At 59.8% G+C, this 57460-nt stretch carries 53 protein-coding genes and 1 tRNA gene (2 of these 54 cut by a window edge); 37 read left to right on the top strand and 17 right to left on the bottom strand.

The genetic code is table 11. The annotated features are described in order from the left end of the window. Positions 1–544: the 3' portion of an ABC transporter permease gene (locus HCK86_RS18015; RefSeq protein ID WP_176085874.1), read on the top strand. The gene continues 308 nt to the left of window position 1, outside the view; the window shows 544 of its 852 coding nt (coding positions 309–852); its start codon lies beyond the left edge, outside the window; its stop codon occupies positions 542–544. A 93-nt stretch (positions 545–637) separates the two neighbouring features. On the opposite strand, the gene HCK86_RS18010 is transcribed toward HCK86_RS18015, so the two are convergent. Further along, on the bottom strand, positions 638–931 hold the full coding sequence (locus HCK86_RS18010; protein ID WP_176085873.1) for a hypothetical protein: 294 nt from the start codon (positions 929–931) through the stop codon (positions 638–640). Between the two features lie 208 nt (positions 932–1139). Here HCK86_RS18010 and HCK86_RS18005 point away from each other — a divergent pair, with 208 nt between their 5' ends. Continuing rightward, positions 1140–1976: a DUF1295 domain-containing protein gene (locus tag HCK86_RS18005; RefSeq protein ID WP_176085872.1), complete on the top strand. Its 837-nt coding sequence runs from the start codon at positions 1140–1142 to the stop codon at positions 1974–1976. A gap of 80 nt (positions 1977–2056) precedes the next feature. After that, positions 2057–2539, top strand: coding sequence for a hypothetical protein (locus tag HCK86_RS18000; RefSeq protein ID WP_176085871.1), 483 nt, complete (start codon positions 2057–2059; stop codon positions 2537–2539). On the opposite strand, the gene HCK86_RS17995 is transcribed toward HCK86_RS18000, so the two are convergent. Genes HCK86_RS17995 through HCK86_RS17985 form a run of 3 tightly spaced genes read right to left on the bottom strand, consistent with a single transcriptional unit; the run spans position 2529 to position 5891 of the window. Then, a complete protein-coding gene (locus tag HCK86_RS17995) occupies positions 2529–3746 on the bottom strand; it encodes a cyclopropane-fatty-acyl-phospholipid synthase family protein (protein ID WP_176085870.1) in 1218 nt (405 codons plus the stop codon). The two genes, HCK86_RS18000 and HCK86_RS17995, sit on opposite strands and share 11 nt — an antisense overlap. Continuing rightward, complete coding sequence (locus HCK86_RS17990; protein ID WP_176085869.1) at positions 3724–4539, bottom strand: DUF1365 domain-containing protein; 816 nt, start codon at positions 4537–4539, stop codon at positions 3724–3726. The genes HCK86_RS17995 and HCK86_RS17990 overlap by 23 nt, the downstream gene beginning before the upstream one ends. Further along, entirely contained in the window at positions 4536–5891 is a 1356-nt protein-coding gene (locus tag HCK86_RS17985; protein ID WP_176085868.1) for an FAD-dependent oxidoreductase, read from the bottom strand. Before HCK86_RS17985 ends, HCK86_RS17990 begins: the two co-directional genes overlap by 4 nt. 238 nt (positions 5892–6129) lie before the next feature. Between HCK86_RS17985 and HCK86_RS17980 the strand changes: the two genes are divergently transcribed. From HCK86_RS17980 to HCK86_RS17965, 4 genes are read left to right on the top strand one after another with little or no spacing between them, the layout of a single operon-like run. Then, complete coding sequence (locus HCK86_RS17980; protein ID WP_348641097.1) at positions 6130–6687, top strand: sigma-70 family RNA polymerase sigma factor; 558 nt, start codon at positions 6130–6132, stop codon at positions 6685–6687. Beyond that, entirely contained in the window at positions 6684–7358 is a 675-nt protein-coding gene (locus HCK86_RS17975) for a ChrR family anti-sigma-E factor (protein WP_176085866.1), read from the top strand. The genes HCK86_RS17980 and HCK86_RS17975 overlap by 4 nt, the downstream gene beginning before the upstream one ends. A gap of 9 nt (positions 7359–7367) precedes the next feature. Next, positions 7368–7781 carry a DUF2177 family protein gene (locus HCK86_RS17970; RefSeq protein ID WP_176085865.1) on the top strand — a complete coding sequence of 138 codons (414 nt, stop codon included), beginning with the start codon at positions 7368–7370 and terminating at the stop codon, positions 7779–7781. Positions 7782–7831: 50 nt separating this feature from the next. Next, the gene (locus HCK86_RS17965; protein WP_176085944.1) at positions 7832–8425 is read left to right on the top strand and encodes a YigZ family protein; all 594 of its coding nucleotides are present in this window, start codon (positions 7832–7834) and stop codon (positions 8423–8425) included. A gap of 24 nt (positions 8426–8449) precedes the next feature. On the opposite strand, the gene HCK86_RS17960 is transcribed toward HCK86_RS17965, so the two are convergent. Further along, positions 8450–9013, bottom strand: a complete 564-nt coding sequence (locus tag HCK86_RS17960; RefSeq protein WP_176085864.1) for a glycoside hydrolase family 108 protein — start codon at positions 9011–9013, stop codon at positions 8450–8452. A gap of 150 nt (positions 9014–9163) precedes the next feature. Here HCK86_RS17960 and HCK86_RS17955 point away from each other — a divergent pair, with 150 nt between their 5' ends. The 4 genes from HCK86_RS17955 (at position 9164) to arsH (ending at position 11889) form a co-directional block, all read left to right on the top strand. After that, positions 9164–9547 (top strand): metalloregulator ArsR/SmtB family transcription factor, encoded by a 384-nt coding sequence (locus HCK86_RS17955; protein ID WP_176085863.1) that lies wholly within the window; start codon positions 9164–9166, stop codon positions 9545–9547. 143 nt (positions 9548–9690) lie between these two features. Then, positions 9691–10761 carry an ACR3 family arsenite efflux transporter gene (gene arsB / locus HCK86_RS17950; protein WP_176085862.1) on the top strand — a complete coding sequence of 357 codons (1071 nt, stop codon included), beginning with the start codon at positions 9691–9693 and terminating at the stop codon, positions 10759–10761. A gap of 2 nt (positions 10762–10763) precedes the next feature. Further along, on the top strand, positions 10764–11189 hold the full coding sequence (gene arsC, locus HCK86_RS17945) for an arsenate reductase (glutaredoxin) (RefSeq protein WP_176085861.1): 426 nt from the start codon (positions 10764–10766) through the stop codon (positions 11187–11189). Next, on the top strand, positions 11116–11889 hold the full coding sequence (gene arsH / locus HCK86_RS17940) for an arsenical resistance protein ArsH (protein ID WP_176085860.1): 774 nt from the start codon (positions 11116–11118) through the stop codon (positions 11887–11889). The genes arsC and arsH overlap by 74 nt, the downstream gene beginning before the upstream one ends. A 103-nt stretch (positions 11890–11992) precedes the next feature. Here the strand turns inward: arsH and HCK86_RS17935 are convergent. Next, positions 11993–12068, bottom strand: a tRNA-Lys gene (locus tag HCK86_RS17935). A 290-nt stretch (positions 12069–12358) separates the two neighbouring features. Between HCK86_RS17935 and HCK86_RS17930 the strand changes: the two genes are divergently transcribed. Both HCK86_RS17930 and HCK86_RS17925 read left to right on the top strand, forming a co-directional pair. Next, positions 12359–13102, top strand: coding sequence for a cytochrome c biogenesis protein CcdA (locus HCK86_RS17930; protein WP_176085859.1), 744 nt, complete (start codon positions 12359–12361; stop codon positions 13100–13102). Positions 13103–13141: 39 nt separating this feature from the next. Further along, positions 13142–14092: an AEC family transporter gene (locus HCK86_RS17925; RefSeq protein WP_176085858.1), complete on the top strand. Its 951-nt coding sequence runs from the start codon at positions 13142–13144 to the stop codon at positions 14090–14092. A gap of 374 nt (positions 14093–14466) precedes the next feature. On the opposite strand, the gene HCK86_RS17915 is transcribed toward HCK86_RS17925, so the two are convergent. Next, a complete protein-coding gene (locus tag HCK86_RS17915) occupies positions 14467–15648 on the bottom strand; it encodes a UbiH/UbiF family hydroxylase (RefSeq protein ID WP_176085856.1) in 1182 nt (393 codons plus the stop codon). Positions 15649–15831: 183 nt separating this feature from the next. On the opposite strand from HCK86_RS17915, the gene pcsA reads away from it, so the two are divergent. The 8 genes from pcsA (at position 15832) to HCK86_RS17875 (ending at position 25444) form a co-directional block, all read left to right on the top strand. Further along, positions 15832–16581 carry a phosphatidylcholine synthase gene (gene pcsA / locus HCK86_RS17910; protein ID WP_176085943.1) on the top strand — a complete coding sequence of 250 codons (750 nt, stop codon included), beginning with the start codon at positions 15832–15834 and terminating at the stop codon, positions 16579–16581. 210 nt (positions 16582–16791) lie between these two features. After that, a complete protein-coding gene (locus HCK86_RS17905; protein ID WP_176085855.1) occupies positions 16792–18327 on the top strand; it encodes an ABC transporter ATP-binding protein in 1536 nt (511 codons plus the stop codon). Beyond that, the gene (locus HCK86_RS17900) at positions 18317–19405 is read left to right on the top strand and encodes an ABC transporter permease (RefSeq protein WP_176085854.1); all 1089 of its coding nucleotides are present in this window, start codon (positions 18317–18319) and stop codon (positions 19403–19405) included. The genes HCK86_RS17905 and HCK86_RS17900 overlap by 11 nt, the downstream gene beginning before the upstream one ends. Continuing rightward, positions 19402–20319, top strand: coding sequence for an ABC transporter permease (locus tag HCK86_RS17895; RefSeq protein ID WP_176085853.1), 918 nt, complete (start codon positions 19402–19404; stop codon positions 20317–20319). Before HCK86_RS17900 ends, HCK86_RS17895 begins: the two co-directional genes overlap by 4 nt. A gap of 44 nt (positions 20320–20363) precedes the next feature. Then, complete coding sequence (locus HCK86_RS17890) at positions 20364–21443, top strand: BMP family ABC transporter substrate-binding protein (RefSeq protein ID WP_176085852.1); 1080 nt, start codon at positions 20364–20366, stop codon at positions 21441–21443. A gap of 221 nt (positions 21444–21664) precedes the next feature. Beyond that, entirely contained in the window at positions 21665–23029 is a 1365-nt protein-coding gene (gene glmU, locus HCK86_RS17885; protein WP_176085851.1) for a bifunctional UDP-N-acetylglucosamine diphosphorylase/glucosamine-1-phosphate N-acetyltransferase GlmU, read from the top strand. Positions 23030–23041: 12 nt separating this feature from the next. Beyond that, positions 23042–24868, top strand: coding sequence for a glutamine--fructose-6-phosphate transaminase (isomerizing) (glmS, locus tag HCK86_RS17880; RefSeq protein ID WP_176085850.1), 1827 nt, complete (start codon positions 23042–23044; stop codon positions 24866–24868). 75 nt (positions 24869–24943) lie between these two features. Next, on the top strand, positions 24944–25444 hold the full coding sequence (locus HCK86_RS17875; RefSeq protein WP_176085849.1) for an N-acetyltransferase: 501 nt from the start codon (positions 24944–24946) through the stop codon (positions 25442–25444). Positions 25445–25496: 52 nt separating this feature from the next. Here HCK86_RS17875 and HCK86_RS17870 read toward each other — a convergent pair whose 3' ends face one another. Together HCK86_RS17870 and recG are read right to left on the bottom strand one after the other, a co-directional pair. Continuing rightward, positions 25497–27224 carry a hypothetical protein gene (locus tag HCK86_RS17870; RefSeq protein WP_176085848.1) on the bottom strand — a complete coding sequence of 576 codons (1728 nt, stop codon included), beginning with the start codon at positions 27222–27224 and terminating at the stop codon, positions 25497–25499. Positions 27225–27694: 470 nt separating this feature from the next. Then, complete coding sequence (gene recG, locus HCK86_RS17865; RefSeq protein WP_176085847.1) at positions 27695–29800, bottom strand: ATP-dependent DNA helicase RecG; 2106 nt, start codon at positions 29798–29800, stop codon at positions 27695–27697. Between the two features lie 93 nt (positions 29801–29893). On the opposite strand from recG, the gene HCK86_RS17860 reads away from it, so the two are divergent. Together HCK86_RS17860 and mfd are read left to right on the top strand one after the other, a co-directional pair. Continuing rightward, entirely contained in the window at positions 29894–30193 is a 300-nt protein-coding gene (locus HCK86_RS17860) for a succinate dehydrogenase assembly factor 2 (RefSeq protein WP_141147135.1), read from the top strand. Positions 30194–30204: 11 nt separating this feature from the next. Further along, positions 30205–33708 carry a transcription-repair coupling factor gene (mfd, locus tag HCK86_RS17855; RefSeq protein ID WP_176085846.1) on the top strand — a complete coding sequence of 1168 codons (3504 nt, stop codon included), beginning with the start codon at positions 30205–30207 and terminating at the stop codon, positions 33706–33708. A gap of 16 nt (positions 33709–33724) precedes the next feature. Here mfd and HCK86_RS17850 read toward each other — a convergent pair whose 3' ends face one another. Both HCK86_RS17850 and HCK86_RS17845 read right to left on the bottom strand, forming a co-directional pair. Continuing rightward, a complete protein-coding gene (locus HCK86_RS17850; protein ID WP_176085845.1) occupies positions 33725–34369 on the bottom strand; it encodes a DsbA family oxidoreductase in 645 nt (214 codons plus the stop codon). A 62-nt stretch (positions 34370–34431) separates the two neighbouring features. Beyond that, the gene (locus HCK86_RS17845) at positions 34432–36249 is read right to left on the bottom strand and encodes an extracellular solute-binding protein (protein ID WP_176085844.1); all 1818 of its coding nucleotides are present in this window, start codon (positions 36247–36249) and stop codon (positions 34432–34434) included. A 238-nt stretch (positions 36250–36487) separates the two neighbouring features. Here HCK86_RS17845 and HCK86_RS17840 point away from each other — a divergent pair, with 238 nt between their 5' ends. Next, positions 36488–37162: an invasion associated locus B family protein gene (locus HCK86_RS17840; protein WP_176085843.1), complete on the top strand. Its 675-nt coding sequence runs from the start codon at positions 36488–36490 to the stop codon at positions 37160–37162. A gap of 161 nt (positions 37163–37323) precedes the next feature. Here the strand turns inward: HCK86_RS17840 and gltA are convergent, their stop codons facing one another. After that, positions 37324–38610 carry a citrate synthase gene (gltA, locus tag HCK86_RS17835; protein ID WP_176085842.1) on the bottom strand — a complete coding sequence of 429 codons (1287 nt, stop codon included), beginning with the start codon at positions 38608–38610 and terminating at the stop codon, positions 37324–37326. Positions 38611–38867: 257 nt separating this feature from the next. Here gltA and HCK86_RS17830 point away from each other — a divergent pair, with 257 nt between their 5' ends. Beyond that, positions 38868–41528 (top strand): ComEC/Rec2 family competence protein, encoded by a 2661-nt coding sequence (locus tag HCK86_RS17830; protein ID WP_176085841.1) that lies wholly within the window; start codon positions 38868–38870, stop codon positions 41526–41528. Here HCK86_RS17830 and lexA read toward each other — a convergent pair. The 3 genes from lexA to HCK86_RS17815 form a co-directional block, all read right to left on the bottom strand. Then, the gene (gene lexA / locus HCK86_RS17825; protein ID WP_176085840.1) at positions 41509–42219 is read right to left on the bottom strand and encodes a transcriptional repressor LexA; all 711 of its coding nucleotides are present in this window, start codon (positions 42217–42219) and stop codon (positions 41509–41511) included. The genes HCK86_RS17830 and lexA overlap by 20 nt on opposite strands. A gap of 86 nt (positions 42220–42305) precedes the next feature. Beyond that, positions 42306–43286 (bottom strand): NAD-dependent epimerase/dehydratase family protein, encoded by a 981-nt coding sequence (locus tag HCK86_RS17820; protein ID WP_176085839.1) that lies wholly within the window; start codon positions 43284–43286, stop codon positions 42306–42308. 57 nt (positions 43287–43343) lie between these two features. Next, positions 43344–44849, bottom strand: coding sequence for an amidohydrolase (locus HCK86_RS17815; RefSeq protein WP_176085838.1), 1506 nt, complete (start codon positions 44847–44849; stop codon positions 43344–43346). A 149-nt stretch (positions 44850–44998) separates the two neighbouring features. Here HCK86_RS17815 and HCK86_RS17810 point away from each other — a divergent pair, with 149 nt between their 5' ends. The 11 genes from HCK86_RS17810 to murI all read left to right on the top strand — a co-directional run bounded on the left by HCK86_RS17810 (position 44999) and on the right by murI (position 55381). Then, on the top strand, positions 44999–45982 hold the full coding sequence (locus HCK86_RS17810; protein ID WP_246739663.1) for a LysR family transcriptional regulator: 984 nt from the start codon (positions 44999–45001) through the stop codon (positions 45980–45982). Positions 45983–46153: 171 nt separating this feature from the next. After that, a complete protein-coding gene (locus HCK86_RS17805; protein WP_176085837.1) occupies positions 46154–47185 on the top strand; it encodes an extracellular solute-binding protein in 1032 nt (343 codons plus the stop codon). A gap of 92 nt (positions 47186–47277) precedes the next feature. Then, positions 47278–48156, top strand: coding sequence for an ABC transporter permease (locus tag HCK86_RS17800; RefSeq protein WP_176085836.1), 879 nt, complete (start codon positions 47278–47280; stop codon positions 48154–48156). Further along, on the top strand, positions 48153–48947 hold the full coding sequence (locus HCK86_RS17795) for an ABC transporter permease (protein WP_176085835.1): 795 nt from the start codon (positions 48153–48155) through the stop codon (positions 48945–48947). The genes HCK86_RS17800 and HCK86_RS17795 overlap by 4 nt, the downstream gene beginning before the upstream one ends. Positions 48948–48961: 14 nt before the next feature. After that, entirely contained in the window at positions 48962–49789 is an 828-nt protein-coding gene (locus tag HCK86_RS17790; RefSeq protein ID WP_176085834.1) for a nucleoside phosphorylase, read from the top strand. Next, positions 49782–50885: an ABC transporter ATP-binding protein gene (locus HCK86_RS17785; RefSeq protein ID WP_176085833.1), complete on the top strand. Its 1104-nt coding sequence runs from the start codon at positions 49782–49784 to the stop codon at positions 50883–50885. Before HCK86_RS17790 ends, HCK86_RS17785 begins: the two co-directional genes overlap by 8 nt. Beyond that, positions 50882–51820, top strand: coding sequence for a PfkB family carbohydrate kinase (locus HCK86_RS17780; RefSeq protein WP_176085832.1), 939 nt, complete (start codon positions 50882–50884; stop codon positions 51818–51820). The genes HCK86_RS17785 and HCK86_RS17780 overlap by 4 nt, the downstream gene beginning before the upstream one ends. Next, positions 51817–52866 (top strand): ADP-ribosylglycohydrolase family protein, encoded by a 1050-nt coding sequence (locus tag HCK86_RS17775; protein WP_176085831.1) that lies wholly within the window; start codon positions 51817–51819, stop codon positions 52864–52866. Before HCK86_RS17780 ends, HCK86_RS17775 begins: the two co-directional genes overlap by 4 nt. A gap of 1 nt (position 52867) precedes the next feature. Further along, a complete protein-coding gene (locus tag HCK86_RS17770; RefSeq protein ID WP_176085830.1) occupies positions 52868–53689 on the top strand; it encodes a creatininase family protein in 822 nt (273 codons plus the stop codon). An 86-nt stretch (positions 53690–53775) separates the two neighbouring features. Continuing rightward, on the top strand, positions 53776–54570 hold the full coding sequence (locus tag HCK86_RS17765; protein ID WP_176085829.1) for an RNA methyltransferase: 795 nt from the start codon (positions 53776–53778) through the stop codon (positions 54568–54570). A 1-nt stretch (position 54571) separates the two neighbouring features. Beyond that, positions 54572–55381, top strand: a complete 810-nt coding sequence (murI, locus tag HCK86_RS17760) for a glutamate racemase (protein WP_176085828.1) — start codon at positions 54572–54574, stop codon at positions 55379–55381. Here murI and HCK86_RS17755 read toward each other — a convergent pair whose 3' ends face one another. Continuing rightward, complete coding sequence (locus HCK86_RS17755; RefSeq protein ID WP_246739662.1) at positions 55382–56629, bottom strand: Nramp family divalent metal transporter; 1248 nt, start codon at positions 56627–56629, stop codon at positions 55382–55384. It lies immediately after the preceding gene. Positions 56630–56901: 272 nt separating this feature from the next. On the opposite strand from HCK86_RS17755, the gene mntR reads away from it, so the two are divergent. Next, positions 56902–57339, top strand: a complete 438-nt coding sequence (gene mntR / locus HCK86_RS17750; RefSeq protein WP_176085826.1) for a manganese-binding transcriptional regulator MntR — start codon at positions 56902–56904, stop codon at positions 57337–57339. Between the two features lies 1 nt (position 57340). Here the strand turns inward: mntR and HCK86_RS17745 are convergent, their stop codons facing one another. Then, a protein-coding gene (locus HCK86_RS17745; RefSeq protein WP_176085825.1) for a DUF1127 domain-containing protein crosses the window boundary here: on the bottom strand, positions 57341–57460 show its 3' portion. 99 nt of this gene lie beyond the right edge of the window; the window shows 120 of its 219 coding nt (coding positions 100–219); its start codon lies beyond the right edge, outside the window; the stop codon is at positions 57341–57343.

Raw genomic sequence — 57460 nt, 5'->3', positions numbered from 1 at the left:
TCTGTCGCGTGCGCATGTTCCGTTCCGCGGCGCCATCATGGCGGTGCTGATTTCACCGATGATCGTGCCGCTGATCATCTCCGCTGCCGGCATGTATTTCTTCTATTCCCGCATCGGCATCCAGGGCACCTATTGGGGCGTGGTTCTGGCCCATGCCGTGCTCGGTACGCCTTTCGTGATCATCACGGTGACGGCGACGCTGGTGGGCTTCGACCGTTCGCTTGAACGTGCAGCGGCGTCGCTCGGCGCCAATCCGGTGATCACCTTCTTCAAGGTGCAGATGCCCCTGATCCTGCCGGGCGTGGTCTCCGGTGCCTTGTTTGCCTTCATCACATCCTTCGATGAGGTGGTTGTGGTTCTCTTCGTCGGCTCCGCATCGCAGAAAACCCTGCCATGGCAGATGTTCACGGGGCTGCGCGAGCAGATTTCGCCGACAATCCTGGCCGTCGCTTCCATCCTCGTTGCCCTGTCTGTGGCATTGCTCTGCGTGCTTGAGCTGATCCGCAGGCGTTCCGAACGCCAGCGCGGTCTGACGCCAGGCTGATATGAAGACATGGCGCTGCGACCTTCTCAATGTCGGTCGCAGCTTTAGCGTGAAGGGCCGCTCGACGGCCCTTCTTGCTTGATCACTGACGGTTCAGTTCTTCTTGGCCTTCGCCTGGTCACTGCCTGTGCTGTTCGACGGCGTGATGACCGCAGTCCCGGTCACCAGCGCGCAATGACCAGCTTCGACATAGGACTTGTTGGCATTGTTGCTGGCTGACTGGTAAACGGATGAGGCCGGGCTTTCCGATTTTTTCGAGCTGGTCTTCTGCGCTGAATTCGCCGTTCCAGCGCCGGAGAAATGCGGCTGCTGGCAGACTTCCCCCCGGCGGCCTGAATCGGCTCTCGCGAACGAGTTCGTGTTGGATGTGGAGACATTGTTTCCCATTTTTCCCTCCGTTTTGTTGACGCGTAAGCTGTATTTCACTTACGCGGTAAACCGAATTCGATTGATCTTATAATGGTCGGTCTGCAGTTATCCTCGGGTCGCCCGGTGCAGACCTGCAGTCAGCAGATGCGAAAGCGCCTGCCGGCGGTGATCCGGTGGCCGCCGCATTGCGTATTGAGGACAAGCTCAAACCAATGCGGAAAGAACCATGTCATTCGCACTCCTCATCTCGATCTTCGTCTGGCTCATCGTCGCCATGACAATCGCCTGGGCCATCCAGAGGATGACCGGAAACAGCGGCTGGATTGACGTGACCTGGTCTGTCTCGACCGGTCTCGGCGGCCTCGCCATCGTCCTTCTCAGCGGGCCCGCGCTCACCGGGCGGGTGCTGCTGGCCCTGGTGCTGGTGGCGCTCTGGTCATTGCGTCTGGCGGGGCATATCGGACTGCGAAGCGCCACTGTCAGTGATGATCCGCGCTACAGGGCACTGATCGAGGGCTGGGGCGCGCATGCGGGACTGCGGCTCTGGTGGTTCTTGCAGATCCAGGCGGTGGCCTCCTTCATATTGATCCTGTCAATCTATGGCGCCGTCCTCAATCCGGCGGCCTTCCCCGGCATGCTGGATGTCGCCGGCGGGCTGATCGCCATCGCTGCCATCGCGGGTGAGGGCATATCGGACTGGCAGCTGACTCGTTTCCGGCATTCCCAGAGCGTGGTTGGCCAGAAGCTCGTCTGTGACGTCGGTCTATGGCGCTATTCGCGGCATCCGAACTACTTTTTCGAATGGCTCTACTGGTGCAGCTGGCCGCTGATCGCCCTGTCAGGTCTGATGCCGGGCCTTCATAGCGTCGCCGCCTTTCTTGCCCCGGTCATGATGTACTGGCTTTTGAATCACGTGTCCGGGATTCCCTATCTCGAGGAACATATGCTGCGCTCGCGCGGCGCGGCATTCCGTGTCTACCAGCAGCGGGTGAATGCCTTCTTTCCCGGACCGCGCCGACCCTTGTCAGCTGCTGCTGGCGATATCGGGGCCGCCGAGAAATGACAGGGCGCGGTCCAGTGCGGACATGGGTCAACGCGTTGCGGCAGGAGAGCAGCGTTGAACAGGCCGTCGGATCGACAGCGATGCTGCTGCTCATCAATAAGCCTGTCTATCCGCTCTATCTCTGGTTTCTGGCGCCGAGCGCCTTGCTGCCATCGCTGCTGACGATGTTGTCAATGCCGGCCTACTGGCTGATCGCGCGGCTGGCGAAAAGGGCACCGGATCTGGCGCGGAAGGGGCTGGTGCTGGCAGGTCTGCTGGACACGGTTGCCATCAGCTTCGTGCTGGGGCAGGCAAGCGGGGCCGAGTTTTTCCTGTTTGCCTGCATGCTGCTGGCGTCACTGTGTTTTTACCGCGACGAAACGCTGGCCTCAAGGCTTTCCGTGGTCGCGATCTTTTGTGTCTTCGCAGTGCTGCACGGCCGCTACGGCAGCGGGCTCGGACAGATCATGCCGGATGACGCCGCCAACCTGTTCAAGCTTAACCTGCTTGGCGCTGCGGCCCTGATTGCCTTCATGGCACTGCGCTTTCCGCGCAGCGCCCGGCGTCCCCGCGTCAGATCTTGATGGCTGATTTCTGCAGATGGAACTGGGCGACATCGATGCTGCCCGCAGAAAAACCTGTCGCGCAATAGTTCAGATAATAGCGCCACATCCGCTTGAACCGATCGTCAAATCCGAGCGGTGCGATCTTTTCCCATTCTGCCAGAAAGCGCTCTTCCCATTCCAGCAGCGTCTTGGCGTAGTCCTTTCCGAAGGCGAACAGGTCTTTCACTGTCAGACCGGCGCGTTCAGCACCGGCGCGGAATGTCTCGAAGGAGGGCAGCATGCCGCCGGGAAAGATATAGGCCTGAATGAAGTCGGCATTGTCGCGATAATGGGCGAAGCGATCATGCTCGATGGTGATCGACTGAATCATCGCCGATCCGCCGGGCTTGAGCCGTTGATTGACGGTTTCGAAGAAAACCGGCCAGTGTTCCTCGCCAACCGCCTCGAACATTTCGATCGAAACGATCTTGTCGAAGGCGCCTTCACAGTCGCGATAATCCTCCAGCCTTATATCGCTGCGATCCGATAGGCCGCATCGTTCCAGCCTTTCGCGTGCGAATGTGGCCTGTTCCTTGGAAAGCGTGAGACCGGTGACGTGGCATCCGGTTGTCGACGCTGCATATTCGGCAAATCCGCCCCAGCCGCAGCCGATCTCCAGAACGCGATCCTGCGGTCCAATCTGCAGGCGCGACAGGATGCGATCATATTTGGCAATCTGCGCCTCGGAGAGCGAGATGTCACGACCCTCGTAAAGGGCGCTGGAATAGGTCATTGTCTGGTCCAGCCAGGCTGAATAGAAGGTGTTGCCGAGGTCGTAGTGATAGGCAATGTTGCGCTTGCTGCCCTTCTTGCTGTTGCCGCGCAGCCGATGGCGCAGCGCCTCGACCCGGGCAAAGAGCACATGACCCTTGAGCGCCTTGTCCAGCGCCGCCTCATTCATCACGGCAAGGGCCAGAAAGGCGCCAAGATCCGGGCTTTCCCAGTCGCCGTCCATGAATGAACGGGCAAAACCAAGATCGCCGGATGAGACAAGCCGTATCAGCGGGCGCAGATTGTGCAGCACCAGTTCGGCCACAGGCCCATCCTCGGGCGCTTTGATTGTCGCGGTGCTGCCATTGTCAAATCTGAGCGTCAGGGTTCCATGGGTGATCCGTGCTGCAATCGCAAGGATCATCCGCTGCCAGACCGTCAGCCTTCCCGTTTTACGCACAATCGCGCTCGACATGGTTTCCTCTCTCCTGTCGCCGCCGTTCGGCGATCACATGCTGTACCTTGGCTGGCGCCGGTTCATGGCGAAACACGCCAACCCCCTTGATGAACAGACGCAGGGCTTCAAAATGAATACCGGCAACTATTTTCGCAGACATCAGCGGATAGGCAAGCATGACGCGTAAAAGTTCGCGATCGGTGAGCGGCCGGCGTTTTCCCTGAAAGGCAGCATAGAGCAGAGGTCCGTGCTCGTCAGTCTCGTTGATTCTGACGGCGATCGCCTCGCCCGGGCGGGCGAGGCTGAAGTGGTAGTCGCAGTTCATCGGCATGAAGGGGGAAACGTAGAACTGCTTGGGCGCGCTCTGCCGCACCGTGTCATCATCGCCGTTGACGGGGATGACATAGGTGAAACGCTCATGGAATGTATTGCAGACCTCATAGAGGATCGCGATCAGCGCCCCGTCGGCATCATGGCAGTAGAACACGGTGAGCGGATTGAACACATGGCCGAGGATGCGCGGATAGCAGAGCATGGTGATGCGGCCGCCCTTGCCGTCCAGTCCTGCCTCTGCAAGGCGCGCTTCGGCCCAGTGCCTGAGGTCCGAGCCATCCAGCTTGCCATGGTCGCGATCGTAAACGCTGAACAGGGAAAAGCGATTGTGGGAAAACAGGCGGAGCCGCTTTGACAGAACCGGCAATTCGTCGAGATCGACCAGCAGGCTGAACACGCGGTAGCGAAGCCGGTGCGCCTTCGGCCGGTGGCGAACATGAATCACCTCTCCACGATAGATCGCCGACTGTTCTGTCATTCTGCAGCCATGAGCGGTTGTTCCGGACCGAGAAAGATCCGGCCGGATTCGTTTTCAACGCGCCACGGGCGCTGAATTCCGGTTGCTGCCTCGGCCGCCGCGAGGCCGGATTGCAAGCCGTCCTCGTGAAAACCACTGCCGAAATGGGCGCCGGCGAACCAGACATTGCCATTGCCCTGGATCGACCAGAGCTCGCGCTGGGCGGCGATTGCGCTGCGGTCGAACAACGGATGGGAATAGTTGAAACGCGCATGGATGCTGTCTTTGGCGATCGGCCGTCCGGGATTGAGGGTCAGGAAAAGCGGGCAGGCGGCGTCGATATTCTGCAGCTGGTTCATCCAGTAGGTGACGCAGAGCCGGTGTGTGGGGTCACCGCCCGTATCGAGATAGTTCCAGCTGGACCATACTTTGCGTCGTCTGGGCATCAGCGCCTCGTCACTGTGAAGCACGGCATCATTCTGCGTATATTTGAAGGCTGACAGCAAGGCATATTCGTCGCTCGTGGCATCCGCCAGCATATTGAGCGCCTGATTTCCATGCGTGGCTATGATCACAGCATCGAAGATCTCGGGGCCGCCGCTGCGCGTTGCAACATGCACCTTGGGTCCGCGCCGTTCTATCCGCGTCACCGGGCTCGACAGCCGGACCGTGCCGGAAAAATCTGAAATCATGCGACGGACATAGCTGCGGCTGCCGCCGGTGACCGTGCGCCATGAAGGGCGGTCGGACAGGGTCAGCAGCCCGTGGCTTTCAAAGAAGCGCGTAAAGGCGATCAACGGGTAGGCCCGCATTTTCTTCGGGGTCGTCGACCAGATCGCCGCGCCCATTGGCAGGATGTGATCTTCAACGAAACGGCGGGAATAGCCCTGGGCGTCGAGATAGTCACCAAGCGTTACATTTTCCAGCTCGGCCCGTCTCGCAGCTTCAGGGGCATCGCGGTAAAAACGGAATATCTCATAGATCATGCGCCAGAAGGAAAACCGCAGCAGGTTCGACTTCTGTGCAAACATCGTTGCGATATTGCTTCCCGAATATTCAAAGGCGCCCTGGTTGAGCGATGCCGAGAACGACATGTCGGATGCCTCGGTCTCAACGCCAAGATGGGAAAACAGCGCCGTCAGGTTCGGATAATTGCGTTCATTGAAAACGATGAAGCCGGTATCGACCGCAACGGTCCGCGCGCCGAATGTCACATCCACGGTATTGGAATGGCCGCCAAGGCGGTCGTCAGCCTCGAACAGCGTCACGTCATTCTGCTTTGCTGCAAGCCAGGCAGCAGAAAGGCCGGAAATACCTGAGCCGACGACAGCGATCTTTTGTCCGGTGGTATAGGGATGAGACCCGAATTGCATGTGTTGGTGACCTCCAGTTAACATCAAGCATTACGGTCGGCTGATGAAGCTGGATCGAGCTTTAGAAAAAATTATCTGAATTTTGATCCAATTGCGTTCGAGGGCCGTAGTAGCGGATATGCAAACCGCTGCTCGAACGATGAAAGCATCCGCGAAAACCCGGCCCGGCCCGTCCAGACGTGCCGGTCTACGGAATTTTGTAGCGGGACAGGAATCGCAAGCAAAGGACCCCAACGACGTGCAGGACAGTGCAGCGGACGATTTCGGCAGGGTTCTGGTTCATGTGGCTGCGACACGCGATGTCGCCAGCTTTGAGGAACTGTTCCGCTTTTTTGGGCCGCGGATCCGTTCCTACATGATGCGCCGCGCTTCGGATGCTTCGCTTGCTGAGGAATTGATGCAGGAAACCATGATGACGGTCTGGCGCAAGGCAGGCCAGTACAATCCCGACCGTGGTACAGCGGCAAGCTGGATCTTCACGATCGCCAGAAATGTGCGCATCGACCATATCAGAAAGGTCAATCGCCCGAGCTTCGATCCCAATGATCCGGCCTTCGTGCCGGACGAGCCAATCAGCCCTGATGCCGGTTTCGAAGCCGATGAAAGTGCGGAGCGGCTGCGGGACGCTCTTGGAACACTGCCCGAAGAACAGGCGCAATTGCTGAGAATGTCATTTTTCGAAGAGATACCGCATAGCGGGATTGCTGAACGTCTCGGACTTCCCCTCGGCACGGTGAAGTCTCGCATTCGTGCAGCATTTTCCAAGCTCCGTCAATCGCTTGGAGAGCAATCATGAAGCAGAACATCATGCACCATATCAGCGACGACCTGCTGCTTGAATATGCTTCCGGCGCGCTGGCGGAAGGCTTCAGCATTGCTGTTGCAACCCATCTGGCCTTGTGTCCGTCCTGTCGTCAGCGGTTGTCCGCGATGGAAGAGATCGGTGGTGCGATGCTCGCATCAATGGTTTGCGAACCGCTCGCCGATGATCGCGGCTGGGAGCGCCTCAGCCAGACGCTTTCCCGTTCTGAACCGGTTGCGACGCCGAAGCGGGCGGTCGCCACCCGCACAATCAAGGCAGATCACGCCGTGCCCGAGCCGCTGAACTCCTATCTCGGCGGCGGTCTTGCGGCGGTGAAATGGCGTCCGCTCGGGCTTGGCGCTTACCATTTTCCGATCACGACCGGCGAGGGTGGCGCTTCGGCGCGGCTGCTGCGCATTCCCGCCGGCAAGCCGGTTCCCGAACATGGCCATGCCGGACGTGAACTGACGCTGGTGCTGTCGGGTGCCTTCACCTCGCAAGGGGACTATTTCGGTCCGGGCGACCTGGAAGAGGAAGACAGCGACAGCGAACATCAGCCGATCGCGACCCCGGAGAGTGAATGCATCTGCCTTGCAGTGACCGATGCGCCGCTGAAATTCAAGAGCCGGCTGGTGCGTTTCGTGCAGCCGCTTCTCGGCATATAGGTGCGCGTCATGAAGCTGCATGTGATCGCCTGTGCCGTGCTCGTCATCTGTTTCTCGGCGCTTGATTTCATATGGCTCGGCACGGTGGCTTTCCCGTTTTATGAAGCCAGGATCGGCGCTCTTTTGCTGGCTGAGCCAGAATGGAGCGCTGCATTTTCCTTTTACGGGCTTTATCTGATCGGCATCTATGTCTTCGTCATTCGCGCAGGCCTTGATCGACGGTCGGCGCGCATCGCGGCGCTGCGTGGTGCAGGCTTTGGCCTGTTTGCCTATGGCACCTACGATCTGACCAACATGGCCACGCTTGCCGGATGGAGCTGGGCCGTTGTTGCCGTTGATATGGTCTGGGGCATGTTTGCGACGGGGCTCGCCAGCGCCATTGCGGTGCTTGCGGCCTGCAGGCTTTCGTCGCGCCCCGCTTGACATTCGTCGGCGCAGGGGTTGAAACCGTGCTGAAATCAGACGGTTCTGTCATGCCCCTTTATGCACTGAAAACAAGCTTCGCTTTCGAACAGGACATCCGCAAAAGCCGGTTCGCCGCCATTGCCGCCCCGGTTTCAAGCGAAGAAGAGGCGCGAAAATTTCTCGCAGAGAACAGTTTTGCCGACGCCAATCACAATTGCTGGGCCTACCGTATTGGCGTCACCTACCGTTTCTCGGATGATGGCGAGCCGGGCGGCACGGCCGGAAAACCAATCCTGCAGGCAATTGAAGGCCAGGCGATCGACCGGGTTATGGTCATCGTCTCGCGCTGGTTCGGCGGCATCAAGCTGGGCACTGGCGGGTTGATCCGGGCCTATGGCGGCACGGCATCCGAATGCCTGCGGCAGGCGGAAAAGCAGCAGATCATCCCCACCGTTCCGGCAAGCCTGCATCTGGCCTTCAGTGACATTGCTCTCATGGATGCCCGTCTGGCTGCCGAACCCGCGATAACGGTGTGCGATCGCATTTTCGATGCAGAGGGCGCCCTCATGTTGCTTGAGATCGCTGAAGACGAGTGCGTCAGAATAGCGGCCATGGTGATTGAATACACGAACGGACGCTCGCGGCTGACTTTGCCAGACTAGAGGTCGGTGACAGGTCCAGAATGGTCAGGCGGTCGCAGTCGATGTCGTTTCGCGGGCACGCTCACAGGACTCTTCGCGGATGCGCTGAACGCGATTGCTCCATCCGGGCCCAAACCGTGACCAGTCGGGCAGCGATTTGAGAAAATCGAGGCGTTCGTCGGAAACGGCACCGGCAATCGGCACGGCGTCCTCGACAAGCTGAAGCGCAAGCTGGGTCTGGGGGCCCAGGACTCCGTCAATCGTGAGCAGGGGCGCAAGGTTTAGTAGCTGGTTGAGCGCCTGCTGCAGCCAGGACATTGCGCGGTTGGGACCAGAATTGACCGCAGCGTCAAAGACGGCAAGATCAACACCCTTCGGCAGCTGGTCGCCGCCGATCGGCACCCAGTAATATTGATGGTAGATTGCCGAGACCTCGTCATCGCTGATGTCTTTTACCGCTTGAACCGGCAAGTTCTGGTCGTGGCGAAAGCGATCATAGGTCTGCTGCGTGACGCCATGCATGGTCGCGCCACCGGGATCTTGCGGATCATTGCTATAACCACCTTCTTCCTGAAGTGTGGCCTGAAGGCAGGTCTCGAAGGCGTCCATGGCACTTCCCCAAGCGAGCAATAGATATATATTTACAACCTAAGCGAAATGTTCGACAAAACTGTGGCCGGCGCGAAGTCTGCCCCGGCTTTCTGTCGATGCCGCGAGAACAGGCATTGACGGACAGAATATATCTATTATTCTGGATATATGGATGATAACGATGTGATCACGGCGCTCAGTGCGCTTGCCCAGACGACGCGGCTCGGCTGCTTCCGCCATTTGATCGCGCGCGAACCCGAGGGGGTTCCCGCGGGAGAGCTGGCGCGTGCATTGGGGGTTCCCCAAAACACCATGTCCGCGCATCTCGCGACCATGACCAATGCCGGTCTGCTGATCGGTCAGCGGCAGGGCCGGTCGATCCTCTACCGGGTCGATCTCGAGGCCTTTCGCGGCATTGTCCTGCATCTGCTGCAGGATTGCTGTGGCGGCAATCAGGGCCTGTGCGCGCCGCTGATCGAAGACCTCACGCAGGAATGCCGGTCATGTGCGCCGGCGCAACAAGAAGACGCAGCCGCCGGGGACGTTTCCTGAAGACTGAGCGGGTTCGGAGAACTAGCGCATATCGGCGCCGTTACGGGCGCGGTAACGGCCGGCCGTATGGCGGCCTTGAATGGAAATCGCGGGCACGCGGCGGCATGGATGGTGCCGCCGGGCCTGACGGAGAGGGGATCTGAATGTCCTTGTTCGAACGCTACCTGACGCTGTGGGTGGCTCTTTGCATCGTTGTCGGCGTGGCGCTCGGACATTTGTTCCCGGCGATTTTCCACGGCGTGGCCGCAGTGGAGCTGGCGCAGGTCAACCTGCCGGTTGCCGTGCTCATCTGGCTGATGATCATCCCGATGCTGCTGAAAATCGATTTCGCGGCGCTTGGCCAGGTCGGTCGGCACTGGCGTGGCATTGGCGTCACGCTGCTGGTCAACTGGGCCATCAAACCATTTTCCATGGCGCTTCTCGGCTGGCTGTTCATCGGTTGGCTGTTCAGGCCGCTGCTGCCTGCCGATCAGATCAGTTCCTATATTGCCGGCCTGATCATTCTGGCCGCTGCGCCCTGTACGGCGATGGTGTTCGTCTGGTCGAACCTGACGAAGGGAGAGCCGCATTTCACGCTTTCCCAGGTGGCGCTGAATGACGCGATCATGGTGGTGGCCTTTGCGCCCATCGTCGCGTTTTTGCTGGGGCTATCGGCAATCACCGTGCCTTGGGATACGCTGGTCCTTTCCGTCGTGCTCTATATCGTCATCCCGGTCATCATCTCGCAAATTGTTCGGCGCATGCTGATCCGGGACGGCGATGCGACAAGGCTCAGTCAGCTGCTGCAGAAGATCCAGCCGCTGTCGCTAGTGGCGCTTCTGGCGACGCTGGTGCTGCTGTTCGGCTTTCAGGGGGAGCAGATTATCGCGCAGCCCGCCGTGATCGTCCTGCTGGCCGTGCCGATCCTGATTCAGGTCTATTTCAACGCGGGCCTTGCCTATCTGCTCAACCGGCTGAGCGGCGAGCAGCATTGTGTGGCCGGGCCTTCAGCGCTGATCGGTGCTTCCAATTTCTTCGAACTGGCTGTCGCCGCTGCAATCAGCCTGTTCGGCTTCAATTCAGGCGCAGCACTGGCGACGGTGGTCGGTGTCCTGATCGAAGTGCCGGTGATGCTCTCGGTCGTCTGGATCGTCAATCGCTCGAAGGGCTGGTATGAGCGCAGCCCCGCCGTTTCGAAGACAATTGCCACGCTATCTGCCAGTGAGAAGGTCTGATCATGGACGTCACCATTTATCACAACCCCGCCTGCGGCACCTCCCGCAACACGCTTGCGCTGATCCGTCATGCCGGTATCGAGCCGACCGTCATCGAATATCTGAAGCACCCGCCAGAACGCGAAGTGCTTGTGAAGATGATCGCGGATGCGGGTTTGACGGTGCGGGCCGCCCTGCGCCAGAAGGGCACGCCCTATGCAGAGCTCGGCCTCGATGATGACAGTCTGACTGATGATCAGCTTGTGGATGCGATGGTGGCCCATCCCATCCTCATCAACAGGCCTTTCGTCATCACGCCGCTGGGCACGCGTCTTTCGCGACCGTCGGAAGTGGTGCTGGAAATCCTGCCGCAGGATGGTTTTGGCGGCGCTTTCGCCAAGGAGGACGGCGAAAAGGTTCTGGACGAAAAGGGGAAGCGTATTGGTTGACCTGCCCGCAGTTGAGCTGTCGCTTCTCAAGCGTCCGGATCTGGAAGCGCTTCGCCCCGCTTTCTCGACGCATCCGCCGCGCATCCTGATCCTCTATGGTTCATTGCGTACGGTGTCCTATTCGCGGCTGCTGGCTGAGGAGGCTGGGCGGCTGCTTGAATATTTCGGCGCCACGGTACGTTTTTTCGATCCGTCCGGCCTGCCTTTGCCCGATGATGCGCCGGCGAGCCATCCGAAGGTTCAGGAATTGCGAAGTCTTTCGGAATGGTCCGAGGGGCAGGTCTGGGTCAGCCCGGAGCGCCATGGCGCCATCACCGGCATCATGAAGGCGCAGATCGACTGGATCCCGCTTGAAATCGGTGCCATCCGCCCGACCCAGGGCAAGACGCTCGCGGTCATGCAGGTCTCGGGAGGCTCGCAGAGTTTCAACGCTGTCAATACGCTGCGGCTGCTGGGGCGCTGGATGCGGATGATCACCATCCCCAATCAGAGCAGCGTGCCGAAAGCCTTTACGGAATTTTCTCCGGACGGCCGGATGAAGCCGTCCCCCTATTATGACCGTGTGGTCGATGTCTGCGAGGAATTGGTGAAATTTACCCTCCTGACCCGCGATGCCTCCCATTACCTGACGGACCGCTACAGCGAACGCAGGGAGACAGCGGCGAAGCTTCAGGAGCGGGTGACACTCAAATCCATATAAACACTGTGGGTTGCGGGGAATCACTGTCCCACACGCCGGCTTGTCGAAGGGGCACGAACGGGTCAGGCCTGAAACCGGAATATCTTGATTTTGTCGATCTTATTGGTGAGCGCGCAGGGGTTCGAACCCTGGACCTACTGATTAAAAGTCAGTTGCTCTACCGGCTGAGCTACGCGCTCCCAAGCCGTGATGCACGAAGCTTTCGGCTGAAAGTGCGCGGAACATAGGCAGGGTCTTGAGCAAGGTCAACCCGAAATATCAGCATCCGGATGACATTTCCGTGGTTTTTCCCAGGTGCAATGGTGATTGGCAAGCTGCACTGCTCTGGTCTAATACGAAGCTGTTACGGGCATGCCATCGCCCGACGCGTCCAAGTTGTGCCTTATTGACTGAGTAGCAGGCTGGCGTCGCACGTCTCTGATCGGGTATGAACGGGACGGGCAGAGAGAGCAGAAAAGGTAAGTGCGCGTTGTCGATGATCGAGATTTCCTTTGTGAGTGCACTTTTCGCCGGTGCGCTTTCATTCCTGTCACCCTGCGTGCTGCCGCTGGTGCCGCCTTATCTCTGCTATATGGCCGGAATTTCATTTGAGCAGCTGAAAGGTGCGGATCAAGAGACACGTGCCTCCCGCATTTCCGTGCTTCTGCCGGCCTTCTTCTTCACGCTCGGATTTGCCACCGTGTTTGTCGCGCTCGGCGTCGGCGCGTCGTCCATCGGTCAGTTGCTGCGTCAGTCGATGGATATTCTCTCCAAGGTCGGCGGCGTGATCATCATCGTGATGGGGCTGCATTTTCTCGGCGTGGTGAAGATCCCGATCCTTGCGCGCGAGGCGCGGTTTCACGGCGCCGGACGTCCGGCCAGCCTGACCGGAGCCTATGTGATGGGTCTTGCCTTCGCTTTTGGCTGGACGCCCTGCATCGGTCCGGTGCTGGGCGCCATCCTTGCCGTTGCGGCATCGAAGAATACGCTCTTTGATGGTGCGCTGTTGCTGTCCGTCTATTCGCTCGGCCTTGCCGTGCCATTCTGGATCGCCGCCTTCTTTTCCGGCGCCTTCATGCGTTTTCTTACCCGTTTCCGGCGCCATATCGGCGCGGTGGAGAAGCTGATGGGGGCGTTTTTGATCCTGACAGGGCTTGCCTTCCTGTTCGGTTTCGTCGCCGATATAGCGATCTGGTTCCAGTCGACCTTCCCGATTCTCTCAACGATCGGCTGAGACTGTTGCCGGTCGGGGCGATAATGAGAGAGCGACCACTTGGCCAGCATATTCGGACTTCTGTTTCCCTTTTTCGGGCTGATCGCGGTGGGCTATGCCGCCGCAAAGATCTTTCGTCAGCCCGAGGCAGGCCTCGCCTGGCTGAATATCTTCATCATCTATGCCGCATTGCCGGCGCTGTTTTTCAAACTCGTTTCGCGGACGCCCTTCGATGAGCTGACGAGGGTCGATTTCATATCGGTGGACCTCGCCGCTACCTATTGTGTTTTCGCGCTGATTTTCGTTGCCGGCCGTCTTGTGCTGAAGAATGGCCTGAAGGAAAGCACCATCCAGGCCTTTGCCGCGTCCTATGGCAATATCGGCTATATGGGGCCGGGCATTGCCATTCTGGCGCTCGGTGAGGCTGCGGCGGTTCCGGTGGCGCTGATCATATGCTTCGAGAACGCGCTTCATTTCATGGTCGCGCCAGCGATGATGGCGCTTTTCGGTGATCGTGTTGCCCATCCGGCGCGACTGGTGCGGCTGATCCTCGGCAAGGCTCTGCTGCATCCCTTTGTCGTCTCGACGGCACTGGGCTTTGCCGTTGCCGCTGCCGGTGTCGCGCCGCCCGAGGCATTCAGCCGGCTGATCGACTATCTGGCCCAGGCGGCGGCCCCCTGTGCGCTGTTTGCCATGGGAGTGACTCTGGCGCTCAGACCGCTGAAGCGGGTGCCGGTGGAAATCAGCTATATTGTGCCGGCGAAGCTCATCCTGCATCCGATCATCGTTCTTGTGGCGATGCTGCTGCATGGCGGTTTCGAGCCGGTCTGGGTCGAGGCTGCCATTGTCATGGCGGCACTGCCCACGGCCACCAATGTCTTCGTCATCGCCCAGCAATATGGCATCTGGTATGAGCGCGCTTCGGCAACGATCCTGATTACCACGGTCGCCTCAGCGGCAACGCTGTCGCTGCTGCTGATCCTGCTGTCGTCGGGGCTTCTGCCGCTCTAGGGGCGAAACTCAATTGATCCACCATGTGACGATAGCTGCGATATAGCTGGTTGCGGCGAAGTTTATCATGAGCTTGTCGTATCGCGTCGCGACACGTCTCCAGTCTTTGAAAGGGCAGAATGTTCGCTCGATGATATTGCGTCTGAGGTAGGCGACCGGGTCAAACGGCCTGATCCTCTTTCGGGTTGGATTGTTGGGAATGACTGGTTGCGTGCCGCGTGTTGTCAGGAAATGGATGGATAATTTAATCAAAAATTTGATTGGGTTTCGACCCTAGAGCGCCGTGCGTCCTTCTGGACGCAGCAGGACGCTCTATCTTATTGAATCTACGCATCGTTCTTTCGAAAATCGACAGCGACTTTCGAGCCGATGCGCTAGTGTGGCAGAAGCGCCTTGAAGCCGCGTAGCGGTTCAACGCCTTCGCGCATGGCGAACTGACGCAAGGGCGGGAAAGCGCCAAGCAGCTTCAGGCCGGCAGCCCTGGCCATCTGCACCGGCAGGAAACCGGCCAGCAGCGAGCGGTTGAGAATATCGACGCTGACGGTGCGGCTCCAGACATCGCCCTTGCGTTGCAGATCAAAGCGGTCGCCGGCATGGCGGCCAATCGGCTTTGCCGTGACGCCATCCAGCATGCGGGTCAAGGCAAGAATATCGCGCAGGCTGAGATTGAGCCCCTGCGCCCCGATCGGCGGAAAGGCATGGGCGGCCTCGCCGATAATGGCAATCCGGCCCTTGCCGAAGCGATTGGCAACCATGGAGGAGAGCGGCCATTTCTGCGGCGCTCCCTCGACCGTGACTGCGCCCAACAGGGAGGCCATGCGTGTTTCAATCAGCTGCGAAAGTTCTTCGGGCGCCTTTTCGATCAGCGCATCAGCCTCCGCCGCGCTGACGACCCATACGAGGCTGGAGCGATCGCCGGGCAGCGGCACCTGGGTGAAGGGGCCAGTCGGCGTATGGAACTCGGTTGAAATGTTGCGGTGGGGCAGGGCATGGGCGAAGTTCAGCACCACTGCGGTCTGCGGATAGGCCCAGGTTTTGGTGTCGATTCCGGCGGCGGCGCGAACCTTGGAATTGCGGCCATCGGCACCGACAATCATATCTGCCGAAATGCTGTCGCCGCTTTCAAGCGTCAGCGTGACGGCGTCGTCGCCGGGGAGGATTTCGCTGACCACGGTTTCAAACCAGGCGATATTGGCCTCGCTGGCAACCGCATCGGCAAGCGCGGCATTGAGCATGCCGTTGGGGATATTGTAGCCGAAGGCCGGCAGGTCGATCTCGGCGGCACGGAAATTGACCGTCGGGGCGCGAATCAGCCGCTTGGTTCCGTCGATGATGCGCATCGTTGAAAGCGCTGCGGTTGCGGGTTCGAGATTTTCCCACAATCCCAGACGATCGAGAAAGCGGATCGAATGATCCATCAGTGCGGTTGTCCGCTGATCCTTGCGGTTCGGGGCAGGGCCGATCAGAGCAACCTTGCGGGACGCGCGCGAAAGCGCAAGCGCTGCGATCAGGCCCGCAGGGCCGCCGCCGACAATGGCAATTTCGTAATCAGACATGGATTAACCTCCGGCATCGCATTCGCATTTGTCAGGAATATAGTGTGACATGTGGCATAGCGCGTCAGAAAATTTGGGAAAGACGGGTTTTTTTCGCACCACCAGCGCAATTAAAGTGCATGCTTCGCGCGAAGCGAACTGGTAATGATGCGTTTTTCAAAAAGGCGGGTGAAGGTCAAGGTGATGGGCATGCTGAGAGAGCGGAAGGTACCCTATGCGAAGATTCGCGCCTTTTCCGTTCACATTTTGACGGCTTCAGGCTCCTATCTCGCTTTCCTCGGCGTTGTCGCGGCGGCTGAAGGGCGCTTTGTGACGATGTTCTGGTGGCTAGGGCTCGCCCTTTTTGTCGATGGTGTCGACGGCCCGATCGCGCGGCGTCTGCGCGTGAGCGAGGTGTTGCCCAACTGGTCAGGCGTGATGCTCGACAACATCATCGATTACGTGACCTATGTATTGCTGCCGGCCTTCGCGCTCTATCAGAGCCATATGATCGGCGAGCCCATGTCCTTCGTCGCCGCGGCCCTGATCGTGGTGTCCAGCGCGATCTATTACGCCGACAGCGGGATGAAGACGGCAGAGAACTTCTTTTCGGGGTTTCCTGTGGTCTGGAACATGGTCGTGTTTGCGCTTTTCGTGATCGATCCGCCGGCAAGCGTGGCCATGGCGATTGTGGTCATTTCGGTCGTGCTCACCTTCCTGCCGGTCAATTTCCTGCATCCCGTGCGGGTCAAGCGACTGCGTCCACTGAACCTCACCGTTTTTGCTCTCTGGTCGCTGACGGGGGCCTATGCGCTGATCTCTGCATTTCAGCAGCCGTTCTGGATGGATGTGATCTTCATCGCCTGCGGCATTTATCTCTATGTCATCGGTGCAGTGCTGCAACTCTTTCCCGGACTTGACGCCAAGGCGCTGGAAAAGGCCGCCGAACTTTAGAAATAGCGAATGTGATCACTGGTGTGCAATGCGCAAAGCCTGTTGCGGTTTGTGGCGAAACTGTGCCAGATTACAGCGTGGTGTGGATGGTTTGCCAATGCGTTAAGTGTGGGACGCGGCGGCCAAAGACGTGAATTCAGTTTTTTTTTGAGCTGTTGATAAAACCGGAGGGGCCGGGTGGCGGAAATTCAACCGTCTGTCGGAAACGCATTGCTTTCAGTGCGTGGACTGACGAAGTATTTCGGAGATTTTGCAGCCTGTTCAGGCATCGACCTGGAAATCGGGAAGGGTGAGGTTCACGCGCTTCTCGGTGAGAATGGTGCGGGCAAATCAACGCTCGTCAAGATGCTGTTCGGCGTGCTCGAACCGTCAGATGGAGAGATCATCTGGGACGGAAAATCCGTCGAGATCGAGGCGCCCGCCCATGCCCGCAAGCTGGGGATCGGCATGGTTTTCCAGCATTTCTCGCTGTTTGAAGCGCTGACCGTCGCGGAAAATATCGCATTATCGCTCGATCCCGGCATTTCGCTTTCCAAGGTCGCCGAAGAAGCGCGGACGCTTTCGGTGCAATATGGGCTGCCGCTCGATCCGCGTGCGCATGTTGCCGATCTGTCGGTTGGCGAGCGCCAGCGTATCGAGATCGTCCGGGCATTGCTGCAAAATCCGAGCCTGATCATTCTTGACGAGCCGACATCGGTGCTGACCCCGCAGGAGGCCGATCGCCTGTTTGAGACGCTCGACAAGCTGAAGGCCGAAGGACGGTCGGTTCTCTATATCTCGCACCGGCTGGAAGAGGTTCAGCGCATCTGCGATCGTGCAACCGTGCTGCGCCATGGCAAGGTGACGGGCGCCTGCGACCCGCGCAAGGAAACCCCGGCCTCGCTGGCGCGGATGATGGTCGGAAATGATGTGGCCGAGGTTGCGCGACCGGAAAAGATCGAGCGCGGCAAGGTTCTTCTGGAAACGAGACTGCTTTCCGTTCCCGCGCGAACGCCCTTCGCGACAGCGCTGAAGGATATTGATCTCAACGTGCGGGAGGGCGAGATCCTTGCCATTGCCGGTGTTGCAGGCAATGGCCAGTCGGAACTGTTTGATGCGCTTTCGGGCGAATTTCCGGTGTCTCGCGCCGATGCGGTGAAGATTGCCGGCACGGCCGTCGGCACCCGCAACATCACTGCGCGCCGCAAGCTGGGCGCCGGTTTCGTGCCGGAAGAACGTCATGGACATGCGGCGGTGACGGCGATGTCGCTGTCGGAAAACCTGATTCTTGCCCGCAATCTTTCCGAGGCCAGCGTGTTTCTCTCCGGCGGCATTCTGAAAATCATCCGCAAGGCAACGGCAAGGGCCCGGACGCGGGAAATTTCCGAGGTCATGGATGTGCGCAAGAGCGGCGACAATCCCCAGGCGGGATCGCTGTCGGGCGGCAATCTGCAGAAATTCATCGTCGGCCGGGAGCTGGACCGGCAGCCTAAAGTCATCATCGTCAACCAGCCAACCTGGGGTGTTGACGCCGGCGCTGCCGCACATATCCGTCAGGCGCTTGTCGATCTGGCCAAGTCCGGCTCCGCCGTCCTGATCATCTCGCAGGATCTTGATGAGATCTTCGAGATTGCCTCGACGATTGCGGTGATCTCGGAGGGCGAACTTTCCGAATGTTATCCGGCCGAGACCATGACACGCGAGAAGATCGGCCTGTTGATGGGCGGTTTCCACGGCGAGACCACGGAGGCTGCGCATGCGCATTGAACTTGAAAAGCGGACGGACCGGTCGCGTCTGTTTGGCATATTGTCACCCTTGATCGCTTTCGCGCTGACCGTGGTTTTCGGGGCGATCCTGTTTGCCGCACTCGGCAAGGATCCGCTTTCGGCCCTCTATCACTTCTTTATCGAGCCGCTTTTTGACATCTGGTCGCTGCATGAGCTGATGGTCAAGGCGGCGCCGCTGATCATGATCGCGGTCGGCCTGTCGATCTGCTACCGCTCGAATATCTGGAATATCGGTGCGGAAGGCCAGTTTATTGCCGGTGCGATCGTCGGTTCGGTCGTGCCGATCTATTTCTACAGCTGGTCGTCGCCGCTGCTTCTGCCGATCATGCTGGTCATGGGGATTGCCGGCGGCATGCTCTATGCGGCGATCCCGGCGCTTTTGAAGAATTATTTCAACACCAATGAGATTCTGACATCGCTGATGCTGGTCTATGTGGCACAGCTGTTTCTGGACTGGCTCGTCCGCGGCGCCTGGCGCAATCCTGAGGGGTATAACTTCCCGCAATCGCGCCAGTTCGTTGATGCGGCGATCCTGCCGGAAATGTTTTCCTCCGGCCGGGCCCATTATGGGTTTGCGCTCGCCATTCTCGCCGCCATCGCGGTCTGGTTCATGATGCGCTACACACTGAAAGGGTTTGAAGTCAGCGTCATGGGGCAGTCGGAGCGGGCCGGGCGCTTTGCCGGCTTTTCCTCTCGCCGCATGGTCTGGTTTGCCTTTCTGGTATCAGGGGGGCTCGCCGGTCTTGCCGGCATCTGTGAAGTGTCCGGTGCAATCGGCTATCTGCAGCCGACCATTTCACCCGGCTACGGCTTTACCGCGATCATCGTCGCCTTTCTCGGGCGGTTGAACCCGCTCGGTGCCATCGTTTCCGGTCTGGTTCTGGCGCTGACCTATATTGGCGGCGAAGGGGTACAGTTCACCATCGGCGTTTCCGAAAAGGTCACCCGGGTTTTCCAGGGCATGCTGCTGTTCTTCGTGCTGTCCTGCGATACGCTGATCCTTTATCGCGTGCGCATCGTCTTTTCCCGTCATCACCGCAAGGAGGTGCGCTCATGATTATTGAAGCGATCCTTCTGACCGTCATTACCGCCTCCACGCCACTGGTGCTGGCAGCGCTCGGCGAGCTGGTGACAGAGCGGGCGGGCGTTCTCAATCTTGGCGTTGAGGGCATGATGGTGATGGGGGCGGTTGGCGCCTTCGTTGCCGCGCATTTCACCGGATCGCCCTGGATCGGCATGATTGCCGGGCTTCTGACCGGCATGATCTTCTCGCTGCTTTTCGCCTTCCTGACCCTGACCCTCGTTGCCAATCAGGTGGCCACCGGTCTGGCGCTGACCATCCTCGGGCAAGGTCTGTCAGCCATGATCGGCGAGGATTTTGTCGGCAAGGCAGGCGTCAAGATGCCGTCGATCCATATCCCGGTTCTGGCCGATATTCCCTTCATCGGCCCGCTGCTGTTCGATCAGGATATCTTCTTCTATCTGACCTTCGCGCTGGTTGCCGGAACGGCCTGGTTCCTGTTTCGCACCCGTCCGGGTCTGGTGCTGCGTTCAGTCGGTGACAACCACGCCTCGGCCCATGCGCTGGGCATCAATGTGATCGGCATTCGCTATCTCGCGGTCATGTTCGGCGGTGCTCTGGCGGGTCTTGCCGGGGCGCAGCTGTCACTCGTCTACACGCCGCAATGGGTGGAAAACATGGCGGCCGGACGCGGCTGGATCGCGCTGGCGCTGGTGGTGTTTGCGTCCTGGCGGCCCTGGGGCGTTCTTCTTGGCGGTTATCTGTTCGGTGCGGTCACCATCGGGCAGCTTCACGCGCAGGCCTTTGGTATTGCGATACCCTCGCAATTCCTCTCGGCGCTGCCCTATGTCGTGACCATCGTCGTGCTGGTCATCATCTCCCAGAACCGGAGAATGACCCTCATCAACACGCCGGCGGCGCTGGGCAAGCCATTTGTCCCTGACCGCTGATGTGATCAACCAAGAACTCCGCATTCATTGCAAAGAGGTGAACAATGAAGACGCTCGCTATTGCCCTTGCCGCTTCGGCGGCCGTAATTGCCGGTTTTGGCGCCAGCCAGGCTTCCGCTGCCGACAGTGATTTCAAGGCCTGCTTCGTCTATCTCGGAACCGCCACGGATGGTGGCTGGACCGAAGGTCATGACAAGGCCCGCCAGCAGCTGGCTGAAGCCCTGAACATCGAAACGCCCTATATCGAAGAAGTTCCGGAAGGTCCGGACGCCGAGCGCGCAATCGAGCGCATGGCCCGTTCCGGCTGCAATATCGTGTTCACGACCTCCTTCGGCTATATGGAACCGACGTTGAAGGTTGCGGCGAAATACCCGGATGTGAAGTTCGAACACGCCACCGGCTACAAGACGGCGCCGAATGTCGGCACCTATAATTCGCGCTTCTATGAAGGCCGCTACATTTCTGGCGTTATCGCCGGCAAGATGTCGAAATCCGGCATTGGCGGCTATATCGGCTCGTTCCCGATCCCGGAAGTCGTCATGGGTATTGATGCTTTTGAACTCGGTGCCCGCTCCGTCAATCCGGATTTCAAGACCAAGGTCGTCTGGGCCAATACCTGGTTCGATCCCGGCCGCGAAGCGGATGCCGCCAAGGCGCTGATCGATCAGGGCGTCGATGTTCTGGCCCAGCACACCGATACCACGGCTCCGATGCAGGTCGCCGAAGAGCGCGGCATCAAGGCTTTCGGCCAGGCCTCGGACATGATTGAAGCCGGTCCGGATGCCCAGCTGACCGCGATCGTCGACACCTGGGGACCTTATTATATCGAACGGGTCAAGGCGGTGATGGACGGCACCTGGGAGCCGGTGCAGAACTGGTATGGCCTCAAGGAAGGTATCCTGACCATGGCGCCCTATACCAACATGCCTGACGATGTGAAGGCGCTGGCCGAGGAAACCGAAGCCAAGATCATTTCTGGTGAGCTGAAGCCCTTCACCGGGCCGATCAACCTGCAGGACGGTTCGCCGTGGCTCGCAGCCGGCGAAGAAGCCGATGACGGCACGCTGCTTGGTCTGAATGTTCTGGTTGAAGGCGTCGAAGGTTCGCTGCCATCTGCCCAGTGAACGAGGACTGTTCCTATCGAGAGGCGCCTTCGGGCGCCTCTTTTCATTTATGAACATGCGTTGTTAATCAACTGATTCTGATGCGTATTATGTCTCGAGACCGGTTGTTTCTGCTTGCCCGCCAGCGCTTCACTGGTATTCGTGACGCATCTTCACATTTTTTGAATAGGTCGCAGCGCATATTGGGATAAAAGCAGGTCCGTTGAAATATCGGAGGCCCCATGTCCCGCACCAGTCTCGCCATTGTCCTCGCCGCCGGCGACGGAACCCGGATGAAATCCGCCAAAACCAAGATGCTGCATGAAATCGCTGGCCGGCCGCTGGCTGCGCATGCGGTGGCCAGCGTCGCTGGTGCCGGCGTTGACGATATCGCCCTGGTGGTCGGACGTGATGGTGCGATGGTGGAGGCGGCCTGCCGGTTGCCGGGTGTGGCGCTTGAAACCTTCGAGCAGACGCAACGGCTGGGGACGGCGCATGCCGTTCTTTCGGCGCGTGCGGCGATTGCCCGCGGCTATGATGACCTGCTGGTCACCTATGGCGATACGCCGTTGATCACGACAGCGACGCTCGCCGCCGCGCGTGAAAAGCTGGCCGAAGGCAATGATGTGGTGGTGATTGGTTTTGAGACGGATCGTCCGACCGGTTACGGCCGGCTTCTGACCCGCGATGGCGCGCTTTACGCCATTCGCGAGGAAAAGGATGCAAGCGATGCGGAGCGTGAGGTGACGGTCTGCAATAGCGGGCTGATGGCGATCAATGGCCGCCGGGCGCTGGCGCTTCTGGATGCGATCGGCAACGACAATGCCAAGGGCGAATTCTATCTGACCGACATTGTGGAAGTGATGCTGGCCGAAGGCGGCCGCGCCACCGTTGTCATGGCTGACGTTGACGAGGTCGCAGGCTGTAACAACCGGGCTGAACTTGCAGTGCTGGAACGGCTCTGGCAGCAGCGCCGTCGCGAAGAGCTGATGCTTTCCGGCGTGACGATGATCGCACCGGAAACGGTGTTTCTCGCCTATGACACGGAGATCGGCGCGGACACGGTGATTGAACCCAATGTCGTTTTCGGACCGGGGGCGAAGATTGCCGGTGACGTCGTCATCCATGCGTTCAGCCATATCGAAGGTGCAACGGTTGCCGCGGCAAGCGCCATCGGTCCCTTTGCACGGCTGCGTCCGGGCGCCGTGACGGGTGAGAAGTCCAAGGTCGGCAATTTCTGTGAAGTGAAGAATGCGACGCTCGGCGTCGGCGCCAAGGTCAATCACCTGAGCTACATCGGTGACGCGGATGTCGGCGCGGACGTGAATATCGGCGCTGGCACGATCACCTGCAATTATGATGGCGTCAACAAGTGGCGCACGGTCATCGGCGAGGGGGCTTTTGTCGGATCGAACACCGCACTCGTGGCGCCGGTTTCGGTTGGAGCGAAAAGCTATGTCGGTTCCGGCAGCGTGATCACGGAAGATGTGCCGGAAAATGCGCTTGCCTTCGGCCGCGCGCGCCAGACGGTGAAGGATGGCCGTGCCGAAGTGATCCGCGCACGCACCCGTGCGCTGAAGGCTGAACGGGCGAAAGACAAGGGCTGAAGGAGCGACCATATGTGCGGTATCGTTGGAATTGTCGGCTCGGCAAATGTCACGGAGCGGCTGGTTGATGCGCTGAAGCGGTTGGAATATCGCGGCTATGATTCGGCAGGCGTCGCGGTGATTGCCGATGGCGGGATCGCCCGCCGCCGCGCCCCTGGCAAGCTTGATAATCTGCGTGATGTGCTGAGCGAGAGCCCGGTGGACGGGCTGACCGGCATTGCGCATACCCGCTGGGCGACCCATGGTGTGCCGAATGAAGCCAATGCCCATCCGCATATCGCCGGACGGGTCGCCATCGTCCACAACGGCATCATCGAGAATTTCGCCGAGCTGAAGGCCGAGCTTGAGGCTACCGGTGTCCGTTTCGAGAGCGAAACCGACACCGAGATCGTCGCTCAGCTGGTCCGGCAGAACCTTGAGGCCGGTATGGCTCCACCCGATGCCGTTCTTGCCATGCTGAAGCGGGTGACCGGGGCGTTTGCGCTGGTGATCCTGTTCGCTGATGAGCCGGAACGGCTTTATGCCGCGCGTTTCGGGCCGCCGCTTGCCGTCGGCTACGGTCATGGCGAAATGTATGTGGGATCGGATGCGATTGCGCTCGCCCCCTTCGCCGATGGAATTTCCTATCTGGAAGACGGCGATCTGGCGATTGTCGACCGCGATGACATTACCTTCGTCACCTTCGATGGCCAGACCGTCCATCGGCCGCGCCAGCCGCTGCAATTGGCTGCGATGCTGGTCGACAAGGGCAATCACCGGCATTTCATGGAGAAGGAAATCTTCGACCAGCCGGAGGTGATTTCCCATACGCTTGGTCACTATTGCGATTTCGCCCATGGCAAGATCGCCATGAGCGATACGGGCATCGACTTTTCGAACGTCTCGGGCCTTGCCATTGCCGCCTGCGGAACGGCTTATCTCTCCGGGCTGATCGGCAAATACTGGATCGAGCGTTATGCACGCCTGCCGGTCGAGATCGATGTTGCGTCAGAATTCCGTTACCGCGAATTGCCGCTTCGCCCTGATCAGGTGGCGCTGTTCATCTCGCAGTCGGGCGAAACCGCCGACACGCTGGCTTCGCTGCGCTATTGCAAGGGTGAGGGGCTGAAGACCGGCGCTCTGGTCAATGTCACCGGGTCAACGATCGCGCGCGAATCCGATGCCGTCTTCCCGATTCTGGCGGGTCCGGAAATCTGTGTGGCATCGACCAAGGCCTTCACCTGTCAGCTGGCGCTGATGGCGACGCTGGCGCTTAGGGCCGGGCGTGAGCGTGGAACGCTGAGCGAGACAGATGAAAAGCGTCTCGTGCAGGAATTGTCGGAAATGCCGAGGCTGATGAACCGCGTTCTGCACCAGATCCAGCCGCAGATGGAGCGCCTGGCGCGGGATCTTTCCCGCTTCCGTCATGTGCTTTATCTCGGGCGCGGCACCTCCTATCCGCTGGCGCTTGAAGGCGCGCTGAAGCTGAAGGAGATCACCTATATCCACGCCGAAGGCTATGCCGCTGGCGAGTTGAAGCATGGGCCGATTGCACTGATCGATGAAAACATGCCGGTGATCGTGATCGCACCGCATGACCGCTTCTTTGAGAAGACCGTGTCGAACATGCAGGAGGTTGCAGCGCGCGGCGGAAAAATCATCTTCATCACCGATGAGAGCGGTGCGAAAGCCTCGACCCTGCCGACGATGGAAACCATCATCCTGCCGGATATGCCGGAATTCATCACGCCGATGGTATTTTCGCTGCCGATCCAGCTTTTGGCCTATCACACCGCCGTTTTCATGGGAACGGATGTGGATCAGCCGCGCAACCTGGCCAAATCTGTTACTGTTGAGTGACAATCGTCAGAGACAGGGCAGCGTGCCTGCGGGAGGCTTGATGCCCTCGCCGCAGCATTGAGGGAGGATGGAGTGATGATCATACGCCGTGAGCGTGCCGAGGATGTCGACGCGATCTATCCGCTTGTCGCCAAGGCATTTTACGGCCATCCCCACAGTGATGGCAGCGAGCCGGCCATCATCAAGCGGCTGCGCAAGGCCGGCGCCCTGTCACTGGCGCTGGTGGCCGAGGAATATGATATGCCGGTCGGCCACGTCGCCTTTTCGCCGGTCGGCTTTGCGGACGGAACGGAAGGCTGGTACGGCGTCGGCCCGCTCGCCGTCCATCCGGACTATCAGGGCAAGGGTATCGGAACGGCGCTGATGCTTGGTGGGCTGGAGTTGCTGCGCGACACGGGAGCCAATGGGGCGATCCTTGTCGGTGATCCGGGCTTCTATCACCGTTTCGGCTTTCGCTCCGAACCGCAGATCACCCATATGGGTGTGCCGGCGGAAAACCTGCTGGCGCTTCCCTTTGAGGGCGAGCTCCCCAAAGGTGAGGTTGCCTTTCACAAGGCCTTTTTCGGCGAAATCTAGATCGCTCTGACGTTTCAGCGAGAAGCGGAGAGGCCTTGGAACATCGGGCGGTTCAGATCTTTTGCTCAGGCTCAATTGGTTTGCGCGTCCTTATGCGTCCAAATAGACGCGCGGTGCGTGAACGTCTCGGCCCGTTAGCGGCGCTGAGTTCGAGACCAGCCAGCTCCTGCGACCTGTCGATTATCTGCTGATAGGCGTGGTTTACGGCCCGTGCTGCAAGGTCACTCGTCTCTGCGAGGCGATTGAAGGAGATCGGAGAAAATGTTTCCGGTTTCAGGGAGCTGCCATTGCCGGCCGGGAGGTTGAAAACCGAATAGGCTTCATTGAATGAATGCCCGCCACTAAAAGTGAGCCAAGCGGCTGTCGCAAGCCGCGCCTCTTCGACGGGGAAGGTCGGATCTTTTTCCCTAAACATTCTGAAGGCAAACTCCAACAGGTTGGAAGACCCTGAAATTCCTTCTGCGATCGGTCTTTCATGCGTGAGGGCGATGGCATCGTGGGGGGACAGGCCTGTGTCTGCTGGCTGAAGAATTCTCCGATCCAGCGGGCGCTCGCCGAGGCCGATCTGACTTTCAGGCTTTTCCCGACGGTCCTCCTGATAGGCTAAGCGGATGCCTGTCCGTCTGAAAGGTTGAGCAGAAGAGGGATAACCAATGTGAGCGGAAGAGGGATCACCAATGTCGGCATCTTCGTTCACACCCTGATTGCCTGCATCCTTCCCTGCACCCGGCAGGCTGACCTCATACTTCTTCGGATCTTTCACCGTGGATTGTCGCAGCTGCTTTTGTGGATAGATGACCTTTGCGTATACTACGCTCGCTGAATCGGTTTCGGGCGTTCCGAAAATTGGACTGGCCATCATTTTGACGGCGACATGCAGAACTAGCGGGAAGGAATACTGTCCCCGATCGTCTATCATGTTTCTTAATGCCGTTGGGTCCGGCTTTGTCTGAAAGGCGACTGCGCTGGCAATGTTGGCGCGCCATGAAGGCGGATCCGTCAACATCATGCTTGCGACGTCGCTGCACAAATCTTTTCTTTTGGCCTCGCTCAGTCCATCCAGCACTTCATGCAAATACGTAGCGACCCGATCGCGTGTCTTCAACACGCCATCGCTTGGGTTATCGACGATGTATCTGGCAAGCTCCGTGTCGAAAAGGCGTGAATAATAGCCGTCGTTCCGCCGCGTCTGGAAGAAGCCCGGCTCCAGGTTCTGCACGACCCTGTCAATCTTCGAGGAAAGGCTGTGATCGTTCTCGCCCAGGGTCTGTTTTGCCTTTGCGGCGAGCCAGGGAACGGCCTCACGCCCGGCAGTGCCATCGAGCCACATGGTCTTGATGGCCCGCTCTGTATCGCTTTTCTGTTGTGAATGATTTGCGCTTGTGCTCAGCATGGCGGCCAGGTCAACAAGCGCTTCGCCCGGAGTCAGCATCTTGTATTGCTGAACGGTCGGTGTTTCGCTGAGCGGTCGAATACGGCTTTTCACCAAGAATTCAATATCGCGTTTGCTCAGCTTGTCTTGCATCAGCGACACGATTTTGCCGACACCGTCAACCTGAACCTGCTTGCGATATCGCTTGGCTGTCTTCGGCGCAATACTGGCGCCGAGAAGCGCCCGAATGTTCTCGTCAGGGAATGCGCCATTCCTTGCATCTGACGTGGCCTTTTTCGATGCGAGCTTCTGTCCCGGCAGGACGCCATGAATGATCTTCTGCGGAGCCGCTTCTATGAAGTTTGCAGCGGCGAGTTTCAGGTGGTCGATTTTCGAAGATATACCCATAGCCTTCCCTGACGATGCGGTCATCGCTCCTGGTTGGTCGGCCGGTAGGTTTATATTGATATAAAATTACGTCTATATAGGTTTATTCGACCGATTTTCGGCTTTTCGCACGTGAAATTGGTCGAGTCGAGTGAATTAAAATTATGTATTACAATTAAATAGCAATTTATATTGCGTGTTAAGTTTGTGGTGTTTGTTATGTGTCGTGGCGGCGGTGTATTTCCGCATCAAGCGTTCTCCGGGGCTGACTGCTTCTTGCTGTAGCGCGTACTTTGACTGGCTTTGATGATAGGACGTCGTGGCGCGTCGCTTGATGTCTCGGGAAACTGGCTTCCGGACCAGAACTGGCTGAAATTCGATAAACGCAGACGAAGGGCGGTCCTGGCGGTTAATGACCTGTCGTGTTCACGATCCTTCGCCATGCGCATCGGACTGGCGAAAAGCCGGCCTCCGTGCTGGCACGTGGTGCCCTATCCGGCATTGAGATAGCGGATCGCCTCATCGCGGCGGAAGAGATACAGCAGAACCCGCAGGGCCTCGCCGCGACTGCCGGTAAGCTGTGGATCCTTGCTGACGAGATAGGCGGCATCCTTGCGCGCAATCTCCAGGAGATCGGCATGCGCCTCAAGGCTTGCAAAGCGAAAGCCCGGAATGCCGGACTGGCGTGTGCCGAGTAACTCGCCTTCGCCGCGCAGTTTCAGATCTTCCTCGGCAATGCGGAAGCCATCATTGCTGTCGCGCATGATCTTCAGCCGCGCCTTGCCGACCTTTCCCAGCGGTCCCTTGTAGAGCAGAATGCAGGTTGAGGCCTCGTCGCCGCGTCCGACACGGCCGCGCAGCTGATGCAATTGCGCAAGGCCGAAGCGTTCGGCATGTTCAATCACCATGATCGTCGCATCGGGCACATCAACGCCGACCTCGACCACCGTGGTTGCCACCAGAAGCCGCGTCCGCCCGGCCTTGAAGTCCTCCATCGCCGCCTCTTTCTCGGCTGTTGCCATGCGGCCATGGATCAGCCCGACATGGGCGGCACCAAATGCCCTGGCCAGTGTCTGGAAGCGTTCTTCCGCCGAAATGAGATCAACGACTTCGGATTCTTCCACCAGCGGGCAGATCCAGTAGGCCTTCTTGCCGTCGGCAATCGCAGCGCGCAGACGCTGGACGATATCACCGAGACGCTCCGAGGGAATGGTGACCGTGGTGATGGGTTTGCGACCCGCCGGTTTTTCGGTCAGCTTCGACACATCCATGTCGCCGAAGGCTGCCAGTACCAGCGTGCGCGGAATCGGTGTTGCCGTCATCACCAAGAGGTGCGGCGAGGCGCCCTTGGCTGCGAGTTTCAGGCGCTGATGGACGCCGAACCGATGTTGCTCGTCGACGATCACCAGCCTGAGATCGGCATAGTCAACATTGTCCTGAAACAATGCATGGGTGCCGATGACGATCTTTGCATCGCCCGTTGTCAAGCGCTCGGCAATGTCGCGGCGCTCGCGTGCCTTGGTCTTTCCGGTCAGCAGCGCCACGCCGACGCCCGCCTTTTCCGCCAGTGCGGAGATGCTTTCGAAATGCTGGCGCGCCAGAATTTCCGTCGGTGCCATGATCACCGCCTGACCACCATCTTCGACAACCGCCAGCATGGCCATCAGCGCCACCACTGTCTTGCCGGCGCCGACATCGCCCTGCAGCATGCGCAGCATGCGCTCCGGCTTGCGCATATCGGCAAGAATGGCCGTAATGGCATCTTCCTGCCCGGCGGTCAGTGCGAAGGGCAGGGCAGCGCGCACCCGTCCTGACAGCATGCCGGATGCGTGCACCGGGCGGCCGGGGATCTTGCGCATGCGCTGACGCACCAGCGCCAGCGACAGCTGGCCGGCGAGAAACTCATCATAGGCGAGCCTGCGGCGGGCCGGTGCTTCGAAGGTGATATCGGTCTCATCGCGTGGGTTGTGCAGGCTTTCAATCGCCGCGCGGATGACCGGAAAGCCCTGCTGCTTCACCACGGTCGGATCAATCCATTCGGGGAAATCCGGCAGCCGCGGCAGGGCCGCCTCGATCGCGCGGTTAAGCAGCTTGGCGGAAAGCCCGGCCGTCAGCGGATAGACCGCTTCGACAACCGGCAGGCTGTCGGCCTTTTCGGCGGGAACCATATGGTCGGGATGAACCATGGAGGGGCGGCCGTTGAACCATTCCGCCTTGCCGCTGACGAGCACCTCTTGGCCAAGGGGCAGACTTTTTTCCAGCCAGTCGGCCTTGGAATGGAAAAAGGTCAATGCAAGTTCGCCGGTTTCATCGTGAATATAGACGCGATAGGGCGCATTGGAGCGCGCAGGCGCGGGCTGATGCCGGTCGACGAAACCGCGCACCGTGACGATGGCGCCCTCCGGCAGATAGGCAATGCCAGGCTGCAGGCGCCTGTCAATCACCCCGGAAGGGGCATGAAACAGAAGGTCGATGATACGGCAATCGTCCTCATCCTCGCGACCGGTGAGCCGGGCGATGAGCTTGGCGAGTTTCGGCCCGATACCGGTGAGGCTGGTGACGGGCGCAAAGAGTGGATCGAGCAAAGCCGGACGCATGGATATTCAAATGGACTGACAAGACGCTTTTGACAAGGCTGACAAGCGCGAAACGAGACGATATAGAGAATTCCAACAGGGAAGGTTTTGAACATGACAGGGTTGAAACGCACCAGTGCCGATCTCGAGCCGCGCCGCCGCCGCATGCTTTTTCGCTGCTGGCATCGCGGTATCCGCGAGATGGACCTGATCCTCGGCCAGTTTGCCGAAGAACGGCTTGAGACCATGGACGAGGCGACGCTCGATCTCTTCGAGATGATCATGGCCGAAGAGGACAATGATCTGATCAACTGGATCAATGGCGCGAGACCCGTGCCGGAACATCTGCAGATCCCGCTCTTTCAAGAAATTGCAGCCTACAAGCCGGATTTCGATCCGGTGGTGAAAGTCTGATACGACACGACATGATCGCCGGATTTAACCCGAAAAAACTCGATGGCCTGACCGGAGCCGTTACCATTGCCAATGCCGTGCCTGGCACTGAACCGCTTGTTCTGGCCGAAATGGCGCGCGCCGGAAAAGCCGTCGCCTTTGTCATGTCTGACGGGCAGCGGATTGCCGATTTCGAGCAGATGCTGTCCTTCGTTGCACCGGACATCCCGGTGATGCGGCTGCCAGCCTGGGACTGCCTGCCCTATGACCGGGTGTCTCCGGGCTCTGCAACGGCCGCAGAACGGCTGTCGACGCTTTCGGCGCTCGCCATGCGGCGGCAAAAGCCCTATCCGATGATCCTGCTGGTCACCGTCAACGCCATGCTGCAGAAACTGCCGCCGGCCGAGATCGTCAAGACGCTTGGCCTTTCGGCCCGCGCCGGTCAGGTGATCTCGATGGACACGATCATCTACCGGCTGGGTCAGGCGGGTTTTGAACGTGTCCCGACCGTGCGTGAGGTGGGCGAATTTGCTGTCAGAGGCGGTATTCTCGATATTTTCGTGCCGGGATCCGAAAATGGCGTCCGGCTGGATTTCTTCGGCGATACGCTGGAAAGCATCCGTGCCTTTGATCCGGCAAGTCAGCGATCCACCGGTACGGTCACGTCGCTGGAACTGAATGCCATGAGTGAAGTGGCGCTGAGCGATGAGACCATTTCGCGCTTCCGCAAGAACTATCTCAGCATGTTCGGCGCCGCCAATCGCGATGACGCACTCTATCAGGCGATTTCCGAAGGCCGGCGTTATGCCGGCATGGAGCACTGGCTGCCGCTTTTCTATGAAAATCTCGAGACGATGTTTGATTATCTCGATGATTTCACCCTTCTTTGTGATCACACCGCCCGCGAAGCTGCCGCCGAGCGCTATACGCTGATCCGCGACTATTACAGTGCACGCGCAGAAAATCTGACCGCAGGATCGGTCGGTCAGGCGGCTCCCTATAAGCCGGTTCCGCCCGAGCTTGCCTATCTCAGCGACGGCCAGTTTGGCGCGGGCCTTGATTCGCGTGGTTCGATCCGGCTGTCGCCCTTCAACGAGCCATCATCACTCGGCAAACCGGTTCTGTCCGTTGAGGCCCATGCCGGCCCACGCTGGGCGGTCAAGAGCGATGCACCGGCAGCGGAAGGCGAGCCACGCGTCAATGTGTTCGAACAGGCCGTGAAGCACATCGCCGAAAAGCGCTCCGATGGCGCGAAAGTGCTGATTACCGGCTGGTCGGAGGGTTCGCTCGACCGATTGTTGCAGGTATTGCAGGAACACGGGCTTGAGCGGATCAAGCCGGTCAAGGCGCTGAAGGATATGAAGCGTCTCGACAAGGGCGAGGCGGCGAGTGCTGTTCTCAATCTTGAAGCGGGTTTTGCGACCGGCGATCTCGTCATCATCGGCGAGCAGGATATTCTCGGCGATCGCCTGATCCGCAAGTCGAAACGGCGCAAGCGTGCGGCCGATTTCATCTCGGAAGTCTCCGGTCTCGAAGAGGGCGTTCTGGTCGTCCATGTCGAGCACGGTATTGGCCGTTTTGTCGGCCTGCGCACCATTGAGGCGGCAGGCGCACCGCGTGACTGCCTCGAACTGCATTATGCCGATGAGGCAAAGCTGTTTCTGCCAGTCGAAAATATCGAGCTTCTGTCGCGCTATGGCGCGGAAGGCACCGAAGCACCGCTTGACCGGCTGGGTGGCGGTGCCTGGCAGGCGAAGAAGGCACGGCTGAAGAAGCGGCTGCTGGATATGGCCGATCAGCTGATTGCCATTGCCGCCAAGCGGACGACGCGCTCGGCGCCGGCCCTGACGACCACGGAAGGTCTTTACGACGAATTTGCCGCCCGTTTCCCCTATGAGGAAACGGAAGACCAGTTCAACGCGATCGAATCGGTGCGGGAAGATCTTGCCGCCGGCCGGCCTATGGACCGGCTCGTCTGCGGCGATGTCGGCTTCGGCAAGACGGAAGTCGCGTTGCGCGCTGCCTTTGTTGCCGCCATGAACGGCGTGCAGGTTGCCGTCGTCGTGCCGACGACGCTTCTGGCCCGCCAGCACTACAAGACCTTCGCCGAGCGCTTTCGCGGGCTGCCGATCAAGCTTGCCCAAGCCTCGCGCCTGGTATCCGGCAAGGCGCTGGCGCAGACCAAGAAGGATCTCGCCGATGGCAAGCTCGACGTGGTGGTCGGCACCCATGCGCTGCTTGGGTCATCGATCAAATTTGCCAATCTCGGCCTGCTGATCATCGACGAGGAGCAGCATTTCGGCGTCAAGCATAAGGAACGGCTGAAGGAGCTGAAGAGCGATGTTCATGTGCTGACGCTGTCGGCAACGCCGATCCCGCGCACGCTGCAGCTCGCCATGACCGGCGTTCGCGAGTTGTCGCTGATCACCACCCCGCCGGTCGACCGCATGGCGGTCAGAACCTTCATCTCCCCCTTCGATCCGCTGGTGATTCGCGAGACGCTGATGCGCGAGCATTATCGCGGCGGCCAGAGTTTCTATGTCTGCCCGCGTCTGGCTGATCTGGCCGAGGTTCAGGACTTCCTGAGCGAGAATGCGCCGGAGCTGAAGGTCGCGGTTGCCCATGGCCAGATGGCCGCCGGTGAACTCGAAGACATCATGAATGCCTTTTATGACGGCCAGTATGATGTGCTGCTGTCGACCACCATTGTCGAATCGGGCCTCGATGTGCCGACCGCCAATACGCTGGTCGTGCACCGCGCCGATATGTTCGGTCTCGCTCAGCTCTATCAGCTGCGTGGCCGTGTCGGCCGTTCCAAGATCCGCGCCTTTGCGCTCTTCACCCTGCCGGTGAAGAAGAAGCTTACCGATACGGCCGAGCGCCGGCTGAAGGTATTGCAGTCGCTCGACACGCTTGGCGCCGGTTTCCAGCTGGCAAGCCACGATCTGGATATTCGTGGGGCGGGCAATCTGCTCGGCGAGGAGCAGTCTGGCCATATCAAGGAAGTCGGCTTTGAGCTCTATCAGCAGATGCTGGAAGAAGCCGTGGCCGAAGCCAAGGGTGATGAGGATTTCGGCTCCGCCGACTGGTCGCCGCAGATCGCGCTCGGCACATCGGTGATGATCCCGGAACATTATGTGCCGGATATCAATCTGCGCATGGGGCTTTACCGCCGGCTCGGCGAATTGTCGGACGCGCGCGACATCGATGCTTTCGGCGCCGAGATGATCGACCGTTTCGGGCCAATGCCGGAAGAGCTGCAGTCACTGCTGAAGGTGGTCTATATCAAGTCGCTCTGCCGCATCGCCAATGTCGAAAAGCTCGATGCCGGGCCAAAGGGCGTTGTCGTCCAGTTCCGCAATGCCGAATTCCCGAATCCGGCCGGGCTGGTGCAGCTGATCGCTTCGGAAAGCGTGTCGACCAAGATCCGCGCCGATCAGAGCGTCTATTTCAACCGCGACCTGCCGACGCCGCAAAAGCGTCTCGGCCAGGCGGCCATCATCATGTCGAAGCTGGCAAAGATCGCCGGGGCCTGACGCCCCGGCTTTTGCTTCAGGCAGCGGCCAGCTGGCCGAGCACATCCTTGAAGACCTCGACGGGCTGGGCACCATTTGCGGCGAAACGTCCGTCAAAGACGAAGAAAGGCACGCCGGTGACGCCCATCTCGTTGGCGTTGTCGATCTCGTGGCGGACCATATCGACATCCGAATCGCTGGCCAGCAGCCGCATCACCAGTTCACGGTCCATGCCTGCTTCGGCGGCAATATCCGCCAGCACGCCGTGGTCGCCAATATTGCGGCCTTCGGTGAAATTGGCACGATAGAGCCGGTCGATCACATCATTCTGCAGCGTGATGCTTTCGGTATGGGCCCAGAGCAACAGACGATGCGCGTCGAAGGTGTTCGGCCGGATCAAGATACGCTCGAAGTGGAATTCAATGCCCTCGGCCTTGCCCATCTCGGTCAGCTGGGCATGCATCTCGTCGCGGCGCTCGGCCGAGCCGAGTTTTTCCGCCAGCATCGCCTGATTGTCGACGCCTTCTTTCGGCACGGTGGGATCAAGCTCGAAAGGGCGCCACTGCACAACAACCTCAGCTTCATCGCCGAGCGAACGGATCGCATTGTCGAGGCGGGCCTTGCCCAGATAGCACCAAGGGCAGACGACATCGATAATGGCGTCAACGGTGACGGTTTTCATGCCGTTCCTTTCTGTTCGGGCGCGGCGACAGACGGTCGTCTGCCGCCACGCGGGGCAGCACATTACTGCGCGGTCTTATCCCACCAGGTCGGCAGTTGGAAACCGTAAATCGGCGTTTCTTCGGGATGCTCGATATCCGCCCAGCGTGCGACCCGCTGGCCATCATCGTGATAGAGCGGCAGAACATAATGGCCGGCTACCAGCAACCGATCGAGGCCCCGAACGGAATCCTCGAAATCTTCCGTTGATTTGGCTTGCACCATCGAGTCAATCAGATGGTCGACATCGGGGCTGTCAACGCCGGCGAAATTGAAGGACCCTTCCATATCGCGCGACTGCGAGGACCAGCGATAGATCTGTTCCGACCCCGGAGACAGGGATGATGTGTAATAAAATCCCGGGGCTGCCAGAACGACCATGTCGTAGTCGAATGTGTTCAGCCGCTTTTGATACTGCGCGTCATCGACCGTGCGGATATCGAGATTGACGCCAATCAGATTGAGTGAGTGCTGATAGGCGAGAGCCAGTTTTTCCGTCAGCTCGTTGGTGGTCATGATCTCGAAGGAAAGCGGTTTGCCGTCCGGACCGATCATCTTGCCGTTCTGGATCGTGTAACCGGCGGCAGCCAGTTCCTTCACCGCCGCACCCAGCACCTTGCGGTCAGCGCCCGAGCCATCGGTCACCGGCATGGCATAGGTGCCGTCGAGCAAAGCAGGGTCCATGGTCTTGGCGGCATCGCCCAGAAGCGCGATCTCATGATCGCTGGCCTTGTTGCCATAGGCGCCGAGGCTGGAATTCTGCCAGAAGCTTTCGGTGCGCTGATAGGCATTGCTGAACAGCGTCTTGTTCACCCATTCGAAATCGAACACGTCCGAGAGCGCCTCACGCACCCTCTCGTCAGCGAAAATCGGCCGCCGCGTATTGAAGACGAAACCCATCATGCCGGTTGGTGTCCTGGGGTGAAACACATCCTTGACCACCTTGCCGTCGCTGACGGCGGGGAAATCATAGGCGCGATCCCAATGGCTCGTATCTGATTCGAGATAGACATCGACATCACCCTTCTTGAAGGCCTCGAACAGCGAGGAATCCTGAAGGTAATAATCGACCGTAATCTTGTCGTAGTTGTCGACACCAACCTTGGACGGCAGATCCTTGCCCCAGTAATCCGGATTACGCTTGTAGACGATGCGCTGACCGGGCTCGATCTTGTCGATGAGATAGGGCCCGGAGCCGACGGGCATCGCCATCGTATCCGTATCGAACGTGTCGGCATTGGTCGCATGTTCGGGAAAGACCGGCATCAGCGCGAAGATCAGCGGCGTCTCGCGGTTGGCATTCTCGTTGAAGGTGAATTTCACCGAATGCGCGCCGACCTTTTCCATCTTGTCGACCAGTTTCAGCCGGTTGGAATAGGGCGGGCGGCCCTTCTCCGCCAGAAGCTTGAAGGTGAACATGACGTCTTCCGGTGTCACGGGCTGGCCATCGGACCACTTGGCGTCCGGGTTGAGGTTGAACTGGATATAGCTTCGCGCTTCATCCCATTCGACCGATTCGGCCAGAAGACCGTAAAGCGTGAAGGGTTCGTCGCGCGAGCGCTCCATCAGCGGCTCATAGATGAGATGGCCGAACTGTTCTTCCCACGTTCCGCGCGCTGAAGACCGCATGCCCTTGATGACGAAGGGATTGAGGCTGTCGAACGAGCCGATGACACCATAGGTGATTTCACCGCCCTTTTTGACGTCCGGATTGACGTATGGAAAATGCTGGAAATCGGCAGGCAGGGCAGGATCGCCATGCATGGCGATGCCATAAAGCGGATCGGCAAGTGCCGGGCTAGAAAGCAGGAGGGCCAGAATCAGCGGAACACCGGGACGCATCGATTCACCTTGTATTAATAATGACATTCGCAAGCGTATCATGACGATCTGCAGGACGGAAATATCAAACGCATTTTCCGCTTTAACGCGCATTTTTCTGCGATCGGGGCTTTCTCTGTGTGATATCCAAGGCTATCAGAGAGTGACTTTGCGGCGAAGGTTGCCGCAATTCGGTAACAATGCCACGTCATGGTCAAATCAAATTGATCTGATTGCAGAAGACTAGGAGAGAATTTTCATGCTTTCACGAGCCAATAAAATGAAGCATGTCGCGCTTTGCGTTTTCGCGATTGCCGGTTTGGCTGCGACGGGGGCTTCGGCTCAGGAACAGCAGGCGGCTCCGGCCCCGGCTGCTGCACAGGGCGGCGCTCCGGCTCGGGGCTGGTTCAAGACCTGCAACCCGGCTGGCGATGTCAATGTCTGCGTTGTCCAGAACATTGCACGCGCTGACAATGGTCAGATTCTGACGGCCGTTGGCCTCATCACAGCGACGGGCGCACAGAATCAGCGCATCCTGGAAGTCACGGTTCCGACGTTCCGCGCCATTCCGGCCGGCATTGCCATGCAGATCGACAACAACAAGCCGGTCACGCTTCCCTATGCCATCTGCACCAGCGACAAGTGCGTTGCACATGCGCAGCTGACGGACGATCTCGTCAATGCGTTGAAAAAGGGCGGCAAGGTTACCTTCACATCTGTCAATTTCCGCGGGCAGCCCAATCCGGTGGAAGTCACGCTGAGCGGTTTCACCGCTGCCAATGACGGCGATCCGATCAGCCAGCCTGATCTGGTCGAGAGCCAGCGCAATCTCGACGAATCGGTCAAGAAGATGGCCGATGATCGTCGCAAGAAGATTGAGCAGGCCCAGCAGAGCGCGACCGGTTCGGCCGCTCCGGCAACGACCGGCAATTAAGGCCAGCAATTTTGACCGCATCAGCGGTTGCGAAAAACCCGCCGGTTTGCTCCGGCGGGTTTTTTGTATCGCGTTTCTGCTGGCTCAGTTCGTTTCGTCGGGCCGGACACAAACAAAAAAGGCCGGCATGGCGCCGGCCTTTTTCAAGAATGCGGTTCTGATCAACGTTCGCTGATCGGAACGAAATCGCGCTTCGGAGCACCGGTGTAAAGCTGGCGCGGACGGCCGATACGCTGTTCCGGATCTTCGATCATTTCGCTCCACTGGGCGATCCAGCCAACGGTACGGGCCAGAGCGAAGAGAACGGTGAACATGGTCGTGGGGAAGCCCAGCGCCTTCAGCGTGATGCCGGAATAGAAGTCGATGTTCGGGTAGAGCTTCTTCTCGATGAAATAGGGATCGGTCAGAGCGATCTTTTCGAGTTCCATCGCGACGTCGAGCAGCGGATCATCCTTGATGCCGAGCGTGGTCAGCACTTCATGGCAGGTCTTCTGCATGATCTTGGCGCGCGGGTCATAGTTCTTGTAGACGCGGTGGCCAAAGCCCATCAGGCGGAAGGGATCATTGCGATCCTTGGCGCGGGCGATGAATTCCGGAATACGGTCAACCGAGCCGATTTCCTGCAGCATGTTGAGGGCTGCTTCGTTGGCGCCGCCATGCGCCGGACCCCACAGGCAGGCAATACCGGCTGCAATGCAGGCGAACGGGTTCGCGCCCGACGAACCGGCCAGACGGACGGTCGAGGTCGAGGCGTTCTGCTCGTGATCGGCGTGGAGAATGAAGATGCGGTCGAGCGCGCGGGCCAGAACCGGATTGACCTTGTATTCCTCGCACGGCGTGGCAAAGCACATATGCAGGAAGTTGGCAGCGTAATCGAGATCATTGCGCGGGTAGATGAAGGGCTCGCCAACCGAATATTTGTACGCCATCGCGGCGATCGTCGGGATCTTTGCGACGATGCGCATGCTGGCAATCATGCGCTTGCGCGGATCGGAGATGTCGATCGAGTCGTGGTAGAAGGCCGACATGACGCCAACAGCGCCGCAGATGATGGCCATCGGGTGTGCATCACGACGGAAGCCGGAGAACAGACGCGTCATCTGCTCATGGATCATCGTGTGATGGGTAATGCGGAAGTCGAAATCCTTCTTCTGCGTTGCGGTGGGGAGTTCACCGTAAAGCAGCAGGTAGCAGACTTCCAGGAAGTCGGCATCTTCGGCCAGCTGCTCGATCGGATAACCGCGATGCAGCAGGATTCCTTCGTCACCATCGATATAGGTGATCTTCGATTTGCACGACGCCGTCGAGGTGAAACCCGGGTCATAGGTAAACATGCCCGTTTCTTTGTACAGCGCGTTGATGTCGATGACCTTGGGGCCGAACGTGCCGGATTCTACCGTGAGCTCGAGATCCTTGTCGGCGAGCTTCAGCGTGTTCGTTTCCGTCATACTATCCTCCAAACTGGCAGGCTGACAGCGCCTGCTGAATATTCATGGATTATAATAACTAGCTATCTGATCGAGAGGACGCTGCCAAGCCACCCAAAGGGCGATAAAGCAGCGCAATTGATCTTTGATAGTTGCGTTTAGCAAGTTTTTTGCCGGTCTGAAAAGAGGATTTTTATCAAGGGCGCCATCTGCAACGATTGCAAAAGCCCGATTGACGCGTCACGATGCAGCGTTGAAACATGTGATGGGTACGCGCTATGGATGAACGTGATGCCTGGCTGAGCGATCTGACGTGGGAACGCCCGGCAAATGGGGGCGAAAATCGCGGGGGGAACCGTACGGAGGCTGCCTCGGAGAGCCAGCAGCTGCCCCATCATCCATTGCGCCAGAGGCCGCTTTTCTCAGATATTTTCTTGCGCCAGATTGCCAGAGCGCGTCGTTTCGTCGCGTCATCACTGGCTGACGAAAGCGCCCATGGCCGCGCCTTCCTGTTTTCGCCGGTTTTCATCGGCGCTGGCGCTGCGTGGTGGCTGGCACGGCCTTTCTCGCCCGGGCTCATCAGTCTCATCCTGCTGACATTGCTGTCGGCATTGGCCGCGGTGAGTCTGCGCTATTCCCGACGTGCTCTGGCCTTTGCCGCCGCGGCCGTGGCGCTGTTTCTGGCGGGCGGCTTGCTGGCTCAGCTCGAAACGGCACGCCGATCAACGACCGTGCTCGATTCAACGGTCACGACCCATGTCACCGGTCAGATCGAAGCGCGCGAGCGAACGGGAGAGACGAGCTGGCGCTATCAGATCCAGTTGCTCAAGACGGATGATCCTGTCATTCAGCGGCCGCCCGAACGCCTCACGCTGGTGGCGCGGGGCGGCGATGCGGCAGGCTTTGCTGTCGGCAGTGTCATCAGCGGCACGGCGCGGCTGTCGCCGCCTTCGGGGCCGGCTTTGCCCGGGCTCGTCGATTTCGCCTTCCTGTCCTATTTTGACGGCATCGGTGCCATCGGTTTCTTCTATGGGCCGCCGCAGCTTGCCCATGATATTGCTGCAACCGATGGATTAGCGCGGCGGATGGCGCTGGCGATCGAACAATTGCGTGATGCCATCGGCGAACGCGTTCGAGCGGTTCTACCCGGCGAATCAGGGGCTTTCGCCAATGCGATCATCATCGGCGAACGGCGCGGCATGGCCGACACGACACTGAATGCGCTGCGCAATGCCGGGCTTGCACATGTGATCGCGATATCCGGTCTGCACATGGCTTTGGCTGCCGGCATATTCTTCGCCAGTCTCAGGATCGGCTTTGCGCTATTTCCGCGCTTCGCCGAAGCCGTCGCCACCAAGAAGATCGCGGCTGGCGGTGCCTTGTGCACGGCGTCCCTCTATCTGGCGATATCGGGCATGCAGGTCTCTGCCCGCCGTGCCTTCATCATGCTGGCCATCATGCTGATCGCGGCGATCTTCGATCGCGCGGCGCTCAGCCTGCGCAATGTTGCCGTGGCGGCGATCATCGTCCTTTTCTTCTGGCCTTCCGAAGTGCTGGGGCCAAGCCTGCAAATGTCGTTTGCCGCAACCGCAGCCTTGATTTCCGGTTACGGCCTCTGGGTCGGCCGCACGGCGGAACGCGGGGAGGGGCTGGCAAGACTTCCGGCCTATGTCCAGCTGCCGATCGCATTTCTGGGCGGCATCATGCTGACATCCCTGATCGGCGGTGTGTCGACTGCTCCCTATGCGCTTGAGCACTTTCACCGCGCGGCACCCTATGGTCTGCTCGGAAATCTGCTGGCGATGCCGGTCATCACGCTGATCGTCATGCCGGCCGGGCTGATGGCAATGCTTACCATGCCCTTTGGCCTCGATGCGCCCTTCCTCATCCTGATGGGCAAGGGGCTTGACGTCGTGATTTCCATCGCCCGGCATGTCGACGCGCTGGGTGGAATGATCAATACCGGGCAGCCGCCACGGGGCTTTCTGCTGTTGTTCAGCGCCGGCTTTGTCATCGCGGTCTTCCTCAAGACCAGATTGCGCTGGCTTGGGCTGCTGCCAATCGCAGCATCAATGCTGCTGTTCGTATTGACGCGCCCACCCGATCAGACCGCCATTCTGATCGCAGAGAATGCCAGTCTGGTCGCGATTGTCTCGGATCGGGTACCGAGCCTCAGCCGCAGCCGCCCGCCATCCTTCATCTATGACCAATGGCAGCAGGCGCTGCGGCTGAAAAAGGCGGTCGACCCGCTCACAACCAAGGCCGAGACGGCCGTTCCCGATGCCGACGCGCCGCTTGCCGCCGACCAGTTTGCCGCCGCCGGACGCGAGATGGATGAAACCCTCAATGAGGCGCGCAGAACCATCGGCCGCTTCGTCTGCCGCGACAAGACATGGTGTATCGCCGTCACGCCCGACGGCCCGGCCGTTGCTGTAATTACGGGTCATAAAGCCTATGCCCAGACGGCCTGCGATCACGCCGAGATCATCATCACAACCCGCAATCCCGGATTTGACCGCTGCCGTTCGGGCAGCTTTCTCGTCACGCCGTCATTGCTGCGCCAGGCCGGTGCTCTGCGTCTCGATCGCGTCGCGCCGAAAGCCAATTCCGTCTCCGCGGCATTGCAGACGACTAAGGCCGCGGCGCCCGATCCTGCAGGCGCCAAACCGCGAAGCATTGATGCACAAGGAGCCACCGACCGGAATGCCTATTCGGAACGACCCTTCGGCGATGACCGCAAGACAGGCAACAGTTTCAGCTGCGACGGGGGCAAATCCAGCCTGCAGCGATCCGGCTGCATTCGCTTTTCCGTGACGCCCGCGATCAGCAATATCACCCGTGCATGGCAGCAGCACCGTCTCTATGACTGGCATTCGCGGTCCTTTGCGACGCCATCACCACTCCCTGCCGATGTCAGCTTCAGTGGTAGCGCCGGATAAGCCCGACAAGTTTGCCCTGCACCTTGACCTGATCGGCGGCGAAAATCCGGGTCTCATAGGCCGGATTGGCCGCCTCCAGCGCAATGGAAGCCCCCTTGCGGCGGAACCGCTTCAGGGTCGCTTCCTCGTCATTGACGAGGGCAACGACAATGTCGCCGGGCGTGGCAGAGTTCACATTGCGGATGATGACCGTATCACCGTCGAAAATGCCGGCTTCGATCATCGAATCGCCCTGAACCTCCAGCGCATAATGTTCGCCCGTACCGAGCATTTCCGCCGGCACGGCGATATCATGCGTATTTTCCTGAATGGCCGAGATCGGCACACCGGCGGCGATCCGTCCCATGATCGGCACCTGAGCCACATTCTCAGGAACGGATGCTGCCTTGACCTCCGGCTTTTCTGTCTTTTTGCCGAGGCTGCCTTCGATCACGCTGGGTGAAAAGCCGCGACGGGGCTGCTGGCTGGCAACATAGCTCTCCGGCATGCGCAGGATTTCCAGTGCCCGCGCCCGGTTGGGCAGGCGTCTGATAAAGCCACGTTCCTCCAGCGCTGTGATAAGGCGATGGATGCCCGACTTGGAGGCAAGATCAAGGGCTTCCTTCATCTCGTCGAAGGACGGAGGGATCCCCGTCTCTTTCATCCGTTCATGGATGAATAAAAGCAGTTCCTGTTGCTTGCGCGTCAGCATTTGTGGTCACCACCAATTCGAAACAAATACGGAACGGACTATATCTGTTCCTTATGTGTTCTGCAAGCGATCCGGTGAAAAAGTATCTATCTGTCAGGGTTTTGGCTGACATCGTGTGTCGCGATATAGTCCTGAACGAGATCGGATGCGGTGCGCTCGAAAAGCGGAAATCCGAGCGCCCGAGCCCGGCCGGCGGCAAAGCGCTGCGGGAAGTCGCGCGCCTCATAAGAAGGAGGGGTCTGACGTTTTACCAGCGACACGCCGTGTTCGCCGGCCACCGCGCCGAGCGCCTCCAGCAGCGCGCCGACCGTCACCGAAACTCCGGGCATTGTGAGGGCGCGGCACGCCGTCAGGGCCGGGGCTGGAAGCGCTGCGGCATGGATCAGCTGGGCGAGAGCCGTTTTCGGCGAGGCCAGCCAGTGGCGCACGTCATCGGAGGCAGGAAGAACCGCATGTCGATTATGAAGAGGTTCCCTTATGATGTTGGAGAAGAAGCCTGAATTGCCATGTGTTGCTTCGCCGGGGCGGACGGCGATTGTCGGCAACCGGAGGCAGATTCCATCGAGAAACCCCATGCGCGAATAGTCGGCAATCAGGGTCTCGCTCATCAGCTTTTGCGCCCCATAGGAGCTGTCGGGACGCGGCATGGTATCGTCCTCGATCAGAGCCGGAAAGGGCGCGCCGTACACGCCGATCGAGGATGCGTGGACCAGCCGCGGGCAATAGCTGCTGCCCGCCTTTCTGAGGCCTTCGGCAAGCGCGCGCACCGTGTCGAAATTGATGTGATAGCCGATCGCGAAGTCACGGTCAGCCTGTCCCATGGCGGTGGCGGCAACGTGGAAAATCATCTCCGGGCGTGAGGCCAGCACGGTCTCGACAATGCGACTGTCTGCGGCATCGCCGAGCACCTGCGTGACCCGTCCGTCGTCAAATCCGGGCTCCGGCGGGCGGATATCGCAGAGAATCAGTTGATCGATCACCTGATCTTTGATTCGGCCTGCCGTCAGTAGTTCGCGGGTGAGCGCGTGGCCGATCATGCCGGCGGCGCCGATAACGGCGATGCGCATAGATGTTCTCCTTATGCGGCAGGGCGCGCAGTTGCACGCGTCCTGCCCGGATTTTGTTCAGCTGTTGACGCGCGGATGGATTGGCAGCGCGCGTTCCGTCGCCTTAGCATACATCTGGTCGAGATAGGGACGAACATCGGCGGCGCCCTTGCTCATGGCCGGGCAGATGTCGCGTTCAAAGCGGGCAGCCGCTTCAGCGATCTCGCCGCGCAGATCATCTTCGCTGATGGCGGTGAGCTTTCGGTCACGCATGACAACCTTGCCACCGACGATGGAATGGGTCACCACGTCCGAATTGACCGAAAAGGCGATCTTCTTGATCGGATCATGCAGCGGCATGAAGCCCCAGTCATTCCTGTCCATGAGGATGATGTCGGCGAGCTTGCCTTCCGCCAGCGTGCCGACGTCCTCCTGCATCAGGCTGGTCCGGGCAGCGGATGTCGTTGCCATGTCATAGACGTCATGGGCAGAGATCCAGTCGTTGTAGTCGAATGTGCCGATCTTGTGCAGGCCAGCGGCAACCTTGAAGGCGACGAAGATGTCGGCGGTATCGGCGGAGGCAACGCCATCGCAGCCGAGCGCGACATTGACGCCCGCCTTCATCATCTTGCGGACCGGGGACACGCCTGAGCCGAGCTTGAGATTGGCGAGCGGATTGTGGGTGGTCGAGCATCCGGCAGCGCCCATGGTGGCAATGTCGCTGTCGGTCAGCCAGATGGCGTGGTTCATCGTCAGGCGATGGGTCATCAAGCCCATATCCTTGAGGAATTCGACCAGCGTGCGGCCGTATTTTTCCTGGCCGGTCACGGCCTGCGTCTTGGTTTCCAGAACATGGCAGTGAACGGGAAGGTTTCGCGCCTCGGACAGGCTGGCGACCTCCTGCAGCAGACGCTCGGAGCAGCGCTGCGGCCCGCAGGGACCGAGAATGATGCGCATGTTGTCCTTGCCGTGCCAGTTCTTCGACAGTTCCTCGAACAGTTCGATCTGCGCCTTCCAGTCCGGCGCAGGCGTCGCCTCAAGCCGGGCTTTCAGCTCTGCCGGCACCAGATCGCCGATGAAGGGCAGGCTGTTGCAATAGCTCTCATCCCACATCGACGCGGTGATCCAGCCGCGCAGACCGACATCGCGAAAGGCGGTTGCCGTTGCATCGACGGCGTCCGGTGTGCCGGAAATGTTGATCACATCGTCCTGCAGCGTGGTGACGCCGGATCTCAGCGAAATGATCGCCACCAGCATGGCGCGCAGATAATGGTCACGCCAGGACATCTGATTTGCAAAAAGCGGCGGATAGACTTCCGAGAGCCAGATTTCGAGCGGCAGGTTGTCATAGCGGCCCATCTCGAAACCTTCATTGGAATGCATATGGGCATCAATGAAGCCGGGCATGACGAGCTTGTCGCTGGCGTCGATTGTCTCGAGATCGGCAAAGCCGGCGGCACGTTCTGAAAGATCCGCTCCGCGGGCGACAATCCGGTCACCGTCGATCAGCAGGTCGCCGCGCGTGAAGGGATGTTCGGGAAGCGACTGGTCTATGACGAGACCGTTCCTGATCAGGATTGCCATTTCATTCTCCATTGCGATGTCATGTTGTGCTGCGTGGCACAAAGCTTGCTTTTGTCAAAGACGGGGATGATTATTGCGCCGTCGGGGCGCCTGTGGTGGGCCGCGCGCCGGCATTGTGAAACCCTTTGATGAAAAAGGGAGCATGTCTCATGGCAAATCTTGCCGGCGACCATGGTCTTGATCTGCGCCTGATGCGCATTCTGAATGTTCTTATGGATGAGTGCAGTGTTTCCAGAACCGCCACCATCCTCGGGCAGAGCCAGCCGTCCATATCGCTCTCGCTGAAGCGCCTCCGCGAAATTCTGGGCGATCCGCTGCTTGTCAGAAGCGGGGTCAGACTGATCCCGACGGAAAAGGGACTTCGCATAAGGGGGCAGGTGGCGCGGATCCTTCAGGATATCGATGCGCTCGCCGATAGTGGCGAAAGCTTCGATCCGGCGCATTACAACAGGCGCTTCCGCGTTTACGCCGCCAATTGTCTCGGCACCTTCTTCATGCCGCGCATTGCCGAACTGGTGCGCCGCGAAGCGCCGATGATGCCGCTTGATTTCTGCTCTATCCCGGAAGAGAGCGAGATTTTCTCCGAGCTGGAAAGCGGCAAGCTCGATCTCGTCATCGGCAACTGGCCGACCCCGCGTGACTATCTGCGTTTCGCCCCGCTTCTGGAAACCGATATCGTGCTGGTGATGCGCAATGATCACCCGCTGGCGGGACGGCATCGCATCGGCCTCGAGGACTATCTGACGCTGGACCATCTGTCGCCGACGCCGCATACCAGCCCGGCCATCAGCCCGATCGACGGACAGCTGGCGCAGCTGGATGTGAAGCGCAACATCGCCATGTCGGTGGCCGAGTTCACGCTGGTGCCGCATATGCTGGAGCGCACCGATCTCGTGTTCACCAGTTCGCGCCCCTTTGCCGAACAGATGGCTCTGTCTGGCAAGTTCACCATTGTGGCGGCGCCCGAGGAACTGGCGAAAATGAGTTTCTACACGCTGTGGCATGAAAGGTCGCATCTCTCGCCCGGCAATCAGTGGTTCCGAAAATTGCTGCGCCGGGTTGCTCAAGAGATAAGCGAATTCGATACCGTTCCTTCAAGTGAAACTTCGCCTGAACCCATTCGTCTGGACTAATAGACTGTATTAGCCTCAAGGGACTTATGGTTTGTCAATTCCTGCCGTTTAATCGGATCCGGAGAGCGCCAGCCAGACATGTCCGCGGCCCCGATCTGTCGCTGCATCTGGCTCGCTGCGTTCCATGCGCCGGGGTAACCCGATCAAAACAAACAAGGGGAATGATCCACCATGCTGAAGTCTCTCACGAGCATGCTTCTGGCCGGCACGATCGGCCTTTCGGCCGTCAGCGCCTTTGCGGCTGAAGACTATTCCGGTCACACGCTGGTTGTCGGCGTATGGGGCGGCGATATCGAACGTCTGCTGCGCGAGAATGCCGCCGATCCGATTGAAAAGGAAACCGGTGCCAAGGTCGAATTCGTGCTTGGCGGCACGGGCGACCGTATGGCCCGCATCTATGCCGAGAAGGACAATCCGACCATGGATGTGGCCTTCCTCAACATGTATGAGGCACCGCAGGCTCTGGCCGATGGTGTCGTCGACGCGCCCGATCCGGACAGCGACATGTACAAGAACATCTGGGATGGCATGAACAATGGCTGCTACGCCATGTCTCTGGTCGGCCTTGGCATTGCCTATAACAAGACGCTGGTCGACCATCCGCCGGAATGGAAGGATATGTGGGATCCGCAATATAACGGCAAGATCGCCGTTTCGCAGTATCCGGGTTCGGAAGGTGATGGCCTGATCGGCGTTGCCGCCCGCCTTGCCGGAGCCGATGAGCATGATCCCGATGCCGCTTTCGCCAAGCTTGAAGAGCTGAAGCCGATCGCCATGACCTACACCAATCTGGACGAGGTCTTTGCGATGATGGATGCCGGCGAAGTTGTCATGGCGCCGATGATCTCGGGCTATGTGCTCTCTGCGCTGAAGGAACATCCCGATATCGGATTCTCCTTCCCGACCGATCCGGGTCCGGTTCTGGTGCGCGACATGCTGTGCCTGGTCAAGAATTCGCCCGAGCCGGAACTGGCCAAGATGTTTGCCGAAAAGGCGCTCGGCGTGAAGAACCAGACAGACTACGCCGAACAGATCTATTTCGGCCCGACCAACAAGAATGTGAAGCTGCCTGAAACGGTATCTGCCGATGTGATCGACACGCCGGAAGAGGTCGACAGCCTGGTTCAGCTCGACTGGCCCTATGTCATCAGCCAGCGCAGCGACTGGACCCAGCGCTGGAACAAGGACCTTCTCGGCCAGTAATCCCGGCCTGAAAAGTTCCTGAACGGCCCGCCGCGCAGATCCCCCGTGCGGCGGGCGCTCATGCCCTTCAAGATTTTTCGATTGTGATGCCGATGAACAGACGCGCCACGCTTCTTCTGGCTCCGGCCCTCATTCTTTCCGGGGGCGTTTTCCTGCTGCCTTTCCTCTGGCTGGTCGTGACCTCCTTCAAGGTGCGCGGCGAGGGATCGCTGCTGATGGCTGATGGCTTCAGCCTCGCCAATTATGCGCGCCTCGTTTCCGACAGCTATTTCGCCGAGGTGTTCTTCCGCACGCTCTGGCTCAGCGCGCTTGCGACCATTCTGTGCCTCATCATCGCATTGCCTGTCGCCCGTCAGATCGCCGTCAGCGCCGGCCGGGCGAAAGGTCTGCTTCTGGCGCTGATTCTGGTGCCGCTCGTCTCCGGCGCGCTGCTGCCATCGCTTGGCATGCTGCATCTTCTCGGCCCGCTTGGTGTCGTCAATTCGGTCCTGAAGGAGATGGGGCTGATCAGATCCAGCATAAAGTTTCTCGGCACGGTACCCGGCGTCGTCATCGGCCTTGTTCAGGCCTTTCTGCCGCTGATGCTGCTGCCGCTGGTCAATGCGCTGTCGCACCTGCCGAAGGATGTCGAGGCGGCGGCGGCCACGCTTGGCGCACCGATGCCTGTCGTCTGGCGCCGTGTTATCCTGCCGCTGATTGCGCCCGGCGTCGTCGCCGGTTCGGTGCTGGTCTTCTGCGCGTCGCTCACCTCCTTCGTCACGCCGCAGATCCTCGGCCAGGGCAAGATCGCCACCTTCGGCACCATGGCCTATCAACAGGCCTCGCTGGTGCTGGACTGGCCGTTTGCCTCGGCGATTGCCGTTGTCATGCTTGCGCTTCTGGCGATCGGTCTCGGCATCGGCTCGGCGCTTTCGAAGCTTCTTGCGCGCAAACCCGACCCGGTTTCCGCTGAAACGGGAGTAACGGCATGAAAACCTATGGATTCGCCGTCTCGGCCCGCTTTCTGTGGACCATCCTTGCCTTCATTTTCCTGCTGGCGCCGATTGCCGTGCTGATCTTCGCCTCCTTCGATGACGCCAGTTTCTTCCGTTTTCCGCCGAAGGATTATTCGCTGCGCTGGTATCAGGCAGCCCTTGAGAGCCGTGAATACAAGAGTGCGCTGTCCGTCAGCCTGATCGTCGCCGTGCTGGCGGGTTTCGTCTCGGTCATCTTTGGTGGCCTTGCCGCCTTCGCGCTGGTGCGCTTCAAACCGGCAGGCGGGCGGATCATCGAGGCGATCCTGATGACGCCGCTGGTGCTGCCGCTGATTGTCTGGGCGATCGCGCTGCTGCAGATCTATTCAAAGCTTGGCATGTCCGGCACGCTGCCGGCGCTGGTACTGGCGCATGCGGTTATCACCATGCCCTTCACCGTGCGCATCATGGTCTCGACCTTTGCCGATCTCGATCCGCTGCTGGAACAGGCCGCGGCAACGCTTGGCGCCTCTCCGATGCGGGTGATCGGACGCATCACCCTGCCGCTCGCCATGCCGGGCCTTGTGTCATCCGCAGCATTCTCGCTGCTGATCTCCTTCAACGATGTCATCGTTTCTTCGCTGATTGCCGGCGCGCGCTGGATCACCTTTCCGGTGCGCCTCTACGCCCAGCTCAGAAGCCAGGGCATTGATCCGATTACGCTGGCAATCGGCTCCGCCATCGTCGCCTTCATCCTCGTTGCCGCCTTGATCGGTGAATTTCTGTTCAAATGGTCACGCAGACTGTAAAGAAAGTCATATAAATGTCTGAAGAATATAAATATACGAAAACCATGCCGCATTTCGTGCGTGACGGTATTCCGCTTCTGACGGGCTTCAAGCGTGACCGGATCGCGCCTTATGTGGTGCTGGCCGTTGCCGATCCGCTGGTGGTCGGCGATGGCGCAGCCGAGGATTCTCTCGCCTCTGCCCTCGACAATCCTGAGCTTGCCGCGAAAACCGGGCTGTTCACCTCGATCACAGGGACCTATGAGGGCTCGCCGGTCACCGTTGTTTCCGGTGGTTCCGGTTCGCCGGAAGCGGAACTGGCGCTGATGGATCTGTTCAATTTCACCGACTGCACCACGGTTATCCGCATTGGCGGCTGTGGCGCATGGAGCCCGAAAGTCGGCGTCGGCGATGTCGTGATCTCGTCCGGCGCGGTGCGCGATGAGGGGATGACCAAGGCGCATGTGCGGATGGAATATCCGGCGATTGCCGACTGGCAGGTGGTTGCGGCCATGAAGGCTGCCGCTGATACAGTTGGCCATCCCTATCACATCGGCATCACCCGTTCCGGCGACAGCGAATATTGCGGCTGGGGCAAGCCGGGGCCGGGCGGCTATCTTCAAGATGATCATAAAGGCATCATCGATTACTGGAGCCGGGCCGGCATCCTCAACACGGACCGCGAAAGTGCAGCAATCCTGACGCTATGCAGCCTTTACGGCCGACGCGGCGGTGCAGTCTGCTCAGTCGGCGACAATGTCGTGACCGGTGAGCTGCACAAGTCCGGTTCCGGCCAGACGGCGGCGATTTCCGTGGGCCTGAAGGCGCTTGCCCGCCTGCACCGGGAGGATGCGAATGGCTGAAAAACACGCGCCCGATCACCTGGTCATCTCCAAGGTGATGAAGAATTATGGCGGAGCCGAGCCGGCGCTGAAAAGCGTTTCGCTTTCGGTCCGCAAGGGCGAGTTCCTTGCGCTTCTGGGCCCGTCTGGCTGCGGCAAGACCACGCTTCTGAAGATCATTGCCGGGCTTGAAAAGGCGACCCAGGGCACGATGGCGCTGGCCGGCGCGGGGCTTGATGCGATCCCGACCTTCAAGCGCGATATCGGCATCGTGTTCCAGTCCTATGCGCTGTTTCCGCATATGAGCGTCGATGCGAATATCCGTTTCGGCCTCGATATGCGCGGGATCAAGGGGCAAGAGGCCGATGACCGGGTCGCCGAAGCGCTCGATCTGGTCAAGCTGCACGGGCTTTCCGCGCGCATGCCCAACGCGCTTTCCGGCGGTCAGCAGCAGCGCGTGGCGCTTGCCCGTGCATTGGTGATCCGGCCGAAGCTTCTGCTTCTTGATGAGCCGCTATCCAATCTCGATGCGGTGCTGCGCAAGAGCGTGCGCGTCGATATCCGCGAGCTTCACGAGCGTATCGGGCTCACCACGGTCATGGTCACCCATGATCAGGAGGAGGCCATGAGCATGGCTGACCGGGTTGCCGTCATGGCGAACGGCTATGTGCTGCAGCATGACAGCCCCGAGACCATCTACGAGCAGCCCGCTTCCGCCTTCGTCGCCACCTTCGTCGGCAATCCGCCGGCGATCCTTCTGCCGGTGGAAAAGGCGCAGGACGGCGGTCTCACGCTTGGAGGGGCCGCATTTGCGCCCTCGGCTGCGCTCCGGCGCGCCGTTGATGCGGCGCCCGGCCGGTCGCTGCTGCTCGGTCTTCGCTCCGACCGCCTGTCCTTTGCCGATGCGGCCGATGATGGAACGGTTTCGGGCGAGGTCCATTCCAGCGAATATATCGGCGGGGCATGGCTCGTTCACGTCGCTCTCGGTGAACACCGTCTCGCGGTGCCATCGCGCGAAAAGCCGCCGCAGTTCGGCGCGCCTGCGCATATTCGCATTGCCGATGCCGCACCTCTGCTTTTCGATGCAAAGACCGGACAGAAGCTGGAGGCCGCATGACCAAGGGTGCAGTCTATTGCCTCGGGCCGCTGGTGCTCGACCGTATTCTGACGGTCGATGATCTGCCTGGCCATGACGAGAAAGCCTTCATCAAGGAAAAGGACGAACGGGCTGGCGGGCCTCCGCTGAACTGTGCCTTTGCCCTGTCGCGTTTTGGCGAAGATGCCCGCCTCGTTTCCACCATCGGTGATGATGGCGACGGCACCAAGCTGATGCAGTGGCTTGCGGATCATGATCTGTCGACCGAGGCGGTCGAAGTGGAGGCCGATGCCGCCACGGCTTCGGCGCTGATCATCGTTGATCGAACCGGCGAAAAGGCGATCCTGATCGATCCGATGCGGATCGAAGCGCTTGAGGCAATCGGAACCAAAGTGGAGCTTCAGCCGGGCGATACCGTCATTGCCAATCTTTTCCATCCCGAAGCCGTCGCGGCCATCTTTGCCCGGGCCGAGCCGCTCGGCCTGTCGCGGATGATCGATCTCGAACTGCCTGAGATCGAACGCTGGGGCTGGGATGCTCTGGAGCGCGTCCTGCCTCAGACCGATATCGCCGTGACCAACAGGCAGATGCTTGAAGCCTGGATGAAGCGCAATTCCGTGACGGCAGACCTTGAGGACGCCGCCAGTACGCTGGCGCAAACACTCGTTGAGAAAGGCGCGGGCCGGGCGATCGTGACGCTTGGAGCCGAAGGGCTGATCGCTTTCGCCGATGGAGCGGTCCAGACCGTCACTGCGCTGAAGGTGAGGCCGAAAAACACCACTGGCGCCGGCGATGTCTTTCTCGCCGGCCTCGCAACCGCGCTGCGCCGCGGAAGCGCCTTCGAGAGGGCACTGCGACAGGCAACGGCCTGTTCCGCCCATTTCCTCGAAACCGGAAAATGTGAATATGACAAGGCAGCCGAACGGCTGCGCGACAGGGAGAATGCAGTATCATGAGTTCGGATCTGGCCCAGAAAATCGAAGCGGTACTGGCCGCCGCCTGCGTTGGCGATGCGCTGGGCGCTGCGACGGAATGCATGTATCCGGCACTGATCTGTGAGGTCTTTGGCGGTCCGGTCGTGACCTATCGCCAGCCGCCGGAACATGCGCCCTTCGCCAAGGGCCTGGCGCCGGGACGACTGACGGATGATGCAACCCAGATGCTGGCCATGGCCCGGCGGCTGATCGCGCTCGACCGGCCGGCCGGTCCCGACGATGCAATTGCCGGCTTCATCGACTGGTCGAATGATGAGGAAATGTTCCAGCGATTCGCCGGTCCGACGACCCGCATCGCCGTGGAAGCCATGCGTGCGGGCGCGAGGGCTGAAGATGTCGCCACACCCGCCGCCTATTCCTGCATGTTTGGCACCTCCAATGGCGGCGCCATGCGGGCGCCAACCGCCGGAAGTGCGGCTGCGGGCAATCTGGACGAGGCGGTGCGGCTGGCCTGCCTGCTCTCAGCGCCGACCCACAATACCCAGATCGCCTATTCGGGTGCTTCGGCCGTTGCCGGTGCGATCGCCGTCGGGCTTGCTGCAGATCGCCGCATGTCGCTGGAAGATGCAGCGCTTGAAGCCGCGCGGCTTGGCGAGGCGGAAGCGTTGAAAACCGGCCGCATTGTCGGCGGAACCGGCGTCATCCGCCGCATTGAACTCGCCTTCGAAATAGCCGAACGTTACGCGGGTGATATCGAGGCGGCGCGTTCCGAACTGACCGAAGTGGTCGGTAACGGTGTTGCCATGGCCGAGGCCGTGCCGCATGCCTTCGGCCTGGTCAAGGCAGCGAAGGGGTCGGCCTGGGGCGCGATCGTTGCCGCCGTCAATGGCGGCAATGACAGTGACACGATTGCGATGATCGCCGGCTCTGTTGCCGCGGCCTGGAATGGCGCAGCGGACGTTCCGGCCGGACTGATCGACGAGGCTGTCGCCGTCAACGGCCTTGATCTCACCGCCGTTGCCGCAGGGCTTTGCGCCTATAATGCACGCTTTGCTCAGGGAGCCTGAAATGAAACGCTACTGGATGGAACTTTCGAGCCCCGAACATGCGGCGCTGCCGGACAATACGCTTGCAATTCTGCCGGTCGCCGCCGTCGAGCAGCATGGGCCGCATCTGCCGGTCGGAACCGATTGCCTGATCAACAATAGCATCATCGCCGCCATGCTGAAAAAGCTCGGTGATGACGTGCCCGCCGTGGTGCTGCCACTGCAGCCGGTCGGCGCCTCGCAGGAACATCTCGACTATGCCGGTTCGCTGGCGCATCCGGCATCCGATCTGATGCAGTCCTGGACCCGGATCCTGGACTGTGCAGTGCGCTCCACCGGTCTGAAACGCCTGCTGATCTTCAACAGCCATGGCGGTCAGTCCGGCCTGCTGTCTGTTGTGGCGCTGGATCAGCGGGTCCGTCACAATATCCTCGCAGCCTATGCGACATGGTTCGACAGCGGCTATCCGGAAGGCCTGTTCACCGATGACGAAATTCGCACCGGCTTCCATGGCGGCGATATCGAGACATCGATGATGCTGGCGCTGCATCCCGATCTTGTGGCGATGGGCAGGGCTGAGGATTTTCGGTCCGCCGTTGATGAGATCGAGGGCAAGACAGCGCAGCTTTCCGCCAATCCTGGCGGCGGACGTGTTGGCGGGCTCGGCTGGAAGGCACAGGATCTGCACCCCGATGGCGTCACCGGTGACGCAAGCCGGGCGACGGCGGAAAAGGGCAGGGTACTGCTCGACCATGCGGCAACGGCCCTTGCGGCACTGGTGGGTGATCTCACCAGTGTTGAAATGCCCGATGGCAACTGGCCGCCAGCGCAATATCGCGCCTGACAATCGCAAGACTTGCATTTCATGCGCGCGGGGTGGATAAGCCGGGTTCATCCCCTCAACTGCGACGATATGAAGAACAGGACGACATGGCAGGCACCAATAGCGAGCTTGAACTGATCACCGAGGGACCCGTGGTCATTCTGGTCAATCCGCAGCTCGGCGAGAATATCGGCATGGTCGCCCGCGCCATGGCCAATTTCGGTCTTTGGGAACTGCGTCTGGTTGAACCGCGCGACGGCTGGCCATCCGATACCGCCCGCGCCGCCGCCTCCAAGGCCGATCATGTGATCGACAATACCAAGGTCTATGACCGGCTTGAAGACGCGATTGCCGATCTCAATTTCGTCTATGCGACAACGGCGCGCGCCCGCGATGGTTTCAAGCCGGTGCGCGCGCCGACGGTCGCGACGCAGACATTGCGTCAGCGTTTTGCCAAGGGGGAGCGCACCGGCATCCTGTTCGGCCGTGAGCGCTGGGGCCTTTCCAATGAGGAAGTGGCGCTGGCCGACGAGATCGTCACCTTTCCGGTCAATCCTGCCTTTGCCTCGCTCAACATCGCCCAGGCCGTGCTGCTGATGTCCTATGAATGGATGAAATCCGGCATGGAAGACGAGAGCGCCACGGCCTTTGCGCCGCTTCAACAGACGCCCGCCACCAAGCATGATCTGTTCGGCCTGTTCGGCCATCTGGAAGACGCACTGGATTCGCGCGGCTATTTCCGCCCCGAAGACAAGAAGCCGAAGATGATCGACAATCTGCGCGCGGTGTTTACCCGCCGTGAAATGTCGCTGCAGGAAATCAACCTTATCCGCGGCGTGATTTCCTCACTCGACCGGTTCACCCGCAAATCACCGCGCGGCAATCCGCCCTCGGAGGACTGAGATGAGCGCAGAGCGTGTCGCGCGGCCGGTTCTGATCTTTGATTCAGGCATTGGCGGTCTCACCGTTCTGCGCGAGGCGCGCGTGCAGATGCCGGAACGGCGTTTCGTCTATGTCGCTGACAATGCCGGATTCCCCTATGGCGACTGGGACGAGGCGCCGCTGCTTGCGCATATCGTCACCTTGTTCGAGCGCCTCCTGGCCGAAATCCGTCCGGAAGCGGTGGTGATTGCCTGCAACACCGCCTTCACGCTCGCCGGTGAGGCGCTGCGCGCCCGTTTTCCCGAAACCCCTTTCATCGGCACGGTTCCGGCGATAAAACCTGCTGCCGAGCGCACGCGTTCCGGTCTGATCACCGTCCTGGCGACGCCTGGCACGGTGTCGCGCGAATATACCCGCGCCCTGATCGATCGCTATGCCGCAGGCTGTACGGTGACGCTCGTCGGGTCAAAACCGCTTGCGGCGATGGCCGAGGCGCATATTCGCGGTGAGCTGGTGGACGAGGGCGCACTCAAGGCCGAGGTGCTGCCCTGCTTTCAGAGCAGTGAGAAAGGCCGCACCGATATCATCGTGCTGGCCTGCACCCATTATCCCTTTCTCGCCAATGAATTTCGCCGTCTGGCGCCATGGCCGGTCGACTGGATCGATCCGGCCGAAGCCATTGCCCGTCAGGCACGCCGGGTCCTGGCGGCCGCTGACTGGCCTGCCGAACTCTCCCATAACCACGACGTCGCGCTGTTTACCGATCCGGCCATCAGCCCGCAGACGCGGCGGCTGCTGCACGGCTTCGGCCTTGATCTCAACGTGCCGTGATCAGGCCGACGGCAGGCCCGGAATGTCGAGACCGAAGGTCTGCGCCAGAAGCACGAAATTCAGCGACAGAACCGCGACTGCCCCAAGGATTGCCAGCGCATCGATCAGCTTGCTGTTGGCGTAGGTTCCCATCAGGTCGCGGCGGCGGGTAAAGAGAACCAGCGCGATCATCGGAACCGGCAAAGAGATCGACAGGATGATCTGGCTGACGACCAGTGCCTGCGTCGCGTTGACGCCAAGCGCAACGATGATGAAGGCCGGTGCCATGGTGATCAGGCGGCGCAGCCAGATCGGAATGCGGAAGCCGACAAAGCCCTGCATGATCATCTGGCCCGCCATGGTACCGACAACCGAAGACGAGATGCCCGAAGCGATCAGCGACACGAGGAAAGCGGCGGCGGCAAAGCCACCGAGCAGCGGCGTCAGCATGTGATAGGCGGTCTCGATCTCGGCAACATCGGAATGGCCCTGATGGAAGGCACTTGCCGCCATCATCACCATGGCCATGTTGACCACGCCGGCAAGTGCCAGGGCGATCACCACTTCGCGATTGGAAAAGCGCAGCAGCCGGCGGCGGTTATGCTCATTGTCGATGTGAAACCTATGCTGGGTCAGACCTGAGTGAAGGTAGACGGCATGCGGCATCACAGTCGCGCCGATGATGCCGACCGCAATTGCAAGTGCGGCGGTGTCCGGGATCTCGGGTGACACCAGATGGGTGGCAGCCTCGCCCCAGGCAATCGGCGCGATGAAGAGCTCAACCACATAGCAAAGGCTGATGACGGCGATCAGCGCACCGATGATCAGCTCCATCGGCCGATAGCCGCGACCTTCAAAGATCAGGATGCCATAGGTGACAATGGCGGTGATGCCCATGCCAGCCATCAGCGGCATGTTAAACAGCAAAGCAAGACCGATGGCGCCGCCAAGAAATTCGGCAAGATCGGTCGCCATGGCGGCAATTTCGCTGACGATCCACATCAGGATCACCACCGGCTTGGAAAACTCGTCGCGGCACATTTCCGCAAGGTTCTTGCCGGTAACAATGCCGAGCTTGGCCGACAGCGCCTGAAACAGCATGGCGATCAGATTGGCGACGAGCACGACCCAGAGCAGCGTATAGCCGTAACCGGCGCCGGCCTGGATATTGGTCGCATAATTGCCGGGATCGACATAGGCGATCGATGCGATCACCGCAGGACCGGCAAAGAGAAGCGCCGAGCGCGGACGCACCCGGCCTGCGGCCATCACTGCGTTGATCTTGGCTGCATTTCGTTCTGTAAGGGTAGGACGTCTATTGCTCAAATCAGTCATCTTTTCCGCCGGGAGGACGCGAAATTAACAGGTTATGATTTCGAATATAGCCTTGGCTACATTTTTGTCAATGAGGCTCATCTCAAGTATTTCCGGCGATTTTTGCGTCGAAATTGTCAAGACAGGGATCAATGTGTTATGTCGCGCTATAAAGTGTAGCCGTTGATACGGTTTTTCACCGGCATAGTCGGCTTTGGGAGCGGGCGATGGAAGACGACAGCGAATCAATGGAAAACTGTGCGGCGGAAGCAGATCGCTTCTCGCAGGCGCGCAACCAGCGTTCGCAGGCGCTGCTTGAAGATTACACCGAACTGATTGCCGATCTGATCGCCGAGCATGGCGAGGCGCGGATTACCGACATTGCCCGGCATATGGGGGTTGCCCATCCGACCGCGACCAAGGCGATCGGACGGCTGAAGCGTGAGGGTCTTGCAACGTCGCGGCCCTATCGCGGCGTGTTTCTGACGGCGGAGGGGGAGGCCATGGCGGTCAAGGCGCGGGAGCGTCACCGGATCGTGCTGGAGCTCCTGCTGGCGATCGGCGTTCCCGCCGATGCCGCCGAACTCGATGCCGAGGGTATCGAGCATCACGTCTCGGAAGAAACGCTGTCTGCCTTTGCCCGTTTTATCGCCCGGTCATCCTGATCTAGCGCCAGAAGGGTTTGTCGGCCTCGGCCCGGGCGTCGCGCCGGCTGACACCGATATCCTTGAGCAGATAATCTTCCAGATCGCTGAGCTGGCGTCGCTGCCGGCGCCGCCTGCGGGC

This window comes from Martelella sp. HB161492, from assembly GCF_013184775.1.
Classification (GTDB): Bacteria; Pseudomonadota; Alphaproteobacteria; order Rhizobiales; family Rhizobiaceae; genus Martelella.
This window is presented reverse-complemented; position numbering and strand designations above follow the sequence as displayed.

Coding starts and splice junctions, on each gene's coding strand:
- gltA (WP_176085842.1), bottom strand. CDS start 38,610: ATGACGGAAACGAACACGCTGAAGCTCGCCGACAAGGATCTCGAGCTC.
- HCK86_RS17970 (WP_176085865.1), top strand. CDS start 7,368: ATGAAGCTGCATGTGATCGCCTGTGCCGTGCTCGTCATCTGTTTCTCG.
- HCK86_RS17755 (WP_246739662.1), bottom strand. CDS start 56,629: ATGGCCGCAGGCCGGGTGCGTCCGCGCTCGGCGCTTCTCTTTGCCGGT.
- lexA (WP_176085840.1), bottom strand. CDS start 42,219: ATGCTGACGCGCAAGCAACAGGAACTGCTTTTATTCATCCATGAACGG.
- HCK86_RS18005 (WP_176085872.1), top strand. CDS start 1,140: ATGTCATTCGCACTCCTCATCTCGATCTTCGTCTGGCTCATCGTCGCC.
- HCK86_RS17840 (WP_176085843.1), top strand. CDS start 36,488: ATGCTTTCACGAGCCAATAAAATGAAGCATGTCGCGCTTTGCGTTTTC.
- HCK86_RS17995 (WP_176085870.1), bottom strand. CDS start 3,746: ATGTCGAGCGCGATTGTGCGTAAAACGGGAAGGCTGACGGTCTGGCAG.
- HCK86_RS17955 (WP_176085863.1), top strand. CDS start 9,164: ATGGATGATAACGATGTGATCACGGCGCTCAGTGCGCTTGCCCAGACG.
- arsB (WP_176085862.1), top strand. CDS start 9,691: ATGTCCTTGTTCGAACGCTACCTGACGCTGTGGGTGGCTCTTTGCATC.
- glmU (WP_176085851.1), top strand. CDS start 21,665: ATGTCCCGCACCAGTCTCGCCATTGTCCTCGCCGCCGGCGACGGAACC.
- mfd (WP_176085846.1), top strand. CDS start 30,205: ATGATCGCCGGATTTAACCCGAAAAAACTCGATGGCCTGACCGGAGCC.
- HCK86_RS17800 (WP_176085836.1), top strand. CDS start 47,278: ATGAACAGACGCGCCACGCTTCTTCTGGCTCCGGCCCTCATTCTTTCC.
- HCK86_RS17985 (WP_176085868.1), bottom strand. CDS start 5,891: ATGCAATTCGGGTCTCATCCCTATACCACCGGACAAAAGATCGCTGTC.
- HCK86_RS17815 (WP_176085838.1), bottom strand. CDS start 44,849: ATGGCAATCCTGATCAGGAACGGTCTCGTCATAGACCAGTCGCTTCCC.
- HCK86_RS17870 (WP_176085848.1), bottom strand. CDS start 27,224: ATGGGTATATCTTCGAAAATCGACCACCTGAAACTCGCCGCTGCAAAC.
- HCK86_RS17890 (WP_176085852.1), top strand. CDS start 20,364: ATGAAGACGCTCGCTATTGCCCTTGCCGCTTCGGCGGCCGTAATTGCC.
- HCK86_RS17775 (WP_176085831.1), top strand. CDS start 51,817: ATGAGTTCGGATCTGGCCCAGAAAATCGAAGCGGTACTGGCCGCCGCC.
- HCK86_RS17785 (WP_176085833.1), top strand. CDS start 49,782: ATGGCTGAAAAACACGCGCCCGATCACCTGGTCATCTCCAAGGTGATG.
- HCK86_RS17790 (WP_176085834.1), top strand. CDS start 48,962: ATGTCTGAAGAATATAAATATACGAAAACCATGCCGCATTTCGTGCGT.
- HCK86_RS17765 (WP_176085829.1), top strand. CDS start 53,776: ATGGCAGGCACCAATAGCGAGCTTGAACTGATCACCGAGGGACCCGTG.
- HCK86_RS17770 (WP_176085830.1), top strand. CDS start 52,868: ATGAAACGCTACTGGATGGAACTTTCGAGCCCCGAACATGCGGCGCTG.
- HCK86_RS17915 (WP_176085856.1), bottom strand. CDS start 15,648: ATGTCTGATTACGAAATTGCCATTGTCGGCGGCGGCCCTGCGGGCCTG.
- arsC (WP_176085861.1), top strand. CDS start 10,764: ATGGACGTCACCATTTATCACAACCCCGCCTGCGGCACCTCCCGCAAC.
- mntR (WP_176085826.1), top strand. CDS start 56,902: ATGGAAGACGACAGCGAATCAATGGAAAACTGTGCGGCGGAAGCAGAT.
- HCK86_RS17960 (WP_176085864.1), bottom strand. CDS start 9,013: ATGGACGCCTTCGAGACCTGCCTTCAGGCCACACTTCAGGAAGAAGGT.
- HCK86_RS18000 (WP_176085871.1), top strand. CDS start 2,057: ATGCTGCTGCTCATCAATAAGCCTGTCTATCCGCTCTATCTCTGGTTT.
- HCK86_RS17875 (WP_176085849.1), top strand. CDS start 24,944: ATGATCATACGCCGTGAGCGTGCCGAGGATGTCGACGCGATCTATCCG.
- HCK86_RS17795 (WP_176085835.1), top strand. CDS start 48,153: ATGAAAACCTATGGATTCGCCGTCTCGGCCCGCTTTCTGTGGACCATC.
- recG (WP_176085847.1), bottom strand. CDS start 29,800: ATGCGTCCGGCTTTGCTCGATCCACTCTTTGCGCCCGTCACCAGCCTC.
- HCK86_RS17965 (WP_176085944.1), top strand. CDS start 7,832: ATGCCCCTTTATGCACTGAAAACAAGCTTCGCTTTCGAACAGGACATC.
- HCK86_RS17975 (WP_176085866.1), top strand. CDS start 6,684: ATGAAGCAGAACATCATGCACCATATCAGCGACGACCTGCTGCTTGAA.
- HCK86_RS17830 (WP_176085841.1), top strand. CDS start 38,868: ATGGATGAACGTGATGCCTGGCTGAGCGATCTGACGTGGGAACGCCCG.
- HCK86_RS17850 (WP_176085845.1), bottom strand. CDS start 34,369: ATGAAAACCGTCACCGTTGACGCCATTATCGATGTCGTCTGCCCTTGG.
- HCK86_RS17780 (WP_176085832.1), top strand. CDS start 50,882: ATGACCAAGGGTGCAGTCTATTGCCTCGGGCCGCTGGTGCTCGACCGT.
- arsH (WP_176085860.1), top strand. CDS start 11,116: ATGGTTTTGGCGGCGCTTTCGCCAAGGAGGACGGCGAAAAGGTTCTGG.
- HCK86_RS17845 (WP_176085844.1), bottom strand. CDS start 36,249: ATGCGTCCCGGTGTTCCGCTGATTCTGGCCCTCCTGCTTTCTAGCCCG.
- HCK86_RS17805 (WP_176085837.1), top strand. CDS start 46,154: ATGCTGAAGTCTCTCACGAGCATGCTTCTGGCCGGCACGATCGGCCTT.
- HCK86_RS18010 (WP_176085873.1), bottom strand. CDS start 931: ATGGGAAACAATGTCTCCACATCCAACACGAACTCGTTCGCGAGAGCC.
- HCK86_RS17820 (WP_176085839.1), bottom strand. CDS start 43,286: ATGCGCATCGCCGTTATCGGCGCCGCCGGCATGATCGGCCACGCGCTC.
- pcsA (WP_176085943.1), top strand. CDS start 15,832: ATGGGCATGCTGAGAGAGCGGAAGGTACCCTATGCGAAGATTCGCGCC.
- HCK86_RS17810 (WP_246739663.1), top strand. CDS start 44,999: ATGGCAAATCTTGCCGGCGACCATGGTCTTGATCTGCGCCTGATGCGC.
- HCK86_RS17900 (WP_176085854.1), top strand. CDS start 18,317: ATGCGCATTGAACTTGAAAAGCGGACGGACCGGTCGCGTCTGTTTGGC.
- murI (WP_176085828.1), top strand. CDS start 54,572: ATGAGCGCAGAGCGTGTCGCGCGGCCGGTTCTGATCTTTGATTCAGGC.
- HCK86_RS17990 (WP_176085869.1), bottom strand. CDS start 4,539: ATGACAGAACAGTCGGCGATCTATCGTGGAGAGGTGATTCATGTTCGC.
- HCK86_RS17895 (WP_176085853.1), top strand. CDS start 19,402: ATGATTATTGAAGCGATCCTTCTGACCGTCATTACCGCCTCCACGCCA.
- glmS (WP_176085850.1), top strand. CDS start 23,042: ATGTGCGGTATCGTTGGAATTGTCGGCTCGGCAAATGTCACGGAGCGG.
- HCK86_RS17860 (WP_141147135.1), top strand. CDS start 29,894: ATGACAGGGTTGAAACGCACCAGTGCCGATCTCGAGCCGCGCCGCCGC.